This window comes from Pseudarthrobacter quantipunctorum (assembly GCF_045291495.1).
GTDB lineage: Bacteria > Actinomycetota > Actinomycetes > Actinomycetales > Micrococcaceae > Arthrobacter > Arthrobacter quantipunctorum.
In genome coordinates this window covers 509948-566696 of record NZ_CP148033.1, presented here as the reverse complement: position 1 = coordinate 566696, position 56749 = coordinate 509948, and the positions used below count along the sequence as shown (strand labels likewise).

General features: G+C 65.8%; 50 protein-coding genes and 1 tRNA gene (1 of these 51 only partly in view). 22 read left to right on the top strand and 29 right to left on the bottom strand.

The window, feature by feature from the left end; all coding sequences use genetic code 11:
• The 3 genes in view from WHH00_RS02590 to WHH00_RS02580 are tightly spaced (at most 15 nt apart) and all read right to left on the bottom strand, a layout consistent with a single transcriptional unit that may run on beyond the window.
• Positions 1-621, bottom strand: partial view of an NUDIX hydrolase gene (locus WHH00_RS02590; protein WP_406636265.1) — the 5' portion only. The gene continues 291 nt to the left of window position 1, outside the view; 621 of the gene's 912 nt are visible here — the first part of the coding sequence; it begins with the start codon at positions 619-621; the stop codon falls past the left edge of the window.
• Between the two features lie 15 nt (positions 622-636).
• On the bottom strand, positions 637-1170 hold the full coding sequence (locus WHH00_RS02585) for a RidA family protein (protein WP_400515026.1): 534 nt from the start codon (positions 1168-1170) through the stop codon (positions 637-639).
• A gap of 1 nt (position 1171) precedes the next feature.
• On the bottom strand, positions 1172-1327 hold the full coding sequence (locus WHH00_RS02580) for a DUF4177 domain-containing protein (RefSeq protein ID WP_003797879.1): 156 nt from the start codon (positions 1325-1327) through the stop codon (positions 1172-1174).
• Positions 1328-1364: 37 nt separating this feature from the next.
• On the opposite strand from WHH00_RS02580, the gene WHH00_RS02575 reads away from it, so the two are divergent.
• The 5 genes from WHH00_RS02575 (at position 1365) to WHH00_RS02555 (ending at position 8580) form a co-directional block, all read left to right on the top strand.
• The gene (locus tag WHH00_RS02575) at positions 1365-3698 is read left to right on the top strand and encodes a transglycosylase domain-containing protein (RefSeq protein ID WP_406636262.1); all 2334 of its coding nucleotides are present in this window, start codon (positions 1365-1367) and stop codon (positions 3696-3698) included.
• 6 nt (positions 3699-3704) lie between these two features.
• On the top strand, positions 3705-4652 hold the full coding sequence (locus tag WHH00_RS02570; RefSeq protein WP_406636260.1) for a metallophosphoesterase: 948 nt from the start codon (positions 3705-3707) through the stop codon (positions 4650-4652).
• Between the two features lie 132 nt (positions 4653-4784).
• Positions 4785-6605 carry an ABC transporter ATP-binding protein gene (locus tag WHH00_RS02565; RefSeq protein ID WP_406636258.1) on the top strand — a complete coding sequence of 607 codons (1821 nt, stop codon included), beginning with the start codon at positions 4785-4787 and terminating at the stop codon, positions 6603-6605.
• Entirely contained in the window at positions 6602-8428 is a 1827-nt protein-coding gene (locus WHH00_RS02560; RefSeq protein ID WP_406636256.1) for an ABC transporter ATP-binding protein, read from the top strand. Before WHH00_RS02565 ends, WHH00_RS02560 begins: the two co-directional genes overlap by 4 nt.
• Before the next feature lie 78 nt (positions 8429-8506).
• A tRNA-Pro gene (locus WHH00_RS02555) sits at positions 8507-8580 on the top strand.
• 106 nt (positions 8581-8686) lie between these two features.
• Here WHH00_RS02555 and WHH00_RS02550 read toward each other — a convergent pair.
• Positions 8687-8902 carry a hypothetical protein gene (locus WHH00_RS02550; RefSeq protein ID WP_406636254.1) on the bottom strand — a complete coding sequence of 72 codons (216 nt, stop codon included), beginning with the start codon at positions 8900-8902 and terminating at the stop codon, positions 8687-8689.
• A 133-nt stretch (positions 8903-9035) separates the two neighbouring features.
• Between WHH00_RS02550 and WHH00_RS02545 the strand changes: the two genes are divergently transcribed.
• Entirely contained in the window at positions 9036-10301 is a 1266-nt protein-coding gene (locus WHH00_RS02545; RefSeq protein WP_406636252.1) for a helix-turn-helix domain-containing protein, read from the top strand.
• A gap of 36 nt (positions 10302-10337) precedes the next feature.
• On the opposite strand, the gene WHH00_RS02540 is transcribed toward WHH00_RS02545, so the two are convergent.
• Positions 10338-11276 (bottom strand): phosphoribosylaminoimidazolesuccinocarboxamide synthase, encoded by a 939-nt coding sequence (locus tag WHH00_RS02540; RefSeq protein ID WP_406636250.1) that lies wholly within the window; start codon positions 11274-11276, stop codon positions 10338-10340.
• Between the two features lies 1 nt (position 11277).
• Entirely contained in the window at positions 11278-12594 is a 1317-nt protein-coding gene (gene purD, locus WHH00_RS02535) for a phosphoribosylamine--glycine ligase (RefSeq protein ID WP_406638474.1), read from the bottom strand.
• Positions 12595-12704: 110 nt separating this feature from the next.
• On the opposite strand from purD, the gene WHH00_RS02530 reads away from it, so the two are divergent.
• Positions 12705-14312, top strand: coding sequence for a molybdopterin-dependent oxidoreductase (locus WHH00_RS02530; RefSeq protein ID WP_406636248.1), 1608 nt, complete (start codon positions 12705-12707; stop codon positions 14310-14312).
• A gap of 36 nt (positions 14313-14348) precedes the next feature.
• Entirely contained in the window at positions 14349-15365 is a 1017-nt protein-coding gene (locus WHH00_RS02525; RefSeq protein WP_406636246.1) for an asparaginase, read from the top strand.
• Positions 15366-15419: 54 nt separating this feature from the next.
• Here WHH00_RS02525 and WHH00_RS02520 read toward each other — a convergent pair whose 3' ends face one another.
• Complete coding sequence (locus WHH00_RS02520) at positions 15420-15770, bottom strand: VOC family protein (protein WP_406636244.1); 351 nt, start codon at positions 15768-15770, stop codon at positions 15420-15422.
• Between the two features lie 125 nt (positions 15771-15895).
• Here WHH00_RS02520 and WHH00_RS02515 point away from each other — a divergent pair, with 125 nt between their 5' ends.
• The gene (locus tag WHH00_RS02515) at positions 15896-16273 is read left to right on the top strand and encodes a sterol carrier family protein (RefSeq protein ID WP_406636242.1); all 378 of its coding nucleotides are present in this window, start codon (positions 15896-15898) and stop codon (positions 16271-16273) included.
• A gap of 66 nt (positions 16274-16339) precedes the next feature.
• On the opposite strand, the gene WHH00_RS02510 is transcribed toward WHH00_RS02515, so the two are convergent.
• The 4 genes from WHH00_RS02510 to WHH00_RS02495 all read right to left on the bottom strand — a co-directional run bounded on the left by WHH00_RS02510 (position 16340) and on the right by WHH00_RS02495 (position 20603).
• Positions 16340-17335 (bottom strand): hypothetical protein, encoded by a 996-nt coding sequence (locus WHH00_RS02510; RefSeq protein ID WP_406636240.1) that lies wholly within the window; start codon positions 17333-17335, stop codon positions 16340-16342.
• Positions 17336-17495: 160 nt separating this feature from the next.
• Positions 17496-18257: an SDR family oxidoreductase gene (locus WHH00_RS02505; protein ID WP_406636238.1), complete on the bottom strand. Its 762-nt coding sequence runs from the start codon at positions 18255-18257 to the stop codon at positions 17496-17498.
• Between the two features lie 23 nt (positions 18258-18280).
• Positions 18281-19024, bottom strand: coding sequence for an aspartate/glutamate racemase family protein (locus WHH00_RS02500; protein WP_406636236.1), 744 nt, complete (start codon positions 19022-19024; stop codon positions 18281-18283).
• A 10-nt stretch (positions 19025-19034) separates the two neighbouring features.
• Positions 19035-20603, bottom strand: coding sequence for an NCS1 family nucleobase:cation symporter-1 (locus tag WHH00_RS02495; protein WP_406636234.1), 1569 nt, complete (start codon positions 20601-20603; stop codon positions 19035-19037).
• A gap of 312 nt (positions 20604-20915) precedes the next feature.
• Here WHH00_RS02495 and aceE point away from each other — a divergent pair, with 312 nt between their 5' ends.
• Both aceE and nboR read left to right on the top strand, forming a co-directional pair.
• Positions 20916-23681, top strand: a complete 2766-nt coding sequence (gene aceE / locus WHH00_RS02490) for a pyruvate dehydrogenase (acetyl-transferring), homodimeric type (RefSeq protein ID WP_406636232.1) — start codon at positions 20916-20918, stop codon at positions 23679-23681.
• A gap of 89 nt (positions 23682-23770) precedes the next feature.
• Positions 23771-24400, top strand: coding sequence for a nicotine blue oxidoreductase (nboR, locus tag WHH00_RS02485; protein ID WP_406636230.1), 630 nt, complete (start codon positions 23771-23773; stop codon positions 24398-24400).
• Here the strand turns inward: nboR and WHH00_RS02480 are convergent.
• The 7 genes from WHH00_RS02480 to WHH00_RS02450 form a co-directional block, all read right to left on the bottom strand.
• Entirely contained in the window at positions 24397-25053 is a 657-nt protein-coding gene (locus WHH00_RS02480) for a uracil-DNA glycosylase (protein WP_406636228.1), read from the bottom strand. The two genes, nboR and WHH00_RS02480, sit on opposite strands and share 4 nt — an antisense overlap.
• Positions 25054-25128: 75 nt before the next feature.
• Positions 25129-26109, bottom strand: coding sequence for an aldo/keto reductase (locus tag WHH00_RS02475; protein ID WP_406636226.1), 981 nt, complete (start codon positions 26107-26109; stop codon positions 25129-25131).
• 72 nt (positions 26110-26181) lie between these two features.
• Positions 26182-29013: a molybdopterin-dependent oxidoreductase gene (locus WHH00_RS02470; RefSeq protein ID WP_406636224.1), complete on the bottom strand. Its 2832-nt coding sequence runs from the start codon at positions 29011-29013 to the stop codon at positions 26182-26184.
• A gap of 2 nt (positions 29014-29015) precedes the next feature.
• Entirely contained in the window at positions 29016-29954 is a 939-nt protein-coding gene (locus tag WHH00_RS02465; protein ID WP_406636222.1) for an FAD binding domain-containing protein, read from the bottom strand.
• A complete protein-coding gene (locus WHH00_RS02460; protein WP_406636220.1) occupies positions 29945-31204 on the bottom strand; it encodes an XdhC family protein in 1260 nt (419 codons plus the stop codon). Before WHH00_RS02460 ends, WHH00_RS02465 begins: the two co-directional genes overlap by 10 nt.
• 138 nt (positions 31205-31342) lie before the next feature.
• Positions 31343-32863 (bottom strand): NCS2 family permease, encoded by a 1521-nt coding sequence (locus WHH00_RS02455; protein ID WP_406636218.1) that lies wholly within the window; start codon positions 32861-32863, stop codon positions 31343-31345.
• Positions 32864-32872: 9 nt separating this feature from the next.
• Positions 32873-33367 carry a nucleoside deaminase gene (locus tag WHH00_RS02450; RefSeq protein ID WP_406636216.1) on the bottom strand — a complete coding sequence of 165 codons (495 nt, stop codon included), beginning with the start codon at positions 33365-33367 and terminating at the stop codon, positions 32873-32875.
• Between the two features lie 411 nt (positions 33368-33778).
• Between WHH00_RS02450 and WHH00_RS02445 the strand changes: the two genes are divergently transcribed.
• Positions 33779-35146, top strand: a complete 1368-nt coding sequence (locus tag WHH00_RS02445) for an 8-oxoguanine deaminase (RefSeq protein ID WP_406636214.1) — start codon at positions 33779-33781, stop codon at positions 35144-35146.
• A 7-nt stretch (positions 35147-35153) separates the two neighbouring features.
• Here WHH00_RS02445 and WHH00_RS02440 read toward each other — a convergent pair whose 3' ends face one another.
• On the bottom strand, positions 35154-35342 hold the full coding sequence (locus WHH00_RS02440; protein ID WP_400515059.1) for a hypothetical protein: 189 nt from the start codon (positions 35340-35342) through the stop codon (positions 35154-35156).
• Positions 35343-35703: 361 nt separating this feature from the next.
• Between WHH00_RS02440 and pucL the strand changes: the two genes are divergently transcribed.
• Positions 35704-36612: a factor-independent urate hydroxylase gene (pucL, locus tag WHH00_RS02435; protein WP_406636210.1), complete on the top strand. Its 909-nt coding sequence runs from the start codon at positions 35704-35706 to the stop codon at positions 36610-36612.
• 180 nt (positions 36613-36792) lie between these two features.
• Positions 36793-38304, top strand: coding sequence for a nucleobase:cation symporter-2 family protein (locus WHH00_RS02430; protein ID WP_406636208.1), 1512 nt, complete (start codon positions 36793-36795; stop codon positions 38302-38304).
• A 133-nt stretch (positions 38305-38437) separates the two neighbouring features.
• On the opposite strand, the gene WHH00_RS02425 is transcribed toward WHH00_RS02430, so the two are convergent.
• Together WHH00_RS02425 and WHH00_RS02420 are read right to left on the bottom strand one after the other, a co-directional pair.
• Positions 38438-39622, bottom strand: a complete 1185-nt coding sequence (locus WHH00_RS02425; RefSeq protein WP_374152828.1) for an IS30 family transposase — start codon at positions 39620-39622, stop codon at positions 38438-38440.
• An 85-nt stretch (positions 39623-39707) separates the two neighbouring features.
• Positions 39708-40463 (bottom strand): IclR family transcriptional regulator, encoded by a 756-nt coding sequence (locus tag WHH00_RS02420; protein WP_406636206.1) that lies wholly within the window; start codon positions 40461-40463, stop codon positions 39708-39710.
• A gap of 209 nt (positions 40464-40672) precedes the next feature.
• Here WHH00_RS02420 and WHH00_RS02415 point away from each other — a divergent pair, with 209 nt between their 5' ends.
• The 5 genes from WHH00_RS02415 (at position 40673) to WHH00_RS02395 (ending at position 47111) form a co-directional block, all read left to right on the top strand.
• Positions 40673-42121 (top strand): NAD-dependent malic enzyme, encoded by a 1449-nt coding sequence (locus tag WHH00_RS02415; protein ID WP_406636204.1) that lies wholly within the window; start codon positions 40673-40675, stop codon positions 42119-42121.
• 39 nt (positions 42122-42160) lie between these two features.
• The gene (gene aceB, locus WHH00_RS02410; protein ID WP_406636202.1) at positions 42161-43759 is read left to right on the top strand and encodes a malate synthase A; all 1599 of its coding nucleotides are present in this window, start codon (positions 42161-42163) and stop codon (positions 43757-43759) included.
• A 3-nt stretch (positions 43760-43762) separates the two neighbouring features.
• Positions 43763-45040, top strand: a complete 1278-nt coding sequence (locus WHH00_RS02405) for a DUF6986 family protein (RefSeq protein WP_406636200.1) — start codon at positions 43763-43765, stop codon at positions 45038-45040.
• 16 nt (positions 45041-45056) lie between these two features.
• Positions 45057-45869 carry a bifunctional allantoicase/(S)-ureidoglycine aminohydrolase gene (locus WHH00_RS02400; protein ID WP_406636198.1) on the top strand — a complete coding sequence of 271 codons (813 nt, stop codon included), beginning with the start codon at positions 45057-45059 and terminating at the stop codon, positions 45867-45869.
• A gap of 90 nt (positions 45870-45959) precedes the next feature.
• Positions 45960-47111, top strand: coding sequence for a serine hydrolase domain-containing protein (locus WHH00_RS02395; RefSeq protein WP_406636196.1), 1152 nt, complete (start codon positions 45960-45962; stop codon positions 47109-47111).
• Positions 47112-47153: 42 nt separating this feature from the next.
• On the opposite strand, the gene WHH00_RS02390 is transcribed toward WHH00_RS02395, so the two are convergent.
• A complete protein-coding gene (locus WHH00_RS02390) occupies positions 47154-48335 on the bottom strand; it encodes a zinc-dependent alcohol dehydrogenase (RefSeq protein ID WP_231456403.1) in 1182 nt (393 codons plus the stop codon).
• A 169-nt stretch (positions 48336-48504) separates the two neighbouring features.
• Here WHH00_RS02390 and WHH00_RS02385 point away from each other — a divergent pair, with 169 nt between their 5' ends.
• On the top strand, positions 48505-48753 hold the full coding sequence (locus WHH00_RS02385) for a hypothetical protein (RefSeq protein WP_350005533.1): 249 nt from the start codon (positions 48505-48507) through the stop codon (positions 48751-48753).
• 19 nt (positions 48754-48772) lie between these two features.
• On the opposite strand, the gene WHH00_RS02380 is transcribed toward WHH00_RS02385, so the two are convergent.
• From WHH00_RS02380 to WHH00_RS02370, 3 genes are all read right to left on the bottom strand, one after another.
• Entirely contained in the window at positions 48773-49480 is a 708-nt protein-coding gene (locus WHH00_RS02380; RefSeq protein ID WP_406636193.1) for an HAD family hydrolase, read from the bottom strand.
• A complete protein-coding gene (locus WHH00_RS02375; RefSeq protein WP_350005539.1) occupies positions 49480-49770 on the bottom strand; it encodes a hypothetical protein in 291 nt (96 codons plus the stop codon). Before WHH00_RS02375 ends, WHH00_RS02380 begins: the two co-directional genes overlap by 1 nt.
• Before the next feature lie 110 nt (positions 49771-49880).
• Entirely contained in the window at positions 49881-51689 is a 1809-nt protein-coding gene (locus WHH00_RS02370; protein ID WP_406636191.1) for a glycoside hydrolase family 15 protein, read from the bottom strand.
• 61 nt (positions 51690-51750) lie between these two features.
• Here WHH00_RS02370 and WHH00_RS02365 point away from each other — a divergent pair, with 61 nt between their 5' ends.
• Positions 51751-52482 (top strand): DUF72 domain-containing protein, encoded by a 732-nt coding sequence (locus WHH00_RS02365; protein WP_406636189.1) that lies wholly within the window; start codon positions 51751-51753, stop codon positions 52480-52482.
• Positions 52483-52547: 65 nt separating this feature from the next.
• Complete coding sequence (locus WHH00_RS02360; protein WP_406636187.1) at positions 52548-53648, top strand: App1 family protein; 1101 nt, start codon at positions 52548-52550, stop codon at positions 53646-53648.
• On the opposite strand, the gene WHH00_RS02355 is transcribed toward WHH00_RS02360, so the two are convergent.
• The 4 genes from WHH00_RS02355 to WHH00_RS02340 form a co-directional block, all read right to left on the bottom strand.
• Positions 53645-55222: a glycoside hydrolase family 1 protein gene (locus WHH00_RS02355; protein WP_406636185.1), complete on the bottom strand. Its 1578-nt coding sequence runs from the start codon at positions 55220-55222 to the stop codon at positions 53645-53647. The genes WHH00_RS02360 and WHH00_RS02355 overlap by 4 nt on opposite strands.
• Before the next feature lie 112 nt (positions 55223-55334).
• On the bottom strand, positions 55335-55712 hold the full coding sequence (locus tag WHH00_RS02350; RefSeq protein WP_231456411.1) for a hypothetical protein: 378 nt from the start codon (positions 55710-55712) through the stop codon (positions 55335-55337).
• A gap of 96 nt (positions 55713-55808) precedes the next feature.
• Complete coding sequence (locus WHH00_RS02345; protein WP_406636183.1) at positions 55809-56129, bottom strand: J domain-containing protein; 321 nt, start codon at positions 56127-56129, stop codon at positions 55809-55811.
• 104 nt (positions 56130-56233) lie between these two features.
• A complete protein-coding gene (locus tag WHH00_RS02340; protein ID WP_406638472.1) occupies positions 56234-56659 on the bottom strand; it encodes an Hsp20/alpha crystallin family protein in 426 nt (141 codons plus the stop codon).
• Positions 56660-56749 lie beyond the last annotated feature (90 nt).

Genomic DNA, 56749 nt, shown 5'->3' with positions numbered 1-56749 from the left:
CACGCCTTTGCCCTCCAGCAGGGTGGGCTGCTGGTTCAGGGGGACGGTGGCCGCAAAGTACCGGGTGTCGAACCGGCGGTGGGCAAAATCGGGACTGCGCCAGTTGACCAGGGATTTGAGAAGGTCCGTCCGGACGGACAGCCCCCGCTTGGCCAGAATCTCCGGGAACGTCTTCTCCTGCTCGGCGACGGCCACGCGGGCCCGCATCCATTCCGGGGTTGATGTCGCTTCCACGGTGCTGGCCATGTCGAGGCCGGCCAGCAGCAGGCCGGTCTCCTCGAAGAGTTCGCGGATGGCGCCCAGCACGTGGCGGCGCGCCAGCCCGACGTCGTCCGTTCCCATCTGCTCAGCCCAATGCTGTGGTGACGGGCCCAGCCAGGGGACGGGATCGTCGTCGGCCGCGTCCAGGGAGCCGCCGGGAAACGCCAGGACGCCCAGCGGCGAGGAACCTGGGCGGTAGGCCAGCCAGGTTTCCAGGCCGGTTGGGGAGTCCCGCAGCAGCACTACCGAGGAGGCAAGGCGTGCTGCCCGCGGGGTCCGTTCGCCGTGTTCGAGCCAGCTCTGAGCCGCCCCTTCAAGGTCCTGGGGAAGGGCAAAGAGCCGTCGGGCGAGGTGAGGCAAGGGAAACGACCGGTCCTAGCTGAATTCGGCAATCAGTTCGACCTCAACGGGAGAGTCGAGGGGAAGCACGGAAACGCCGACGGCGGAACGTGCGTGCTGGCCGGCATCACCCAGGACGCGTCCCAGCAGTTCCGAGGCTCCGTTGATGACGCCGGGCTGGCCGGTGAAGGAAGGATCGGAGGAGACGAATCCCACAACCTTGACGATGCGGGTGATCCGGTCAAGATCGCCGATAACGCTCTTGACGGCCGCCAGGGCGTTGACGGCGCAAATGGCCGCAAACCGCTGCGCGTCCTCGGGGGAAACGGTGGGCTCGTCGGCGTAGCCTTCGGTCCCTGCCGACACTTTTCCTGTTGCCGGCAGCTTGCCATTAACAAAAGGCAGCTGTCCGGACGTGTACACGTGGCTGCCGGAAACCACTGCCGGAACGTAGGCGGCCACGGGCGCAGCCACTTCCGGAAGGGTCAGCCCAAGGTCAGCGAGCCGCTGCTCAACAGCGGAAACCGGGGCGTCAGCTGCGCCGGGCTGGGCCTGTGCGGAGGTGCTCATGCTACTGCTTCTCCCTCTTGAGGTAGGCAACCAGGCCGTTGCCGTCAGGTCCGGGAACAACCTGGACCAGCTCCCAGCCGTCGTCTCCCCACTGGTCAAGAATCTGCTTTGTGGCGTGAATAATGAGCGGAATCGTCGCGTACTCCCATTTGGTCATGAGAGAAAGACTAGTCCTTGCCGGTAAAGTGGAAAACATGGCGACTCGTACGAACCCATTATTCGACACTGCCACCACCCTCGGAAAAATCCTGGTTTTCCTTGGCGTGAGTGCTATCTGCGGTGTCCTGGTAGCAGGCCTGCTGGTTCCTGCGGCGGCCGTTTCAGGCAGCGCAGCCAGCGGTTCGATCGAGTTCTTCGACACCCTCCCGGACGAGCTTAAGGTTGACCCGCCCAACCAGACCACCAGGATCCTGGCTGCGGACGGCAGCGAGATCGCCAGCGTCTACAAGGAGAACCGCACCAAGGTTGCCCTGGACCAGATTTCGCCGTTCATGAAGGAAGCTGTCATCGCCGTCGAGGACAGCCGGTTCTACGAGCATGGCGGCGTGGACACCACAGGTATCCTGCGTGCGCTGGTCAGCACCGCGCGCGGCAACAGGCAGGGCGCCTCCACCATCACCCAGCAGTACGTTAACAACGTCCTCAACTCCAACCTCGCCGCCGAGGGCAGGGACGAGGACATCAAGCTCAACGGCGTGAACAAGGGCGTGGGCGACAAGCTCCGGGAGATGAAGCTCGCCATTGCCCTGGAAAAGGAGTTCAGCAAGGAGCAGATCCTTGAGGGCTACCTGAACATCGTGTTCTTCAACCGCGACGCCTACGGCATTGAAGCCGCGTCCAGATTCTTCTTCAGCACCACCGCCAAGGACCTCACCCTCCCGCAGGCCGCGCTGCTGGCCGGCCTGGTCAACAGCCCTTCCGCGTTCGACCCCATCACCAACCCCGAGAACGCCAAGCAGCGCCGCGACCTGGTGCTGAGCCTGATGCTGAACCAGGGCAAGATCACGCAGGCAGACCACGACGCCGCCGTCGCCACCCCTGTGGAAACCAAGGTCACTCCTGCCCGGCAGGGCTGCGCTTATGCGTCAACCGCCCCGTATTTCTGCGACTACGTGCTGCACCTGCTGGAAAACAACCCCGCATACGGTGCAGACCGCGAGGAGCGCCTTCGGCTCATATACGGCGGCGGCCTGACCATCACCACCACGCTGGATCCGAACGCGCAGGCTGTAGCCCAGGAGCAGGTCAACGCCTCCGCCGGCGCCAACCCGGACAAGTGGGGAGCCGCCATGGTTTCCGTGCAGCCCAACTCCGGCAAGATCGTCTCGATGGCCCAGAACACCTCCTTCCTTCCGGCCGAAGGCGCCTTCGATTCGCAGGTGAACTTCAACGTGGACAAGTTGGACAAGGACGGCAACGACCTCAACGGCCTGGGCGGCGCCCAGCCCGGCTCCACCATGAAGCCGTTTACCTTCGCCCAGTGGCTTGAGGAGGGCAAGTCCATGAACACCGTGGTCAATGCCGCCCAGCGCCGCTACCCGCTCAACTTCAAATGGCGCAACTCCTGCGGCCAGGTGACGGGCGCCTACAACACTGCGGAAAAGTCACTTGGCGCCGCCGACGACCTCCAGAACGCAGAACCCCAGTGGTACCGTCCGCTGTCCGTCCTTGAAGGCCTCTACAACTCCATCAACACCGTCACCTTCGCTTCGGCGGCGCAGCTGGACTTCTGCGGCATCCAGAAGATCGTGGATGCGACCGGACTTCATGGCGGACTGCCGGCCGACGGCGAGCCCAACCCGAAGATCAATATGTCCATGCTGGGCAACCTGTTGGGTTCCACCCAGACGGCTCCGCTGACCATGGCCAGCGCCTTCGCAACGTTCGCCAACGATGGCAAGTACTGCGAGCCCATCGCCATCACAGCCGTGACTGACCAGACCGGTGCCACGCTGCCGGCGCAGTCCAGCAGCTGCCGGGATGCGGTCAAGCCGGAGGTTGCCCGCGGCGTGAACTACGCCCTCCAGGAAGTGCTGAACCGCGGCTCCGGCTCCTTGATCCAGCCACGGATCTCCACCCGGACCAGCTTCCCCATCGGCGCCAAGACCGGTACGTCAAACATGAACGAATCGACGTGGGTTGTTGGCCACACCACCGGCCTGGCCACCGCGGCTTGGTTTGGTGATCCGCTGGGTGCCCAGAACCGACCGGGCCAGAACATCACGGTGAACGGAAAGTTCTACCCGGGCATTGACGGTTACATGATTGCCGGGCCGATGTTCTCGAACTTCATGTCCCGGATTGCACCTGCCTACGGCACCGAGCCGTTCCCCGCCCCGCCCAGCAGCATGATCAACGGTGGCGGCAACACACGCACACCGGCCACCAGCACGCCGCAGGCAACGCGGGCTCCGGCCACCCAAGCACCGGCGCCCGCTCCTGAGCCCTCAGCACCTGCCGCGACCGAGCCTGCCCCGCAGCCGACCAACAGCGGCAACGGTAATGGCAATGGAAACGGCAACGGCTAGCCGCCGATGACCTCGACTACTACGCTGGCCAGCCGCGCCCGCACCCTTGGACGCGGCCTGGCCGTCACTGCCGGGGCCGGCGCCGCCGCCGCGGCAGCCGCCTTCGGGTATGGCCTGTGGGAAAAGGACCAGTTCGTCCTCCGCGAGGAGACGCTGGCCATCCTGCCGCCGGGACATGACCCGTTCCGCATCCTTCACCTGAGCGATATCCACTTCATCACCGGCCAGAACAAGAAGGCAGCCTGGCTCCAGTCGCTGGCCGACCTCAAGCCGGACCTGGTGGCCAACACCGGCGACAACCTCAGCCACCCCAAAGCCGTTGACCCAGTCCTGGCCGCGCTGCGCCCGCTCATGGAGTTCCCCGGGGTCTTTGTCCCGGGCTCCAACGACTACTTCGCCCCGAGCCCGAAGAACCCCGCCCTGTACCTGCTGGGGCCTTCCAAGGTAAAGCCCAAGCCCAAGATGCTTGACTGGCCCCGGTTGCGCTCAGGTTTCGGTATGGCCGGCTGGATTGACCTGACCAACCGCCACCAGTCCCTGGTGCTGAACGGTATCCGCTTTGACTTTTCCGGGGTGGACGACCCCCACCTGAAGCGCGAAAAGTACGCCGGGTGGCCCCGGGGAACCGTAAGCCAGGACGCCGCGGACCACCTCAAGGTGGCCGTCATCCATGCGCCCTACCAGCGGGTGCTGGACCACTTCACCGAGGACGGCGCCGATCTCCTGCTCGCCGGCCACACGCACGGGGGCCAGATCTGCATCCCGGGCTACGGCGCGCTGGTGTCCAACTGCGACCTTCCCACCTGGCGGGCAAAAGGGCTTAATGACTGGGAGAGCGATGGAAGGACGACGCCGGTCAACGTGTCCGGCGGCATCGGCACCTCCCGCTTCGCCCCAGTAAGGATCGCCTGCAGACCCGAGGCCGTCCTGCTGACCCTCACCTCCCGCGGCTGATCCAAGCATTACAACCCGCAATAACTGGCCAAGCTGTTTATCACGTCTAAATTCCTGTGAACCGCCTCACGTCCATGGCATAGGGTAGTTGCTACGGGAAACTACATTCGTTTTAGAGCTTGAGAAGCGGGCATGGCCAAGCAATCATCATTTTTTCGATCGATCAGACGTCTCTATCCCCATGTCCGGCCCATCATTCCACGGCTCCTGCTGGGACTCGTGTGTGCGCTGCTGGCCAGTATCGTTGCCCTGGCAATCCCCCAGGTCCTGCGGGTGCTGGTCAACGAGTCGCTGCAGCCGGGCGGCGCCACGGAGGCCATCTGGGTGTCAGCCGGAGTCATCCTGGTCCTGGGCATAGCGGAGGCGGGACTGGTGGCACTCCGCCGCCAGTTCGTCATCAACCCGGCCACCACCGTGGAAACCCGGATGCGTGTGTCGCTCTACGACCACCTGCAGGAGCTGACGGTCTCCTTCCACGACCGCTGGGGCTCAGGCCAACTCCTGTCCCGCGCCATGACGGACCTCAACTTCCTGCGCCGCTGGATGGCTTTTGGCGCCATCATGCTGGTGGTCACCACGCTCACCGTAATCATCGGCATTGCGGTCATGTTCGCCATGAGCTGGCAGCTCGCCCTGATCTTCCTGGCCGCAGCCGTGCCCATCATGGCGTACAGCTTCCGTTTCCGCACCCGCTTCAGCAAGGTGGCCCGCCGCAGCCAGGACCAGGCCGGTGACCTGGCCACCACGGTGGAGGAGTCAGTACACGGCATCAGGGTGCTCAAGGCCTTCGGCCGCAGCCGGGAAGCACTGGAAAACTTCGAAGAACAAGCCGAAGAACTGCGCCAAACAGAGATCGACAAGGCGCGCCACCAGGCCATGTTCACCATGGTGGTCACGCTCCTGCCGGAGCTTGCCCTGGGCGCAGGCCTGGTGGTGGGCATCATGCTCTGTGCCAGCGGGCAACTGAGCATCGGCGCACTGGTGGCGTTCTTTGCCACGGCGGCCGTCATTGCCTCACCCGTGGAATTTTCCGGCATGCTGCTGGCCATGGCACTCACTGCCAAGACCGCCGTCGACCGCCACTACGAAGTCATGGATTCCCCCAACACCATCACCAGTCCCCCGGAGCCGCGCCGGCCGGACAACCTCGCGGGCGCCCTCGAATTCCACAACGCCACTTTTGCCTACGAGGATGCCCCGGACAAGCCCATCCTGGAGAACGTCAGCCTGGACGTGCGGCCTGGTGAAACCATGGCCCTGGTGGGCATCACGGGCAGCGGCAAGAGCGCACTCATCCAACTGGTGCCCCGGCTGTATGACGTCACCGGCGGCTTCATCAGCATCGACGGCGTGGACCTGCGGGACTTTGAGGTGGAGGAGCTGCGCCGGATCGTGGCCGTGGCCTTCGAGGACACCACCCTGTTCTCGAACTCCGTCAGGGACAACGTGCTGCTCGGCGCCCCGGACCGCAGCGAGGCCGTCCTGGAGGAAGCCCTGGATGTGGCCCGGGCACACTTCGCCTACTCCCTGCCGGAGGGCCTGGACACCCTCATTGGCGAGGAAGGCCTGAGCCTGTCCGGCGGGCAGCGCCAGCGGATCGCCCTTGCCCGGGCAATCGCGGCCCGGCCCCGCGTGCTGGTGCTGGATGACCCGCTCTCAGCCCTGGACGTCCATACGGAGGAACTGGTGGAGACCCGGCTCCGTGCCGTCCTGAAGGACACCACCACCCTGATCGTCGCCCACCGGCCGTCCACCGTAGCCCTCGCGGACAGGGTGGCGCTGCTTGAGGAAGGCCGGATCACCGCCGTCGGAACCCACACGGAACTGCTGGCGGGCAATGACCATTACCGCTACGTCATTGCGAGCCTGGACCAGGAACCCCGGGACCTGGACTCGGAACTCTCGGACCTCAAGGAAGAAGCGGCTATCAAGGAAGCGGGGGTCACCCGATGAGCACCGCCTCCTTCGGCACTGCCAATGAAGACAATGCCCACCTCAGCAAGAGTGACAGCAGGGCCGTCCGACGGCGGTCGCTGGCACTGCTGCGGTCACTGATCCGCCCGGTGCGGCTCCGGTTCTGGCTGACCATCGCCATGGTGGTCCTCTCCCAGGCGGCAAGGGTGGCTGGCCCGGCGCTGATCGCCTTTGGCATCGACCGGGCCCTGCCTGCGCTGCAGGCAGGGGACAACGCACCCCTGGTGTTCACAGGTGCCGCCTACCTCCTTGCGGCCATTGCGACGGCGGGGCTCACGGCCCTGTACGTCACCTCCACCGCGAGGCTCAGCCAGGCCATGCTGCTGGACCTGCGCCTTCGGGTTTTCCGCCAGACCCAGGGGCTGAGCCTTGAGTTCCACGAAAAGTACACGTCGGGCCGGATCATCGCCCGGCAGACCTCGGACCTCGAGGCCCTTCGTGAACTCCTGGACTCCGGCGTCAGCTCGCTGGCGTCAGGCATGCTGTTCATGGTCTTCACCGCCATCACCGTGTTCGCCCTGGACTGGCGGAGCGGCCTGCTGGTGCTGGCCGCCGGCGTGCCCATGTTCTTCCTGGCCCGCTGGTACCAGAAGCACTCCCAGATCGCCTTCCGCGAATCCCGCGTGGTCTCCGCGCGGCTCATTGTGCACTTCGTGGAAACCATGACCGGCATCCGCGCCGTCAAGGCCTTCCGCAAGGAGCAGGAAAACTCCGGCCGTTACGGCCAGCTCGCCGAGGACTACCGGCGGGTCACCGTCCGCTCCATCAACCTCAACGGCATCTTCCAGCCGGGGCTGGTGCTGATCGGCAACGTCTGCGTGGCTGTGGTGCTGCTCTTTGGCGGCTTCCGCGTCCTGGGAGGTGACCTGGAGGTCGGTGTGCTGCTGGCACTCATCCTTTCCACCAAGCGGTTCTTCCAGCCGGTGGACCAGATGGCCATGTTCTACAACTCCTTCCAGAGCGCGCAGGCCGCGCTGGAGAAGGTGTCGGGGCTCCTAGAGGAGGTGCCGACGGTGCGCCCGCCCAAGAACCCCGTCCCCCTGAAGCAGGCCAAGGGAGCCATCGACTTCAACGGCGTGGAGTTCCGCTACGGCGACGGCCCAGTGATCGTCCCTACCCTGGACCTGCACATTCCCGCGGGCCAGACTGTTGCCCTGGTGGGGCAGACGGGCGCGGGCAAGTCCACTCTGGCGAAGCTCATTGCGCGTTTCTACGATGTCTCCTCCGGTTCCCTCACGCTGGACGGCGTCGACGTACGCAACCTGGGCACCACGGACCTGCGCCGCAACATTGTTATGGTCACCCAGGAGGCATTCCTGTTCAGCGGCTCGGTGGCGGACAACATCGCCCTGGGCCGCCCCGAGGCTTCCCGGGCTGAGATCGAGGAAGCGGCCAAAGCCGTAGGCGCCCACGACTTCATCTTGGAACTTCCGGAAGGCTACGACACCGACGTCAACAAGCGCGGCGGACGCGTCTCGTCAGGGCAGCGGCAGCTCATAAGTTTTGCCCGGGCGTTCCTGGCACGTCCGGCCGTGCTGATCCTGGACGAGGCAACGTCCTCCCTGGACATCCCCTCCGAAAGGCTGGTGCAGCAGGGCCTGGCACGGCTCCTGGCGGGCACGGAGGCAGCCCGCAGGACGGCGTTGATCATTGCCCACCGGCTGTCCACGGTGGAGACCGCTGACAGGGTGCTGGTGGTGCACGACGGCCGGATCGTGGAGGACGGCAGCCCTGCCGAACTCATTGGCGGCGGCGGCCGCTTTGCGGACCTGCATGGCGCCTGGAAGGACTCGCTGGTCTGAAGCCGCTCCAGGATTTCCTGGGATTTCGCATCGGGACCCGGCATCGGCTATCCTTGTAAAGTTGCTTTTGCAGCGGATCGGGATGTAGCGCAGCTTGGTAGCGCGCTTCGTTCGGGACGAAGAGGTCGCAGGTTCAAATCCTGTCATCCCGACAAACTAGAAAGAGGGTCTCCTTGCGGAGGCCCTCTTTTTGTTAAAAGGAATGGCCCCGAAGCCTGCGCTCCGGGGCCACCCTCGCCTCCATGTGTGAGGAAGCTATTACATCGGGTCGGGCCAGTTGCCAATGTACGTGGTGTACGTGGTGTCCATGCCCTTGTCCTTGGTCTTCTTGGACATGGGGTCAGGCCAGTTACCGATGGCTACCGAAGTTCCGGCAGAGTCCCCGAGGGAACCGGCAGACAGGACGGCTGGAGCCGCAGCAGAAAAAGCAAGGGCACCTGCCAATAGGGCAGCGGTTGCGATCTTCTTCAACATAAATGGGTTCCTCAATACGAGTCGGATTCGTTACAAAGCCAGCACTGTCCTTGTTGACATACATTGTAAAATGTTTTCCACAGGGACTGTCAAGCATTTTGTACGAAGACCGTCCGGAAAAGGAGGAAAACCCGTGGGCAACGGATTCGGGGAGAAGCTCCGTGCGGAGCGTCTCGAACGGGGGCTGACACAGGCGGAACTGGGAAAGGACCTGTATTCCCCCAGCTATATTTCACTACTTGAGACCGGCCGCAGGGAACCTACGGCGGAGGTCATCGAGGAACTTGCACGCAGGTTGGAACTGGCACCCAAGGCGCTCGAGGCTTGGAGCCAGCCCATCTCGGTGAGCGATGCCGAATACGTCCTCGCCGGGTTGTACGCCCGGCAGGCGTGGGACCTCAGGGACTACCAGCTTGCGGCAAGCCATGCCGCCACAGCTGCCAAGATAGCCCTCGAAGGCAAGAACACCAGTGCCTGGTGGAACATGACCTACATGCAGGCCGAGTGTTTGATGAAGCAGGGCAATCTCCAAGAGTGCCAGCGAATTATTCAACACCTGCTGGAGCACCCCATGGCAACGGAGTCCGTTGGCCTTGGCGTTCGCGCACGCCAAATGTTGGCTGCGGTTTGCCACGGTCAAGGTCAACTCAGTGTTGCAGTGGAACACGCGATGGAGGCTGTGAGGCTTTCTGCTCAATTGCCGAAGAACTCCACGATTATCATCGGGGCCCACCGAGCCCTGATCGGTGCTCTGGCCGAAAGCGGCCGCCTGGATGAAGCCTGGAAATACTGCCAGGCGATGATCGACCACGTGGATGAGCTGTCGATGTCCCAGCTTGCCGGCGAAGTGGCTTGGGTGGTCGGCAACGTGGCCTTCATGCGGCACGATTACACCGAAGGGGTAAGGCATCACGAACGGGCAGCCCGGCTGCTCTCCCCCGCCAACGACATCGAACTGTGGGCCCGGTTCAACAAAGCCTCGGCGGCGGTGCGGCTCTCGTCAGGGATCGTTGAACCGGAGACACTGTCGTCGATCGAGCGGGCAGAACTTGCCTTCTCAATCGTTGGCGGAACAAAAAGTGATGAGCTGGAGGTCGCCTTCATCCGCGCCCGCTGGCTGTACCTGACCGGGGACATTGTTGCCGCCGTCGAAAAACTCCGCGAGATCCATGCGGAGCGCGCCAGCCTGGCAAAGCACACCGCCGGTGAAGTGTCGCTGCTGCTGGGCAAGTCCCTCAAGGCCGCAGGCGAATCCGAGGAAGCCCTGGTGCACCTCGAAGAAGCCCAGAAGGCCTTCAGTGCGGCAGGAGCGGCTGACCGCGTCCAACAGGCAATGGACGCGGTCCTGGAGATAAAACTGGCCCAGCAGCGCGCGGCAGCCGCTGCCAAGGCCAGCTAGTCACAACACCATCCGCCGGGAGCTGCTGGGGCTCCGTCAGGCGAAGGTTTTCCCCGTAAGTTTCTCGTAGGCCTCGACGTAACGGCCGCGGGTACGGTCCACAACCTCGTTGGGCAGCGCCGGTGGCGGCGTATCCGAGGACTTGTCCCAGCCCGATTCAGCAGACGTCAGCCAATCGCGCACATACTGTTTGTCGTAGGACGGCTGTGCCTGTCCCGGCTCGTAGGTGGCGGCATCCCAGAAACGTGAAGAATCCGGCGTCAGCACCTCATCCCCCAGGGTGATGAGCCCCGAGACCGGGTCATAGCCAAATTCGACTTTTGTGTCCGCCAGGATGATTCCGCGCTCCCGGGCAATTTTCTCAGCGGTGCTGTAGATCTCGAGCGTCAGCTCGCTCAGGCGCCCCGCAATATCGTCGCCAACCATGGCCACTACGGCGTCGTAGCTGATGTTCTCGTCATGCTCGCCAACCTCGGCCTTGGCCGACGGCGTGAAGATCGGGCGGTCCAGGCGCGACCCGTCAACCAGGCCCTCCGGCAGCGGAATGCTGCACACTGTCCCGAAGGCTTTGTACTCCTGCAGGCCGGTGCCTGTGAGGTAGCCGCGGGCGATGCACTCCACCGGGAACATGTCCAGCTTCTTGCAGATCATGGCCCGGCCCTCCACCTCGGCCGGGACGCCGTCTTCCACCGTGGAGCCCAGGACGTGGTGGTCGACGTCCAGCTGGTCGAACCACCACAGGCTGAGCTGCGTCAGGATGCGTCCCTTGTCCGGAATCAGGGAGGACAGGACGTGGTCAAAGGCGCTGATCCGGTCGCTGGCCACCACCAGCACGCAGTCCTGGCCCATGCGCTGCAGGATGGCCTCGTCAGCCGGCTCGTAGAGGTCCCTGACCTTGCCTGAGTAGACGTGCGTCCAGCCGGGAAGTTCGAGGGTCTTGGTGTTGAAACCGCGGGGTGCTGCGTCGTTGCTCATGTCAGGCCTTCGTCTTGGTCCCGTGGAGGGATGCGCTGGCAGTGGAGGGGACCTTTATTTCCCCGCGGGCGGCTTTGCCGCCGATATCCGTGCGGTACTGCGAGCCTTCGAGCTGGACCAGCTCCACGCCGTCGTACGCTCTTTCGCGCGCGTCCACGAGGTCGCTGCCGAGGGCGACGACGGCGAGCACGCGCCCGCCCGCGGACACCACTTTGCCCTCCTCGTCGAACGCGGTGCCGGCATGGATGACGTGGACGCCGTCGAGCTCCTCCACCTTCTTGAGCCCGCGGATCCGGTCCCCGGTGCGGGGAGTATCAGGATAGTTTTCGGACGCGACGACGACGGCGACGGCAGTTTCCTTGGCCCACCGCAGCTCCTCTGCCTTGTCCAGTTCGCCCTTGGCGGCTGCCAGCAGCAGGGCGCCGAGAGGGGTCTTGAGCCGTGCCAGCACGGCCTGTGTTTCCGGATCACCGAAGCGGACATTGAATTCGATGACGCGGGTGCCGCGGGAGGTGAGGGCCAGCCCCACGAACAGCACGCCGACGAACGGGGTGCCGCGGCGGGCCATTTCGTTGACGGTGGGCTGGGCCACGCGCTCAATGACTTCCTGGACCAGGCCTTCCGGTGCCCACTCGAGCGGAGTGTAGGCACCCATGCCGCCCGTGTTGGGGCCCTCATCGCGGTCGAAAATCCGTTTGAAATCCTGGGCGGGTGAAAGCGCCACGGTGTTGTGCCCGTCGCAGAGGACAAAAAGCGAAACCTCGGGACCGTCCAGGAACTCCTCGATCACCACGGAGCCGCCGGCGTCGAAGCAGGACTGGGCGTGGGCCAGGGCTTCCCCGCGGTCCTTGGTGACCACCACGCCCTTTCCTGCGGCGAGCCCGTCATCCTTCACCACGTAGGGTGCCCCGAAAGTGTCCAGGGCCGATTCGGCTTCCTCGGCGTTGGTGGCCACCATGGCCATGGCGGTGGGCACTCCCGCTTCCGCCATGATTTCCTTGGCGAACGCCTTGGACGCTTCCAGCTGTGCTGCGGCCTTGCTGGGACCGAACACAGGGATACCGGCCGCACGGACGGCGTCGGACACACCCGCGGCCAGCGGGGCCTCGGGGCCCACCACCACCAGGTCCACCGTCAGCCTGGTGGCCAAAGCGGCGACGGCGCCGGGATCATTGCCGTCAATCTTGTGGGTGGGGACCAGTTTGCTGATACCGGCGTTGCCGGGAGCTGCGTGGACCTCGGACACGTTGGGGTCGGCGAGCAGGGAGCGGACAATGGCGTGTTCGCGGCCTCCGGGGCCAATGACGAGTACCTTCACAGTCTCCAAGGGTACTTTGTGCACCCTGCAGGCTCCTAAGCTGTGTCACGGTGGATGCCGCGCCCGGCCAAGGAGACAATCCCGGACCCGGTCCGCTCCGAATACCGTTCATGGAGAAGCTGAAGAACTGGTTCCGGGGACCCACTGCTATGGCGGCGCTGGCAGGTGTGGTGGCGGCCGCCGTCGTCCTTGCCGTGGCCGAACTGCTCGGGGCTTTCTTCACAGCCCGCGCAACGCCGGTGATCGCCCTGGGATCAACCTTCATCGACTTCACGCCCTCCTGGCTGAAGGACTTCGCCATCGCCACGTTCGGCACCAATGACAAAGTTGCGCTCTTCGTGGGCATGGGCCTGACCATTGCAGTGCTGGCATGCGTGCTGGGGGTGGTGGCCCACCGCAAGTGGGCGCTGGGTGTCCTTGGCGTCCTGTTCATGGGCGCCGTCATCGTGGCCAGCGTGGTGACCCGCGCCGGCGTGGGGGCATTTGAAGCGCTGCCCACGGTGGTGGGAACCTTCGCCGGCCTCCTGGTGCTGCGGTTCCTGGTCAACAGGGTGCCGGTAACGAAGGCGTGGCCGGAAGCGCCGGCCGGTTCCGCCGTCGGAGACTCCACTGATGTAGCGGCCGCGCCAGGCACGACGCCCCGCGCCGCAACCAGCCGCCGCCGGTTTTTCGCGGCTGCCGGAATCACCGCAGCCGCCGCCGGCCTGGCCGCAACCGGTGGACGGCTGCTGGGCGCTGCACGCAGCAATATCCTCCAGGCGCGGGATGCCCTGCAGCTGCCAGCGCCTGCCAAGGCGGCGTCGCCCGTTCCTGCCGGCGTCCAGTCTCCGGTGCCCGGGGTGCAGCCATGGGTGACGCCGAACGGCGATTTCTACCGCATCGACACCGCGCTCAGCGTGCCGGAGATCGACGTGGAGGACTGGGAGCTCCGCGTCCACGGCATGGTTGAGGATGAAATCCGGCTCACCTTCCAGGACCTGCTCGACGCCGACCTGATCGAGTCCCATGTGACGCTCACCTGTGTGTCCAACCCCGTGGGCGGCAACCTCGCCGGCAACGCCAAATGGCTGGGATTCCCCCTCCGCGAGGTACTCAAGCGCGCGCGGCCCAAGGACGGCGCGGACATGGTCCTCTCCACCTCCATCGACGGCTTCAGCGCCTCAACGCCGCTGGAGGTGCTGCAGGATGACAGGGACGCAATGCTGGCAATCGGCATGAATGGTGAGCCGCTCCCGCTGGAGCACGGCTACCCGGTGCGGATGGTGGTCCCTGGCCTGTACGGATTCGTGTCCGCCACCAAGTGGGTGGTGGACCTGGAGGTCACCCGGTTCGCCGACAGCAAGGCGTACTGGACCGAGCGGGGCTGGTCCGAACGCGGCCCCATCAAGACCATGGCCCGGGTGGACGTGCCCAAGTCCTTCGCCAAGGTACCTGCCGGGAAGGTCGCCGTGGGCGGCACCGCCTGGGCACAGACCCGGGGCATCACCAAGGTGGAGATCCAGGTGGACGACGGCAACTGGATGGAGGCCGAGCTTTCCACGGAGGCGTCCCTGGTCACCTGGCGGCAATGGTCCTACCAGTGGGACGCCGCTCCCGGGCAGCATTACATCAAGGTCCGGGCCACCGACGGCACCGGCGAGGTGCAGACGGACCAGCGCGCGGACCCCGTGCCCGACGGCGCGTCCGGCTGGCAGTCCGTGATGGTCACCGTGGAGTAACGCGGCATTCAGTGGGGCGACCCATAGACTGGCACCATGCCCCACAACCCCCATGCCACCTTTACCGTGGACTCCGCCGTGGAACTGGCCGTCGTCGAACGCAGCGGCTTTGTGGAATCCCGGCACATCGGCTCGGCCGTCCTCCTGGCGGCGGACGGATCGGTAGTCACTGAACTGGGCGACATCAACACGCCCATCCTTGCCAGGTCCACGCTCAAGCCGTTCCAAACCCTTGCGTCCATGCAGTCCGGCGTCCCTTTGCGGGGTGCGCAGGTGGCTGTTGCCTGCGGAAGCCACACCGGTTCACTGGACCACATGGACGTGGTGGCAGGAATGCTCAAGGCCGCCGGCGTCCGGGAGGACCAGCTCCAGTGTCCGGAGGCCTGGCCGCAGGACGAGACGGCCCGCACCTGGCTGGTCCGCTCCGAAAAGGGGAAGTCCAGGTTGGCGTTCAACTGCTCCGGCAAGCACGCGGCGTTCCTCTGGGCCTGCACGGAAAACGGCTGGGACACACACAGCTACCTGGAACCCAACCACCCCCTGCAGCAGCGCGTCCGCACCGTCGTGGAGGAATACACCGGCGAGAAAATTGCGCACCTGGGCATCGACGGCTGCGGCGCACCGGTAGCCGCGGTATCCCTTAAGGGACTTGCCCGGGGGTACTCGCAGCTGGCAAAGGCTCCGGGCGACCAGAGCTTCAGCGCCCGTGCCGCCACCATTGCCACCTCCATGCTGGACTACCCCTGGGCCGTCCAGGGCATCGGCGAGGCCAACACGCTGGTCATGGACGAGCTGGGAATCATTGCCAAAATCGGCGCGGAAGGCGTCCTGGCCATGGCAACAGCCCAGGGTGTCTCCGTGGCCGTGAAGATTTTGGACGGCAACGTGCGCGCCACCTCATTGGTGGCCCTGACACTCCTGGCCGCGGCCGGCGCAGTGGAGATCCCCGGTGTTGCCAGCGTCCTGGAGAGGGTGGTTGATCCCGTACTCGGCGGCGGCCGGCCGGTGGGAAAGATCCGGCTCGGCCCGGCAGTATCCGCGCTTCTGGACTAGGTGCTTCTGGGCTGGGACTCTTGGACTAAACGTGTTACACGTGCTGGTCTACGATCACCGGGTTGCCGTCCGGATCAACAACAATGAAGCTCGCCGGCCCGGTTGTTCCTTCCTCCGCTTGGCTGGCGAAACTGACACCCTTGCCCTGCAGTTCGCGCTGGAGGTCGCGCACGTCCGTGAAGGATTCAGCGGCCGGGCGTCCTGGTCCCAGCCGGGGTTGAAAGTCAGGGCGTTCCGCTCCAGCATTCCCTGGAAGAGACCCACCATAGCCTGGCCATTTTTCAGGATCAACCAGTTCTGCGTGATGTCACCGGCAAAACGCGTGAATCCAAGCTTTTCGTAGAAGGCCGTTGAAGCGGCGATGTCCTTGACGTTGAGGCTTACTGAGAAAGCGCCGAGCTGCACGGTCTGTTCCCTTCCCTTGTGACGAGGTGCTACAGATCGTACTCCCCCACCCAATTCCATCCTGTTCAGTATCCGCGGTACTCTGATTCCCTTTGCCGCTGCATCTCCAGGAAAGGGGCCCAAACATGGCTGTAGCCCGTCGCCGGATCGACCCCCAGGAAGGCGCCGCCGCGGTGGAGGCGTGGCGGCGAGCCGCCGGACCGTCGTCGGACGTTCCTCTCCCGCGGACCGTCCTGGCAACTGCGGTGCGCTACACACTCGAGGAGCTCACCGCGCGGGCGCCGGGCAATTCGGTGGAGGTGCGGGTGCCGCCTTTCGGCGTCACCCAGTGCGTGGAAGGACCGCGGCACACCCGCGGCACGCCGCCCAACGTCATAGAGTGCGACGCCGCCACCTGGCTTTCGATGGTCACAGGCCAGTTGGGCTGGGCAGACGCGGTGGCCGCACATAAGGTTGCCGCCTCCGGCCTGCGGGCTGACCTCTCGGCGCTGCTCCCGCTCTAACCCCCGAGTTTTTGTCCAGATATGCAGGCTTCCGAGGCCTGGAACCCTGCATATCTGGACAAAAACTCACTGCTGCCAGCCCTGCTTCCGCAACGCCTGCCGGACGCGCGACACCACCCACTCCGGGCCGCGTTGCATATCGATCCGGTTGATCTTCACCTGCCGCCAGCCTGCTTCGAAGACCCGCTGGTCCCGGTAGGAGTCCAGGGCCTGCTGTTCCGGCAAGAGATGGTGGAGGCCCTCGTACTCCAGGCAGGTCCGGAATCGGGCGCAGCCAAGGTCTGTCCAGACAGGTCTTCCCATAGCATCGTCCACCCGGCAGTTTGGGGAGAATTCGGGAAGGCCGGCGTCGTCCAGCATCAGGCGCAGTTTCGATTCCGGAGGCGAGTCGACGCCGATGCGCAGCTGTTCAAGTGCTTCCCTGGCCTTGCGGACGCCATGGATCCCGTTGGCGCCCGCCACGAAGTTGCGCAATTCGGGCAGCGGAAGCATCGGATGCTTCGGCTCTCCGAAAGTCCTGGAATGCTCGCTGACAATGGCATCGCCCGCAACGATGAGGTCCTCCAACGGCAAGACGGAGCCGAGATCCACCCAGGTTCGGGCCACCGAGGTCAGCCGCAGCCCGTCAATATCGATGAGGTCGCCGTCCCGGACCTTAAGCCGGTGCCCCGCAATTCCCCTCCGCCGCGGAAGCGTTCCGCCGCCGCGCCTGGCAAGATGCAGAAAACGGCCGGGTTCGCGGAAATGGGCACCTGATTTCTTCCCCCAGGGAGGAGGTTCGACGGCGGCAGTCACGGGGCCGCCGTTGTCAGGCCTGAACTCAGCCCACGGAGGAAGGGGAAGCTTGAGGATCTCGGCAGCGGTAATAAGGCTCCCGAAGGTGTCGGGGTCCAGCCGGGTATGGGAGCGGACAAGGGCGGCCAGATCCGGAGGGCTCGATTTCGGCACCCGGATGCCCCGGCTTGGCCGGTAAAGGTCCGCCGCCTTCAGCCTGCTCGGCGAAATTCCAGCTGTCACCGCTTCCGTAAGGACGAAGGGCCTGTCGTTAATCTCCGGAGGCAATGGCGAAACTCTTCCCATGCATCCATTGAGTCACCCATTGACCACGAGTGACGGGTTATCCACAGCCGGATGCCCGGCCACCCGAGTTTTTGTCCACGTATGGCGGGTTCGATTCTTCGGAAGTCACCATAGCTGGACAAAAACTCGGGGGATTCAGGGGTCAGCCGCGGCCGATGAACGGCATCCCTGTTGCGGTGACGACCACCGATCCAACACTGGCGGACGGCGGCATGTTGGCCATCATCAGGACCGCGCGGGCGGCGTCCTCCACGGGGAAAGTCGGCTCCACCCGGCGGCTGCCGTCTGCCTGCAGCGCCCCCGCGCCCACGCCGATGGTGTCCATGATGTCCGTGGCCGTGTTGCCGATGTCGATCTGCCCGCACGTGATCCCAAAGCCCCGCCCGTCCAGCTCGATGCTTTTGGTCAGGCCGGTCATGGCGTGCTTGGTGACGGCGTAGGCCACGGTCCGTGGACGGGGCGAGTGCGCCGAGATGGAGCCGTTGTTGATGATCCGCCCGCCCTGCGGGACCTGCGCCTTCATGGCCCGGACCGCTGCGGCGGCACACAGCATGGATCCTGTCAGGTTCACCGCGAGGGTGGCGTTCCAGTCCTCCAGCGAAATTTCATCCACGCTGGCTGCCGGGCCAAACACGCCGGCGTTGTTGAACAGGACGTCCACCCGGCCCCACCGGCGGCGGACGGCGTCGAAAAGATGCTCGACGTCGTCCTGCCGGGTGACGTCGCACGGCACCACCAGCGCTTCGGGGTGATCGTCTGCCGTCTCCTTTAGCTGCGCTTCCCGGCGGCCAGCCAGCGCTACCCGGTATCCGGCGGCCAGCATCTGCCGGGCCACCTCCCGCCCGATGCCGGAACCTGCTCCGGTAACGACGGCAACCCGTACGGCGGAAGGGGTATTGTTCACGCTGTTCTCCTCTGGATGTGGTGCTAAAGGGCGGCCGGCACGCCCGTACTGTTCAGCGGCCAGCCTATGACGGTCTTGGGCCGCGGCGCAGCGTACGTCCGCACCTTGGAGGTGGACAGGCGCATGCGGACCAGGGATTCGGCGATGGCCACGGCAGACGCGACGCCGTCCACCACGGGTACTCCGGCACGCTGCCTGATGTGTTCGTCCAGCCCCGCCATTCCGCCGCAGCCGAGCACAATCACCTCGGCCTTGTCCTGGCTGACGGCAAGCATCGCCTGGTCAATGATGGCTTCCACGGCGCGCTCCGGCTCCTCCTCAAGTTCAAGGACGGCCATGCCGCTGGCCCGGACGGAGGCGCAGCGCGCGTCGAGTCCCGCGAGCTTCAGCCGGTCCTCGATGAGCGGAACGGTGCGGTCCAGGGTGGTGACCACCGAGTACTTGTGGCCCAGGAACATGGCGGTGCTGGCGGCGGCCTCCGTGATGTCCACCACCGGGACGTCGAGGAGTTCCTGCAGCCCCTCCCGTCCGTGCTCGCCGTAGCCGGCCTGCACCACGGCGTCGAACGGCTCAGGGTAGGAGGTGACCGCGTCCATCACGGCGATGGCGGCCAGGTAGCTTTCAAAGTTTCCTTCGCAGGAGTCCGCCCCGAACCGGGGTGTGATTCCCACGATCTCCGTGCCCGGTGCCGCGATGCTGCGTGCCGAAGCGGCGATGGAGTCCGTCATGGATTGGGTGGTGTTGACGTTCGCAACGAGTATGCGCATCAGGGGCTCCTTAGTGCTTGCTGGCGACGGCGATGGCCTCGCCGTCACGGTCTTCGAGCCGCTGCGAGCGGTCCGCAATAAAGAAGTACACAGCGGCTGCGATGCCGGCCGCGAAGAACCAGGCGAACGGTGCTGCTGCCGCCAGCGCCGGGACGAAGGCGATGAGGAGCGCCAGGACCGCAGCCGGCACCATGGCGATGATGGCCCTGGGGTTGACGCCGTTCTTGTAGTAGTAGGCACCTTCCGGCGATGCGGTGTACAGCTCGGGGACGTTGACCTTGCCGCGGCGGATCAGCCAGTAATCAGCCATGACGACGCCGAACAGGGGGCCGAGCAGGGCGCCGAGGCCGCCGAGGAAGTACACGATGACCAGCGGGTTGTTGTAGAGGTTCCAGGGCAGGATGACCAGGCCGATGACCGCGCTGACGAAGGCAGCCTTGCGGAAGTCCAGGTGTTTGGGGAAAAGGTTGGTGAGGGCATAGACCGGGGCAACAAAGTTGGCCATGAGGTTGACGGCGATGGTCAGGATCAGCAGCGCCAGGCAGGCCAGGACCAGGAAAAGCGTGTTGGGGATGGTCTGGACGATGTCCGAGGGGCTCTCGATGATGGTTCCGTTGATTTTGAACTGTCCGCCGGCCATCACCACGACGATCGCGCCGAAGACGAGCATGTTGATGGGGATGCCCCAGAAGTTACCGCGGACCACGGCCTTCTTGGAGACGGCGGAGCGGGTGAAGTCGCAGAAGTTCAGGACGAACGTGCCGTAGATGGAGACCCAGAGGGCGCCGCCGGCGAAGATCGTGAGCCACATCTGGGGCCCTTCGAGGGCGTTGTCCGAGGACCAGGCAATGGCGCCGCCCGCTTCCATGAAGATCCAGACGGCGATGGCGGCCATGGTGACCAGGATGATGGGGCCGGCAAAGGCCTCGTACTTGCGGATCATCTCCATGCCGAAGCTCACGATGACCAGCTGGACAATCCAGAGGATGACGAAGGCGATCCACCCAAGAGTGGACAGGCCCAGGATGGAGTCCTTGTCCAGTTCTCCGAGGCCCGGGAACATGGCCACGAGCATCACGCGGAAGACGACGGACGCGAGGTAGGTCTGGATGCCGAACCATGCGACGGCGACCGCGCCGCGGAGGAGGCTGGCGATCTGGGCGCCGCGGATGCCGAAGCTGATCCTGCTCATCACGGGGAAGGGAACACCGGTCTTGACGCCCATGAATCCGGAGAGATTCAGGAGGCCGAAGAGCAAGGCAGCTCCGATGCCAAGGGCAAGCAGGATCTGCCAGCCGCCGAGCCCTAGGGCGAACAGTCCGATGGCGAAGGCGTAGTTGCCGAGGCTGTGGACATCGTTGGCCCAGAGGGTGAAGATGCTGTAGCCGGACCAGCTCCGGCCGGCGCGTTTGGTGGGGGCAAGATCGACGTTGTAGAGGGTGGGGCTGATGGCCTGGCCTGATGCTGCGCTGGCTGATTCACAAAGGGCTTCGACGCCTGTGGCGGGGTGGGCGGAAGAGTCTGACGGCGCTGTCAGGTCAGGAGCCTTTTCGACGCCGACCGGTGGAGGGGTCTGCATGGGGATCTCCGGTTCTTGAAGGATTCGCAGTGGTGAGCGCAGGTCCACGGGACCGGTTCTGTTATTCCACATTGCGAAAAGTAGATATTGCTTAGTGGAATAAGAGTATGACGTGCATCACCTGCGGTCAAGGAGCCGCAGGGATGCCGCCAGTCACAATCGGCTCACAAGCGTCAGTGGGCCTACGCTGGCGCCGCGGGCCGCCACTTGTGTTGACCGCACTTCCGCCTCCTCGCTAATCTCGTATAGCAATAATGTTTTCTCACAATACGAAAACATGAGCCCAGCATTCAAAGACGAAAAGAGGCTGACGTGGCTGCAGGAGAAGATACCTCCCATATCCTCAGCGGGTTGACTAACCAGCTGCCTGATCGTGATCCGGAAGAGACTGCCGAGTGGGTTGAGTCCCTGGATTCGTTGATCAGGGAACAGGGCACTGAGCGTGCCCAATTCATCATGCGGAGCCTGCTGCAGCGTGCGGGTGCGCAGAGCGTCGGGGTGCCGATGGTGACCACCACCGATTACGTGAACACGATCCCGGTGGACCAGGAAGCCGAGTTCCCCGGGAACGAGGAGTACGAGCGCCGCTACCGGGCGTACATGCGGTGGAACGCCGCGGTGATGGTCCACCGTGCGCAGCGGGCGAACATCGGTGTGGGCGGGCATATCTCCACCTACGCCGGCGCCGCGACCCTGTACGAGGTCGGGTTCAACCACTTCTTCCGCGGCAAGGACCACCCCGGCGGCGGGGACCAGGTCTTCTTCCAGGGCCACGCCTCCCCCGGCATGTACGCCCGCGCGTTCATGGAAGGCCGCCTTTCGGAAGAGGACCTGGACGGGTTCCGGCAGGAAAAGTCCAAGGAAGGCCACGCGCTCTCCTCCTACCCGCACCCGCGGCTGATGCCGCACTTCTGGGAATTCCCCACCGTGTCCATGGGCATCGGGCCGATGAACGCGATCTACCAGGCCCAGTCCAACCGGTACCTGCACAACCGCGGCCTGAAAGACACCTCCGACCAGCAGGTCTGGGCGTTCCTGGGCGACGGGGAAATGGACGAGCCCGAATCCCGCGGCCTGCTCCAGCTCGCCGCGAACGAGAACCTGGACAACCTGAACTTCGTCATCAACTGCAACCTCCAGCGCCTGGACGGCCCGGTCCGCGGCAACGGCAAGATCATGCAGGAACTCGAAGCGTTCTTCCGCGGCGCGGGCTGGAACGTGATCAAGGTCGTCTGGGGCCGGGAATGGGATGACCTGCTCGCCCGCGACACCGACGGGTCGCTGGTGAAGATCATGAACGAAACCCCCGACGGGGACTACCAGACCTACAAGGCCGAATCCGGCGGGTTCGTCCGCGAGCACTTCTTCGGGAAGGACCCGGCCACCAAGGACCTCGTCGCGGACCTGAGCGATGACCAGATCTGGAACCTCAAACGCGGCGGCCACGACTACCGCAAGGTCTATGCCGCGTACAAGGCAGCGACCGAATTCAAGGGCAAACCCACCGTCATCCTCGCCAAAACCGTCAAGGGCTACGGCCTCGGACCCCACTTCGAGGGCCGCAACGCGACCCACCAGATGAAAAAACTCACGCTCCAGGATCTGAAGGAATTCAGGGATTATCTCCGCATTCCTATTTCCGACGCCCGCCTTGAAGAGGATCCCTACCGGCCGCCCTATTTCCATCCGGGAGCGGACGCACCCGAAATCGCTTACCTGCTGGACCGCCGGCGCGAGCTTGGCGGCTTCACACCGGAGCGGCGTTCACACCATCAGGCTGTTGAACTGCCGGAGGCGAAATCCTATGAGGTCGCCAAACGCGGTTCGGGCAAACAGCAGGCCGCCACCACCATGGCTTTTGTCCGGCTCCTGAAGGATCTTATCCGCGACAAGAAGTTCGGACACCGGATTGTGCCCATCGTGCCGGACGAATCCCGGACCTTCGGCATGGACGCCTTCTTCCCCACAGCGAAGATCTACAACCCGGGCGGCCAGAACTACCTCTCGGTGGACCGCGACCTCGTCCTGGCCTACAAGGAATCCGCCCAGGGCCAGCTGATCCACCCCGGCATCAACGAAGCCGGCGCCGTGGCAGCGTTCACCGCCGCCGGCACCGCCTACGCCACCCACGGCGTACCCCTGGTCCCGGTCTACGTCTTCTACTCCATGTTCGGCTTCCAGCGCACCGGCGACGCCTTCTGGGCAGCCGCGGACCAGATGACCCGCGGGTTCATCATCGGCGCCACCGCAGGACGGACCACCCTCACCGGCGAAGGACTCCAGCACGCCGACGGCCACTCCCCCCTGCTGGCCTCCACCAACCCCGCCGTGATCACCTACGACCCCGCCTACGGGTACGAAATGGGGCACATCATCCGCGACGGCCTCGAGCGCATGTACGGAGAGGCCGCAAGCGGCCAAGGAACCGGAGCTGCATCCGATAAAAACCTGATGTACTACCTCACGGTCTACAACGAGCCCATCACCCAGCCCGCCGAACCTGAGAACCTCGACGTCAACGGTGTGCTGAGGGGCATTTACCGGGTATCGGCGTCCGAAGCTGCAGGCCCTAAGTCCCAGATCCTGGCCTCCGGCGTGTCCGTTCCCTGGGCCCTCGAGGCCCAGCGGATCCTCGCCGAGGACTGGTCCGTTTCCGCCGACGTCTGGTCCGTGACCTCATGGAACGAACTGCGCCGCGACGGCCTCGCCGCCGAGGAGGAAGCCTTCCTCAACCCCGGCGAACCCGCCCGCATCCCCTTCGTCACCCAGCAGCTCGAAGGAGCCACCGGCCCCATCGTCGCCGTGTCCGACTACATGAAAGCCGTCCCGGACCAGATCCGCCAGTTCGTCCCCAACGAATTCGCCACCCTCGGCGCCGACGGCTTCGGCTTCTCCGACACCCGCGCAGCAGCCCGCCGCTTCTTCAAGAACGACACCCACTCCATCGTGGTGAAAGCGCTGCAAATGCTAGCGGCGAGGGGCGACGTTGAGGAGGGGGCGCCGTCGTACGCCGTGGACCGGTACAAGCTCCTGGACGTCACCGCCGGAACCACCGGCGCGGCCGGCGGCGACGCCTGACCCCACCCGCCCAGTTTTTGTCCAGATATGCAGACTTCCGGGCCTCGCAACCCTGCATATCTGGACAAAAACTCTAATAAGGTGCAGCTATGCGGAACACTGATGCGGCCGGCACCACGGGGGTCGTCCTCGCGGCTGGCGGCGGCACCAGGCTGGGACGGGGGCCCAAGGCGCTGCTCCCCTACCGTGGCCGGCCCCTGGTTGAATCAGTAGCCGCAGCACTGCTCGACGGCGGCTGCCGCGAGGTTGTGGTGGTGCTCGGCGCGGGTGCCGTGGACGTTCAGGCTGCCGCCGGGCTGGACCGCTGCCGCACCGTGGTGAACCCGGACTGGAGGTCGGGAATGGGCAGCTCGCTCCTGCTCGGCAACGCTACCGCTGATGCGGGGGACCACCTGATGGTCGCGCTCGTGGACCAGCCCGGCGTGACTGCCGCAACGGTTCGAAGGCTGCTTGCTGCCCACCGTCCGGGCCGGGTGACCGCGGCCGCGTACGACGGCGGTGCTGCCGCGAACGAGGGTGGAGGCGGCGGGCTCCGGCGCGGCCACCCGCTGGTGATCGACGCCGCCCTGCGCCAGGCCGTGGCGGATACAGTGACGGGCGATGCCGGGGCGCGCGCCTTCCTGCGGGCCCACCCGGACCTGGTGGATGAGGTGGATTGCAGCGATCTGTCCAGCGGCCTTGACGTTGACGCGCCGGAGCACCTTCACCTGCTGGACTAGGTGGTGATGCTCCCGGCGAGGAGCAACTCCTCCAGCCCGCGCTTGAAGCCCGAGCGTCCGCCGTGGGAGGGATGCCGGACCTTGGGCGCGTCCACGCCGCTGGACACCAAGCTGCGGTGCGCGATGTTTCCTACGGCCACCACTGCCTCAATGCGGAAAAGTTCAACCAACGACTGCCAAAACGGTGTGCCCAGCCTTGCTTCGGTGATCCTTGGCGTCCGGTTGGACTGCGGTTTTCCGGGCACATGGGTATGCCATGGGCAGGCACTCCACAGCAGGGGCAGGAAGTCCAGTTCCGCCAGGACCTCCCACATCACCGTTGCCGTCGGCTCGGCAGCCACTCCCTCCGCCCCGACAGGCAGGGCGTAGCCTTTGCCCGGCCCGAACAGTCCAAAACTGTTGGCCGGTCCCTGGAACATAGTGCGGTTGGTGAAAGGCACGCCGGTGATCCGCATGCCCCTGAAGCCAGGGGCCTCGCCCAGCAGCAACACTTTCGGCGAGCGGTCCAGCATCTCGGAGAGGTAAAGCTCCAGGTTGCGCCGGCGCACGGCATTCCCAGGGTGGCTGTGGTCAAGGAAGTTGGTGCGGTCCGGCACCGTGGGCACTGCCGCGAGCCGCTCCACAAACGCGTTGACGGAGTCAGTCACCGGCATACTCCCAGGCGTAAGAGAGCCGCCCGGGGTCCCCGGGGCGAGCGGAGCGAGGCAGGGGGCAGGCGGCGAACGGGGTTACCAGCGCGGGTGGATGGCTTCGCGGAAGTAGTGGTCATAGATCCAGCGGACGCCGGCGTCGAACTCTTCGCCGACCTGCACGGACGCAGCCGCTGCGTTGGCCGTTGCCTGGTCCACGTTGCGTGCGCCGGGAATTACCGTAGTGACGCCGTCCTGGGCCGCGATCCAGGCGATAGCCGCCTGGGCCGTGGTGGCACCGGAAGGAACAAGCTGCTCGAACTCGGCCACGGCCTTCAGCCCGAGTTCGTAATCCACGCCGGAGAAAGTCTCGCCGACGTCGAACGAATCACCGTTGCGGTTGTAGTTCCGGTGGTCGTTCTCCGCGAAGGTGGTTTCCTTCGAGTACTTGCCGGACAGCAGGCCGGAAGCGAGCGGCACGCGGGCAATGATGCCCACATTGGCTGCCTTCGCAGCGGGAAGGACTTCGTCGAGGGGCTTGAGCCGGAATGCGTTGAGGATGATCTGGACGGAAGCCGTGCCCGAATGGCGGATCGCTTCCAGTGCCTCGTCCGTGCGCTCCACGCTGACGCCGTAGTTGCGGATGGCGCCCTCGGAAACCAGGGTGTCCAGGGCGTCGTACACCTCGGAGTTGCTGTACACCGGGGTGGGCGGGCAGTGCAGCTGGACCAGGTCCAGGGTGTCGGTGCCCAGGTTCTTCCGGGACCGGTCCACCCACTGGCGGAAGTTGGCCAGGGTGTAGTTCTCCGGCTGCTGGTCCACGCGCCGGCCCATCTTGGTGGCAACCGTGATGTCCAGGGCGGGGTTGTCCGCGAGGAACTTCCCGATGGCTTGCTCGCTCTTGCCGTCACCGTACACGTCCGCAGTGTCGAAGAAGTTCACGCCGGCCTCAGCGGACGCCGCCAGGATGGCCTGGGCCTGTGCCGGGTCAACGTTGCCCCAGTCCGCGCCAAACTGCCAGGTGCCGAGTCCCACGACGGAGACGTTACGTCCGGTCTTGCCTAAAATCCGCTGTTCCATCCCTCGACTATATGGGGTGCCCCGCGGGAGGCCGGAATTTTACGGGTCGCTGCGGCCGCCGCGCCGGATCCTTCACGTGGCCGAGCGCTGCAGGTTGGGAACCAGCCCCGCTTCCCTCAGTCCCAGGTAAACCTTGTCCCGGGCAATGGGCAGCGAGGCGAACCGCACTCCGGTGGCGTTGCGGATGGCGTTCGCGAGCGCCGGAGCCACCGGGTTGAAGGGGCTCTCGCTCATGGACTTGGCACCGAGGGGCCCAAGTTTGTCGTTGGTGTCCGCGAAGTACACCTCGCTGCGCGGCACGTCCGCAAAGGTGGGGATGTGGTACTGCCGCAGGATGTCCGTGGTGACCCGGCCGGCGTCGTCCACCACCACCTCCTCATACAGTGCGGCACCGATCGCCTGGGCAATGCCGCCCTCGATCTGGCCGCGGCACTGGCGCGGGTTCACCACCACGCCCGCGTCCGCTGCCTGCACGCTCTGCAGGATCTTCAGCTCTCCCGTGCCGCGGTTCACCGCCACCCTGAAGCCGTGCACGTTGAATGCCACGGACCGCGGCGTCCCGCCCCAGCGCCCCTCTGCCGCGAGTTCGACGCCGGCTTCCGCAGCCTCCTGGGCCAGTTCAGCCAGTGCCACGGGGGTACCGTCAATCACCACGGCGTCCCCGGCAAGGATGCACGCGGAGGCCTGGGTCTGGCGGATGCCTGCGGCGAAGGCGCGGATGCGGACGGCGAGTTCCTCCGCCGCGGCGAGCGTGGCCTTCCCGGCCACCACCGTTCCGGCGGACCCGAAGGCGCCGGTATCGTGCTCCACCAGGTCGGTATCGGACTGCCGCACCACAACCTTTGCGGCCTCCGTGGACAGTGCTGTGGCAGCCATCTGGGCGTGGACGGTGGTGGTGCCGTTGCCGAACTCCGCGGTGCCGACGTCGGCCTGGTACGTTCCGTCCGGCAGGAGCCGGAGCCGGGAGTGGGCAAAATGCCCGCGCGGGGGCACGGTGTCGATCATGGACAGGGCCGTACCCTCTCCGGTCAGCCACTCCGGGCCCAGCTCGTCCAGGCCGGCGGCGCGGTAGCGCTCCCGGCCGCGGGCCAGGGCATCGCGGACCAGGCTCAGGCACTGGTCCAGGCCGTAGCTTCCGTAGTGGACGTCCTCCTCGGGATCCGGCTGGGTGGAAAGCATCAGGTCGCCTTCGCGAACCATGTTCCGGCGGCGGAACTCAAAGGGGTCCATGCCGATGCCGGCCGCGAGCTCGTCCATGGCGGACTCAATGGCGAAAATCATCTGGCTCAGCCCGTACCCGCGGAACGCACCGGCCGGGACGGTGTTGGTGTACATCGCGTGGGCATCCACTTTTTTATTCCCGCACTTGTAAACCGCCAGGGACTCCCCGCAGCCGTGGAACATCACGCCGGGCCCGTGGTTGCCGTACGCGCCGGTGTTGGTCAGGACATCCAGTTCCAGGGCAGTCAGCCTGCCGTCCACGCTGGCGCCGGCCTTGAGCTTGATGGTGAAAGGATGGCGGGTGGTGGTGGCGGTGAACTGTTCCGTGCGGGTCAGCTCCAGCTGGACGGGGCGCCCCAGTTTCAGGGCCGCGAGCGCCACGATGTCCTCGGTCAGGACCTCCTGCTTGCCGCCGAAGCCGCCGCCAACCCGGCCAGCCACCACGTGCACCTGCTCCTCCGGCAGCCCGAAGACCCGGCACAGCGTGCGCCGGACCAGGAACGGAACCTGGCTGGAGGTCCGGACCTGCAGGCGCGCTTCGCCGTCCACCGAGGCGATGGCCGCATGTGTTTCCAGGGCCACGTGCTGGACGCGCTGGGTGCGGTAGGTCTGTTCATGGATGAAGTCCGCCGCGGCGAAACCCTCGGCTACGCTCCCGAGTTCGGAATGGAGCTCGGCCACCACGTTCTGCCCGGGCCGCGAAATGCGGGACACCGTTCCGTCCTTGTCCCCGTGCACCAGCGGCGCGCCGGGCAGCAGCGCCTCCTGCGGCGAGAAGACGGCCTGACGTTCCTCATACTGCACCTCCAGGGCCCGCACCCCGGCCTCGGCGGCGGCCACTGTCTCAGCCACCACCGCGGCCACGCGCTGGCCCCGGAACCGCACTACGTCATCCAGCACCCGGGTATCGTCCGGGTCATCCGTGAAGAGTTCATGCTGGGCGGTGGAGAACAGCTGCTCCGGTGCGTCCCGGTGGGTGAAGACCGCCACCACTCCTGGCACCTTCAGGGCAGCCGCGGTATCGATGGCCAGCACCTTTGCGTGGGCGTGCGGCGAGCGCAGGAGCTTCAGGTGCAGCAGGCCCTGCAGCTGGTCAGCGGGAACGTCAAGGGTGTAGCGGGCGGTGCCCGTGACCACCGCACGGCTGGCGGGGGCCGGGACGTCGTCGCCCAGCCGTCCGGGTTCGGGGTCCGGCTGGCCTGCCCCTGCGATGCCGGAGCCCGGGCCTTGGGGATCCGGGTGCCCGGCGTGGCCGCAGACGGCGTCGGAGATGGCACGGTAGCCGGTGCAGCGGCACAGGTTTCCCTTGAGGTTCCGGGGCAGGTTCTCTGTCTGCCCGTCGTCGAAGGCGGCGGCGGTCATCACCATGCCCGCGGTGCAGAAACCGCACTGGAAACCCTGCCGCTCCATGAACTGCTGCTGCACCGGATGCAGGTCCGCAGCCCCGCCGGCGGTTGCCGCCAGCCCCTCGATGGTGGTGACCGCGTGCCCCTCCGCGCGGACCGCCGGGTAGATGCAGCTGTGCACCGGGGTTCCGTCCACGTGGACGGTGCAGGCGCCGCAGTCACCGCCGTCGCACCCCTTCTTCACGCCGAAGTTTCCCTGCTCGCGCAGGAAGGTCCGCAGGCACTGTCCCGGGCGGGGTGCGGCGTCCGCCGCGTTTCCGTTGATCTCGATGGCCATGCTCAGGCCCCTTCCTGCTGTGCTTCAGGCCCGCGGGAGTCCGGCGGCCAGAAATCGCCCGATACCCGGAGTCCGGGTGCCCCCTCCGGCGCGGCGAGTTCCGCGCGGATCTCTTCCGCGAGGCGGTAGGTCATGTCCCGGCGCCAGGCCGGCAGTCCGTGGATGTCGTTGTGGTACAGGTCGCCGGGGATCGCCTCGTCGAGGGCCCGGGCCAGGGCGTCGGTGTCCGGCAGGGCGTCAAAGCGCAGCTGCACGGGCCGCTTGGTGGCAGCGGTGACAGTGAGCACCAGGCGGTGTCCGTCGTCGAGCCTTCCGATCAGCAGGACCCCGGACCTGCCCAGGTTGCTGAGGGACAGGCGGCGGAAGGCCACCCTGGACGCAAGGGCCGACGCCGGGAGGAAGATGCTGCGGAGAAGCTCGCCGGGTGCCAGGCAGTTCCGGGCGTCGCCGGTGACGAAGTCTGCAACCGCCACGCTGCGGCTGGTCCCGCCGGGTGCGATCACTGTAGCCGTTCCGTCCAGGCCCGCGCAGAGCGAAATGACCGGACCGGCGGGCAGGGAGGTGCACAGATTGCCGCCCACCGTGGACATGTTCCATACCTTGAAGGAGGCCACGAAGGAATCGCAGCAGGGCCGGATTAGGTCCAGTGCCGGCCAGGCGCGGCCTGTTGCCTGCGTTGAAGCGGGAAGCTCTGTTGAACCGGGAAGCTTGTACAGCTCGGCGATGGTGCAGGTGGCGGCGAGTTCGATTCCGGCGTCAGTGACGGTTACGGGGGTCCAGCCTGAGCTCCCGAGGTCGAGCAGGCGCTTGAGCGGCTGCGGCCCGAACGCCAGGCTGCCGTAGGAGAACAGCACGGTGCCGCCGGCCAGCCAGGCGTCACCGTCCCGCCACTGTGCGGGGTCGGTGGTGGGCACTACCGCCTCGATGGTGTTCATGTCCATGCGATCTCCTGCTGCAAATCGTTGGTGGGTGCCGGCGGGCTGGCCGATGATGCGGCCGGCTGGTGGATGGGGCCGGAGGTTTCCCTCAGCGGCTGGTGGGTGGCTGCAGGGTTCCTGGCGGCGATGACTTCTGCGAGGACGGAAACCGCCACTTCCGCCGGGCTTGCTGCCCCGAGGTCCAGGCCGAGCGGTGAATGGAGCTGGGCGATCCGTCCGGGGAGTATCCCCCGGTCCAGGAGGGCGCCCACACGCTGGGCGTGGCTGCGGCGTGAGCCGAGCGCTCCGATGAAGGCGACGTCCAGCGCCAGCGCGGCTTCCAGCAACGGGATGTCGAACTTGGGGTCATGAGTCAGGACGCAGACCACGGTGCGGGAATCCACCCGCCCCGCGGCCGCTTCCGCTGCAAGGTACTGGTGCGGCCAGGCCGTGACCACCTGGTCCGCTGCCGCAAACCGGGCCTGTGAGGCAAAGGCCGGGCGCGCGTCCACCAGGGTGACCAGGTAGCCCAGCGGTTTGGCGGCAGGCAGCAGGGCAGCGCTGAAGTCGTTGGCGCCGAAGACCAGCAGTCGCGGCGGCGCGAGCCGGGTTTCCACCAGGACGGCGGCTTCACTGGTGCACAGCCCCGCTCCGCCAAGGTCCAGGACACCGGTTGTGCCGGAGCGGAGAAATGACTCGAGCAGCGCGGCGTTTGACCGCACGGCGCGTCCGCTGTTGCCAGTGCTTTCACTTCTACCGGTACCGTCGCGGCCCTCGAGCAGCCTGGCCAGGCCACGGTGTCCGTCCAGGGAGACGGCACCAGGGTCCGGAAGAACGACGGCGCCGCTGCCGCCGCCATCAGCGCGGCCGTCCAGCCGGCGGACCAGCGCCACGGGTTCGTCCGGCCCGTACTCGGCCAGCTGCCGGACAGCCGCTCCCAGGGCGCATCCGCGGTTCATGTTGGCAGGCTCGATGTGGACCTCCAGCTCTCCGCCGCAGGTGAGCCCGGCTGCGAAGGCGTCGTCCGCGCTGAAGCCGAACGTCTCAAGGCGCGTGGCGCCGTCGTCCATTGACTCCAGGGCGGCCGCCACCACGGCGCCTTCCACGCAGCCTCCGGAGAGGCTGCCCAGGACCGCGCCGTCCCCGGATACCAGCATGGAGGTGCCCACCGGCCGGGGGACGGAACCGCTGGCGCGCACGATGGTGGCCACTGCGAAGGGCTGTCCGGCCAGGGCCGGTGCCCAGGTGCCCAGTGAAGGGATCAGGTCAAGCATGGCGGCACTCCTTCTTCCGCGCTGCGGTGGTGTCCATATTGTCGTTGCTGCGGGCTGGTTCGGAAAGCATGTGGTTCTAAAGGCGCTGCCGTTCCGGACATCCGCGCCCCGGGCGGCGGATGTCCGGACGCGGATCGGTCAGGCGCCGAGCAGCAGGTTGATGGGTCCGCGGGCGAAGTACACCAGGAATCCGGCGCTGACCACCCACATCAGCGGATGGACCTTCTTCGCTTTCCCGGACGCCGCACCGATGATGGCCCAGCTGATGAAGCCCACGCCGATGCCGTTGGCGATCGAGTAGCTCAGCGGCATGGTCACGATGGTGAGGAATGCCGGCAGGGCCACGGCGAACCTGGTGAATTTGATCTCGCGGATCTGCGCCATCATCATTGCGCCAACCACCACCAGGGCAGCGGCGGCAACCTCCAGCGGAACCACGCTGGTGAGCGGGGTAAGGAACATCGAGCCCAGGAACAGCACGCCCGTGACCACGGACGCCAGGCCCGTGCGGGCACCTTCGCCGATGCCGGCGGCGGAGTCGATATATACCGTGTTGGAGGAACCGGACGTTGCACCGCCGGCCACGGCACCGAAGCCTTCCACGATGAAAGCGGACTTCAGCCGGGGAAACGTGCCGTCCTTATGGGCGACGCCGGCGCTCTTGGCCAGGCCGGTCATGGTGCCCATGGCGTCGAAGAAGTTGGTGAACACCAACGTGAACACCAGCATGGTGGCAGCCAGTGCCCCGATCCGGCCGAAGGCCCCGAACAGGTCGAACTGGCCCACCAGGCCCAGGTCCGGGGCGGACACCAGCTGGCCGGAGAGCACGGGGGTGTTCAGGTGCCAGCCGCCGGGGTTGGTGGCGCTGGCCGGACCGATTTTCAGGACAGCCTCCACAATGGCCGCGAGGACCGTGGTGGCGACGATGCCGATCAGCAGGCCGCCCTGGACCTTTCGGGCCACCAGGATGCCCATGGCCAGCAGGCCGATGATGAACACCAGCGTGGGGACTGAGGTGATGGAGCCGCCGTTGCCCAGCTGGACGGGCGGACCGCCCGCCGTTGCTTTAACGAACCCGGAGTCCACGAAGCCGATGAAGGCGATGAACAGGCCGATTCCCACCGTGATGGCGGCTTTCAGTTCCTTGGGCACAGCCCGGAAGATGGCGGTGCGGGCGCCGGTGATGCCGAACAGGACGATCAGGAAACCGTTGATCACCACCAGCCCCATGGCTTCTGCCCAGGTGACCTCCTGGATCACTGAGACGGCAAGGAACGAGTTGATGCCGAGACCGGCGGCCAGGCCGAACGGCAGGTTTGCCACGAGGCCGAAGAGGATGGTCATGACGCCGGCGGTCAGGCCGGTGACGGCGCCCACCTGCGCAGCGGAGAGCCAGCCCCCGGCGACGTCGGTGGGGGCGTTGTCAGCGCTGAAGCCGCCGAGGATCAGGGGGTTGAGGATGACGATGTACGCCATGGTGAAAAAGGTGACCAGGCCGCCGCGGAACTCCCGGGCAAGCGTGGAGCCGCGCTGGGTGATCTGGAAGAACCGGTCAAGGAAGGAGTCCGGGGCCGGCGGCCTGGGGGTGCGCGTTGCGGGCTTTGGGGTGCGGGTGCTTGGAGCCGAATGCTCGTCGTGGGAATTATCCAGGATGGTCATCCCAGCCGCCTAGTAGTCGATCCTGGACTCGAGCGTGTTCCAGGTGGTGAACGGCTCCAGCGGGGCGGGTGCCTGCGGATCGTCCAGCTCCAGTTTCGAGACCGGCATCAGGGAGTTCCTGTCCTGGTTCTCGAAGTATTCGTAGAAGACGGCGTCGTCAAATCCGACGGAGGCGGCATCATGCCTGTCCGCGGCGTACACAACGCGCTCAACCCTTGCCCACAGCGCGGAGGCCAGGCACATGGGGCACGGCTCGCAGCTGGTGTAGAGGGTGGCGCCGGTGAGGTCGAACGTGCCGAGTTCGCGGCAGGCCGTGCGGATGGCGGTGACCTCGGCGTGCGCGGTGGGATCGTTGTCCGCGGTGACGCGGTTGACGCCGTCGAACGTTTGGCCGCTGGCCGTGACGATCATGGCCCTGAAGGGTCCGCCGCTGTTGAGGACGTTGGCCGTGGCCAATTTGATGGATCTGGCCAGAAACTGTTCGGCCGTGACGGTGGTACTCATGATGCGACTTCCTTTTGCCGGGAAGCCTGATGCCGCTTGCAGGACCAGTAGAACCAGGTGCGACGGTTACCAGGCTTCAGCATGTGCTGTGAAGGTTAAGTTGCGCCTGGTAGATAGCTTCCCGGTGACCGGGTGCCCGCCTTTGGCAAGATCGAGGTTAGCACCGGATTGTGGCCGGCGCCATAGTTTTCTGGAAACTTAATTTCGCAATGTGAAATCTATGTTTCTGGCCGCTCACCCCGCCGGTCACATTCTGCCAGGCGTTGACGCAGCCGCGGCAACAGCCCTAGCCTGAGTCCCAGCCGCGCTGCTCCAGGTTTGAATCTGGCCCTGCAGCAGCTGCCACCTGGATCAGCAGACAGGGCCTCACTGAGCTGGAAAGACCACCGCCACGCTCAGGGAAGGACAACCATGGCGCATCCCAAGGCACCAGCCGCCCGCCTGTGGATCAGGAACCCGCAGGCCGCCTTTACCGCCAACGGGCTAGACGCCTCCGGCGGGCTGGTGGTCAGCGGCGGAGTCATTGCCGAGGTCCTGGCGGCCGGGCAAAACCCCTCGGAACCATGCCAGGAAACCTTCGATGCCGGCAGCCATGTGCTGCTCCCGGGCCTCATCAACACGCACCACCACTTCTACCAGACCCTCACCCGGGCGTGGGGTCCCGCAGCGAATGCCCCGCTGTTCCCGTGGCTGCAGAACCTGTATCCGGTGTGGGCCCGGCTGACGCCGCGGGACCTCGAGCTGGCATCGACCGTGGCGCTGGCCGAGCTTCTGCTTTCGGGCTGCACCACCGCCGCGGACCACCACTACCTCTTTCCAGCCGGCCTGGAGGACGCCATCGACATCGAAGTGGCAGCGGTCCGCCGGCTGGGAATGCGCGCCACGCTGACGCGCGGGTCCATGACCCTCGGAACGGACGACGGCGGCCTGCCGCCCCAGTCAACCGTGCAGGCACCGGAAGTGGTGCTGGCAGACAGTGAGCGGCTGGTGCGGCAGTACCACGAGCGTGGAGGCGATGCCGTGATCCAGATAGCGCTCGCCCCGTGCTCCCCCTTTTCGGTGACGAAGGAGATCATGGCCGAGAGCGCAGCCCTTGCGGAGCGCCTGGACGTGCGCCTCCATACGCACCTGGCGGAGACACGGGATGAGGAGGAGTTCTGCCGGGAAATGTTCGGGCTGCGCCCCGTGGACTACCTGGACAGCGTGGGCTGGCTGACGGACCGCACCTGGCTCGGCCACGGCATCCACTTCAGCGACGCCGAGATCAGCCGGCTGGGAGCCGCGGGCACCGCCGTCGCCCACTGCCCCACCTCCAACATGCGCCTGGCCTCCGGGACCGCGCGGGTCCTGGAACTGGAGGAGGCGGGAGTGCCGGTGGGGCTGGGAGTGGACGGGTCGGCGTCGAACGACGCGTCGAACATGATCCTGGAGGCACGGCAGGCACTGTATCTTCAGCGGCTGCGGTACGGGGCGGATGTTCCCGTGGAGCGCGCGCTCGGCTGGGCAACCCGCGGATCGGCGGCTGTGCTGGGCCGCGCAGGGCTGGGACAGCTGGCACCAGGGATGCAGGCAGACCTGGCCCTCTTCCGACTGGACGGCCTGCGCTTCTCCGGCAGCCACGATCCCGTCGCCGCGCTGCTGCTGTGCGCCGCCGACCGTGCTGACCGGGTGATGGTGGGCGGCCGGTGGCGCGTGGTGGACGGCATGATCCCGGGGCTCGACATCGCCGGCCTGATCGCCGAGCACTCAGCCGCAGCCCGCCGCCTGGTGAACGGGTAGCAGTGCCCTAAGGCTGCCTGCGGCCGAAGCTTGGCAGTGCGTGGATCCAGCGGGAGAACCTGCCCTGCACATGCTCGCGGTCGGCCGGAAGATTGAAATCGGGGTCCGTGCCGCCTCCGAGGGGAAGGTAGAACTCCGGAACGGCCTGCGCCGCCGCCTGTGCCGGTGCAACCGGCGTTGTGTCCTGCTGGTACATCTGATCCTCCTCCGAGGTAGTTTTTGTACGGGAAGTACTTCCGCTTAGCGGAAATAAAGTTTTGCTATACGGAATACAGTACGGGTGCACTGTTCCGCAGGTCAACAGTTCTCCGGGCCAGCAGTCACAAAGAGAATTTTCATCCTGTGATGTACACCACCGGTTTCCAGAGGTACGCTGGATGTCAACTCGTGGCGCATGTCACGTAACCTGGGAGCAGCAGGCAGGGTCGTAATGAGCTGGCATCAATGGATGCCGGCTCTTTTTTGTTGGGTCGGCTCCACCGGAAACGCGCTTGAAATGCGCGCTTAATTTCAGTGATGGAACCTAGGTTCCACTTACCGGAAGTTGGGAACAGACCATGAGCAGCAACATCATCCTTGGCGAGAACCAGTACGGAAAGGCCGAGGTCCGGGTAGTCAAGATCACCCGTGACAGCGACCGCCACGAGATCGAAGACCTGAACGTCACCTCGCAACTGCGGGGAGACTTCGCGGCGGCCCACCTCGAGGGCGACAACGCCCATGTGGTGGCCACGGACACCCAGAAGAACACCGTCTACGCCTTCGCCCGCGATGGCGTAGGTTCACCCGAAGCGTTCCTCCTGCGCCTCGGCGAGCACTTCACCTCCAGCTTCGACTGGGTGACCGGCGGACGCTGGGAAGCCGAGTCCTACAGCTGGAACCGCATCCAGGCCCACGGTGCAGAACACGACCATTCCTTCGTGCGCAACGGCCAGGAGGTCCGCACGGCGGTCCTGGTCCGCGACGGCGCCACCACGCACCTTATCTCCGGGCTCAAGGACCTGACCGTCCTCAAGTCCACCCAGTCCGGCTTCGTGGGCTACCCGAAGGACAAGTACACAACCCTTCCCGAAACCACGGACCGCATCCTGGCCACCGACGTCTCGGCCCGCTGGCGCTTCAAGACCGGAACGGACTTCAGCGCCCTGGACTTCAACAAGAATTACGACGACGTCAAGGGACTCCTGCTCGAAGGCTTCACGGAGAAGTACTCCCACGCCCTCCAGCAGACCCTCTTCGACATGGGCACCAAGGTGCTCGAAGCCCACAGCGAGATCGACGAGATCAAGTTCTCGATGCCCAACAAGCACCACTTCCTCGTGGACCTCTCCCCCTTCGGCCTCGACAACCCCAACGAGGTCTTCTTCGCCGCGGACCGTCCCTACGGCCTGATCGAGGCCACCGTCCAGCGCGAGGACGCCACCCCGGCGGCCATCGCCTGGTCCGGCATCGCCGGCTTCTGCTAAACCTCCACTACCAAACACCATCCGGTCCGGAGTTTTTGTCCAGATAAGACGACTTCCGAGCACACTTAGTCCGCATACGTGGACAAAAACTCCGGACCGCACCGAACGTCTTTCAGCACCACCGTTAGCCAGACAACGTTAGCCAGACGATGACGTCTGCCATGAACCAGAAAGTCTGCCATGAACATCAAGAACACCCTCAAAGCCGACGCCAAAAAGCAGGGCAAGCGCCTCGCCTCAAACCGGCCGGAGGACGAACGCCTTTCCATCGGGAGCAGCTTTGCCTACGGCTTCCAGCACGTCCTCACCATGTACGGCGGCATCATCGCGGTCCCGCTGATTGTGGGCCAGGCTGCCGGCCTCTCCCCGGCCGATATCGGCATCCTGATTGCAGCCGCCCTCTTCATGGGCGGGCTGGCCACGCTGCTGCAGACCATCGGCGTACCGTTCTTCGGCTCCCAGCTTCCCCTGGTGCAGGGTGTTTCCTTCGCCAGCGTGGCCACCATGGTGGCCATCGTCAGCGGCGGCGGCGGATTGCCGGCCGTGTTTGGCGCGGTCATCGTATCGGCGGCCATCGGCCTGCTGATCGCTCCGGTCTTCTCCAAGATCGTGCGGTTCTTCCCGCCGGTGGTGACCGGCACGGTCATCACCACCATCGGCCTGACGCTCATGCCCGTTGCGGCTAACTGGGCCATGGGCGGCAACCGCACCGCAGAGAACTACGGCAGCATGGCCAACATCGGTCTCGCTGCCGTGACCCTGGTCCTCGTCCTGCTCCTGAGCAAGGTGGGCAGCGCCACCATTTCCCGCCTCTCCATCCTCCTCGCCATGGTGGGCGGCACCATCATCGCCGTCGTTACCGGCATGGCGGACTTCTCCAAGGTGGGCCAGGGACCCATCGCAGCCTTCCCAACTCCCTTCCACCTCGGCGCCCCCACCTTCGAAATCGCCGCCATCATCTCCATGGTGATTGTGGTACTGGTCATCCTCACCGAGACAATGGCGGACATTCTGGCAGTTGGCGAAATCGTAGGGACCAAGGTCGATTCCAAGCGGATCGCGGCCGGACTCCGCGCGGACATGGGATCCAGCCTGGTCGCCCCGATCTTCGGCTCGTTCACCCAGAGCGCGTTCGCACAGAACGTTGGCCTGGTGGCAGTCACCAAGATCAAGAGCCGTTACGTTGTGGCCGCGGGCGGCGTAATCCTGGTCATTCTCGGCCTGCTGCCCGTCATGGGCCGCGTTGTTGCAGCCGTCCCCACCGCGGTTCTGGGCGGTGCAGGAATTGTCCTGTTCGGCACGGTGGCCGCCAGCGGCATCCGGACGCTGGCCAAGGTGGAATACAAGAACAACATGAACCTGATCATCGTGGCGGCGTCCATCGGCTTCGGCATGATCCCCATCGCCGCTCCCACCTTCTATGACCAGTTCCCGTCCTGGTTCAGCACCATCTTCCACTCCGGGATCAGCTCAGCGGCCGTTATGGCCATCCTGCTGAACCTGCTGTTCAACCACCTCAAGGCCGGCAACTCGGAGAACCAGTCGGTGTTCGTGGCGGGCACGGGGCGGGTCATCAGGGAAGAAGACCTGAAGTGCCTCGAGCACGGGGACCGCTTTGAAAACGGCAAACTCATCGACTGCGACGGCAAGGAAGTCCCGGTCCAGTCGTCCGACAAGGCGTCCGAGCACTAGCAACGCCGCCAAACGACGACGGCGGCCCGCTCCGGGAAGGAGGGGGCCGCCGTCGTACTCAGCTGAGAGTTTTTGTCCAGATACGCAGGGCAAACGGGTGGCAATGTCAAGTGGTGGGAGCAACGCGGGGTGGTTAGGCCGCTTGCAGCAGCTGGTTTAGCCGGTTGGCTGGGGTGTCGAGGTTGAGGGTCGGTCGGGGGCGGCGGTTGAGCTTTGCCGCGATGCGGTTGAGGTCCTCAGGGGTATGGGCCGAGAGGTCGGAGCCTTTTTCGAACCAGAACCGCAGGAGCCGGTTGGTGTTTTCATTGGTGCCGCGCTGCCAGGGCGAGTGCGGGTCGCAGAAATAGAGCGTGGTTTCCAGCGCGGTCTGGATCTTCGCGTAGCCGGCGAGTTCTGTGCCGCGGTCCCAGGTGATCGAGCGGCGCAGGTGCTCCGGGAGGTTCGCCATTTCCCGGATCATCGCGGCGGCGACGGTTTCGGCGGTGTGGTCCCCGGGCAGGTGCAGCAGGATCGTGAACCGGGTTGAGCGCTCCACGAGAGTGCCGATCGCGGTCCCGTCAGAACCGATGATCAAGTCACCTTCCCAGTGCCCGGGGACTGCCCGGTCCTGGACCTCGGCGGGGCGTTCGCTGATCTTGAACGCCTCCTTGTAGGGGCTGCTCTTGAGCCGGTCGGCGGTGTGGGGGATGCGTTGTTTACGTTTCAGGCTGAGGTTTTCGGCCAGGTCTTTCCGCAGGCTTCCGCGGGTTTGGACGTATAGGGCCTGGTAGATCGTCTCGTGGCTCACCTGCATAGTCTGGTCACCGGCAAAGTAAAACGCCAGCATCGACGAGATCAGCTTAGGGCTCCACCCATCGTCCATCCACACCGCGATCAGCCGGCACAAATCCTCGTCCTCGATGAGCTTGAAGGGCTTGGGCCGGCGGCGTGCCTGATGGGCTCTGGTGTGCGCGACTTTAGCGTTGTACCTGCCCTCGGCGTCACAGTTGCGGTTGACCTCCCGCCAGATGACGGACTTGTCCCGTCCGATGGCCGCACCGATCTTCGCGTAGCTCATCCCGGCTTGCCGGCCCATCTGAATCATCCCCCTCTCGGCTTCGCTCAGTGCCCGCCCGCAGGAGACCTCCACGGACGGGGCAGGATCTGCCAGGCCGCCATGGGCCGAGATGCTCAGCGTCATCTGACCAGACTCGGCCCACCACTTCTTCCCGGTCCCGCGCGAGGCTCCGACACGCCGTGCAGCCTCACTGACGGACGCGCCGGAGCACACCAAATCAAGAAAATCATCACGAACATGGACAGGAAACAACTTCGGCATCAAACGCTCCATCAATCAGAGCGTTGCAACCACCATATGAATCTGCCGGTGTTTAAGTCGGCATATCTGGACAAAAACTCCTGGGTCAGGTGCGGTTCATCTCCAGGGAAATGGCCTCAGCGGCCTCACGGAGGACGGGCACCGCTTTGTCCGCGAAGTGCTCGTCAACGCGGGACACTGGGCCGGAAACCGAAATGGCAGTGGGGGTAGGGGCGTTGGGCACCGCCATGGCGAAGCAGCGGACACCCAGTTCCTGCTCCTCCTCGTCGATGGAGTAGCCGCGTTCCCGGATGAGCTTGAGGTCGGCCAGGAGGTCATCGACGTCGCCGATGCTCTTGGGGGTGGGGGTGGGCATCCCGGCACGGGTGACGATGCCGCGGACCACGTCGTCGTCCAGCTGGGCCAGGATGGCCTTGCCGACGCCGGTGGCATGGGTATGGGCCCGCCGGCCCACCTCGGTGAACATGCGCATGGCATGGAGTGAGGGCACCTGCGCCACGTAGATGACCATGTCCGAGTCGAGCACGGCCATGTTGGACGTCTCCCCCAGCCGGTCCACGAGGTTTTTGAGCTGCGGCCGCGCCACGGCGCCAAGCTGCTTGTTGGCCCCCTCGCCGAGCCTGATGAGCCGCGGGCCCAGGGCGTAGCGCCGGTTGGGCAGCTGGCGGATATAGCCAAGCGATACCAGGGTGCGCAGCAGGCGGTGGATGGTGGGCAGCGGCAGGTCGGTGGACGACGACAACTCGCTGAGGGTGACGTCGCCGCCGGCGTCTGTAATCAGTTCCAGCAGTTCGAAGACGCGCTCAACGGACTGCACGCCTCCAGCGGCTTTTTCAGCCATGACCAGTCTCCTGTGGACTCGGATTCCGACAAGTCTTATCCGCATCGTGAAAAGAATTGCCCTAGAAGTCCCAAGATACAGCACAACCCGGGCAGGCGCGATGAATAGCAACACGGGCTTGTATTTCCACAAAGTAGATAATAATATCCATAATACGAAAACATTCGGACTGGAACAGAAGCCCACTGGGCCCAACAGGAGGACATTCAATGGCGAACCCGAGCCCCGGAAATTCCATCACCCTGCGCGTGGAAGCACCCTCAAGCTTCAGCGCCACAAGCGAGCTCGCTGCGGCAGTAGGTGCAGCCGGCGCTGCCATCACTGCCCTTGACGTCACCGAGTCCCATCACGAGACCCTGGTTGTGGACGTCACCTGCAACACCACTGACGACGAGCACGCCGGCCGGGTCAAGGACGCCCTTAACGCGCTCGACGGCGTCACGGTCCAGCACGTCTCGGACCGCACCTTCCTGATGCACCTGGGCGGCAAGCTCGAAGTCGTCCCCAAGGTAGCCCTGCGCAACCGCGACGACCTCTCCCGCGCCTACACTCCCGGCGTCGCCCGCGTCTGCCTGGCCATTGCCGAGGACCCGTCGGCGGCCCGCAACCTGACGGTCAAGCGCAACACCATCGCCGTCGTCACGGACGGCTCGGCCGTGCTGGGCCTGGGCAACATCGGCCCGGCAGCCGCCCTGCCCGTCATGGAGGGCAAGGCCGCGCTGTTCAAGCAGTTCGCCAACGTCGATGCCTGGCCGGTCTGCCTGGACACCCAGGACACCGAGGAAATCATCAGCATCGTCAAGGCACTGGCCCCCGTGTACGGCGGCGTGAACCTTGAGGACATCGCAGCCCCGCGCTGCTTCGAAATCGAGAACCGCCTCCGCGACGAACTGGACATCCCGGTGTTCCACGACGACCAGCACGGCACCGCAATCGTCACCCTCGCCGCCCTTGTCAACGCTTTGCGCGTGGTGGGCAAGAAGCTGTCCGAGGTCCGCATTGTGGTCTCCGGTGTGGGCGCGGCCGGTTCCGCCATCATCCAGCTCCTCAAGGCCCAGGGCGCGCAGCACATCATTGCGGCCGGCCGCTCCGGCGCCATCCACGCAGGGCAGGAATACGGGGACGAGCACCGCAGCTGGATCGCCGCGAACACCAACCCGGAAGGCTTCGACGGCACCCTGCACGAGGCCCTCGCGGGTGCGGACGTGTTCATCGGCGTCAGCGCCCCGCACGTGATCGGCGAGGAGCAGGTGGCGGCGATGGCACAGGATGCCATCGTGTTTGCCATGGCCAACCCGACCCCGGAGATCGACCCGGTGGTGGCGGCACGGCACGCCGCAGTGGTGGCCACCGGGCGCAGCGACTTCCCCAACCAGATCAACAACGTGCTGGCCTTCCCCGGCTTCTTCCGGGGACTGCTGGACGCCGGAGCCTCGGACATCACTCCGGAGATGCTGGTGGCCGCCGCGGACGCCATTGCCAACCGGGTAGCTGACGAAGAGCTCAATGCCAGCTACATTATCCCCAGCGTCTTCGATCCCCATGTCGCCGCCGATGTTGCCTCAGCTGTTGCCGCGGCCGCCCACGCAGCAAACGTGGCCACCGCGGTTGAACCGGCTGAAGCCGCGGCTCCCGAAGCCGCCCTGGCCAGCGCCTGATTCACTGCCTGACTGCAAGCCACAAGGAAAGGACCAGAAATGGCCATCACTGTCACAGATCCCCGGCCGATTGACCGCGCGGAGGAGATCCTCACCCCCAAGGCGCTGGCCTTTATCGAGGAGCTTCACACCCGCTTTGCCGGCACCCGCAACGAGCTCCTGGCGGCCCGTGCCGTCAAGCGCCAGCGGGTGGCCGAGACCGGAAAGCTGGACTTCCTGCCGGAGACGCAGGACGTGCGCGACGGCGACTGGAAAGTTGCGCCCGCACCCGCACCGCTGCAGGACCGCCGGGTTGAAATGACCGGGCCCGCCTCGCCGGCGAAGATGGCCATCAATGCCCTGAACTCCGGCGCCAAGGTGTGGCTCGCGGACCTCGAGGATGCCAGCACCCCCACCTGGGGCAACGTCGTCGACGCCATCCTCAACCTCCGCGACGCCGCCCAGGGCACCCTCAGCCACACCTCGGACGAGGGCAAGGAGTACAGGCTCCGCACCGACGCGCCGCTCGCCGTCGTGGTGGCCCGCCCCCGCGGCTGGCACATGCCCGAAAAGCACCTGCTCATCAACGGTGAACCCACGGTGGGCGCCCTCGTGGACTTTGGCCTGCACTTCTTCCACGTAGCCAAGCAGCTGGTCCTCAACGGCCAGGGCCCGTACTACTACCTGCCCAAGATGGAAAGCCACCTCGAGGCGCGGCTGTGGAACGACGTCTTTGTCTTCGCGCAGGACTACCTCGGCCTGGGCCAGGGGACCGTCCGCGCCACCGTCCTGATCGAGACCATCCCGGCCGCGTTCGAGATGGACGAGATCCTTTACGAACTGCGGGACCACGCCTCCGGCCTGAACGCCGGCCGCTGGGACTACCTGTTCAGCATCATCAAGTACTTCCGGGACGCCGGCGAGGAGTTTGTGCTGCCGGACCGCGCGTCGGTGGCCATGACCGCTCCGTTCATGCGCGCCTACACCGAGCTGCTGGTCAAGACCTGCCACAAGCGCGGCGCCTTCGCCATGGGCGGCATGGCCGCCGTCATCCCCAACCGCCGCCACCCCGAGGTGACCGAGGCCGCCTTCGCCAAGGTCCGGGCGGACAAGACCCGTGAGGCCAACGACGGGTTCGACGGCTCCTGGGTTGCGCACCCGGACCTGGTGCCCACCTGCCGGGAAGTGTTCGACTCCGTCCTGGGCGACAAGCCCAACCAGCTGGACAAGCAGCGCCCCGAGGTGTCCGTCACGGCAGAGCAGCTGCTGGACGTCACCTCCGCCGAAGGGCAGGTCACCGAGGCAGGCCTTCGGCTGAACCTGTACGTCGCCGTGGCCTACACCGCGGTGTGGTTGTCCGGCAACGGCGCTGTTGCCATCCACAACCTCATGGAAGATGCCGCCACGGCGGAAATCTCCCGCTCGCAGGTGTGGCAGCAGATCCGCAACAAGTCCGTGCTCGCGGACACGGGCAACACCGTTACCCGCGAGCTGGTGGAGCGGATCCTGGGCGAGGAAACCGAGCGGCTGCGCAGCGAATTCGGCGACGAGGCTTTCCGCCGCTACTACCAGCCCGCCAGCGAACTGATCGCGGACATCTGCCTCTCAGAGGACTACACGGACTTCCTCACCACCCCGGCCTACGAACTGGTGGGCTGAGGCATGGCGGAAACACCCAGGCCGTCGTTGTCCGCGAGGGATCTGGCAACCATCGACGGGCAGCTGGCCGCCACGGACCGCCTGCTTGAGCGGAACTACCCGGGCGACGACGGCTCACGCCAGCCCGTCCATACCGTGTACGTCCCCGCGGACCGCTTTACGGCGTCGTTCGCTGCTGACTGGGGCGGCCAGGCGATGGCGACGGCGGCCGCGCACGGCGGGCTGGAACGCCTCGGTGCGCTGCTGGGCCAGGACAACGCGCTGGCGGAAGCCGTGGCGCCCCGCGTCGAGGCCAAGCTGGCAAGCGAACCGATCGAAGACCTCCGGCTCGATTTCGAGGACGGCTTCGGGGACCGGGGCGACGACGCCGAGGACGCTGCAGCAGTTGCCGCAGCATCCGCTGTGGCCACCGCCGTCGCGGCCGGGTCCGCTCCCCCGTTCATCGGCATCCGGTTCAAGTGCTTCGAGGCACCCACCAGGGCCCGCGGACTCCGGACGTTGGACCTCTTCGTCTCCGGACTCGCGGCCGCCGGTGAACTGCCCGAGGGCCTGGTCCTGACCCTGCCCAAGGTCACCACGGTGGCCCAGGTCCAGGCCATGGACTTCGCCGTCTCCAGGCTGGAGGAGATCCATTCCCTCCCCGCCGGCCGGCTCCGCTTCGAAGTCCAGGTGGAGACCCCCCAGCTCATCCTGGGTCCGGACGGCACGTCCCCGGTGGCGCAACTGCCGCACGCCGTGCCCGGCCGGATCAGCGGCCTGCACTACGGCACGTACGACTACTCCGCATCACTGCAGATCTCGGCCGAATACCAGTCCATGGAGCACCCGGTGGCGGACTTCGCCAAGGAAGTCATGCAGCTTGCGGTTGCCGGCACCGGCATCCGGCTCTCTGACGGGTCCACCAACATCATCCCGGTGGGCGACAACGTGGAGAACGCCTGGCAGCTGCACGGCCGGCTGGTCCGGCGGTCGCTGGAGCGGGGCTACTACCAGGGCTGGGACCTGCACCCCGCCCAGCTGCCCAGCAGGTTCGCGGCCACCTACGCCTTCTACCGTCAGGGCCTTCCGGCCGCCGCAGCCCGGCTGCGCAACTACGTGGAACAAACCGAAGGCGGCGTCATGGACGAACCCGCCACGGCCCGCGCCCTGGCAGCGTTTGTCCTGCGCGGCGTCCAGTGCGGCGCCGTCGGTGCGGATGAAGTCCAGGCGCTGGCCGGCGTCGGAATTCCGCAGCTGACTGCGCTGGCGCACCCACGGCTCGCCACCACTTCCAACTCCTAGTTAAGGATCACTTTTCATGGGCAAGTACTACTCCCCCACCGGCGGACTGCCGCCGCAGACGCACCTGACCACCGAGCGCGCCATCGTCACCGAGGCGTACACGGTGATCCCTAAGGGCGTCATGACGGACATTGTCACCTCCAACCTTCCCGGTTTCTCGAACACGCGGTCCTGGATCATCGCCCGCCCCATCTCCGGCTTCGCCACCACGTTCTCGCAGCTGATCGTGGAAATCGGCCCGGGCGGCGGCGCCCCCAAGGCCGAATTCGAGGCCGGCGTTGAAGGAGTCATCTTCGTGACACGCGGCAAGGTGAACCTCACCCTCGACGGTGAACTGCACCAGCTTGAGGAAGGCGGCTACGCCTACCTGGCTGCCGGGTCCGAGTGGGGCCTGGAGAACGTTTCCGGCGACGTTGTGTCCTTCCACTGGATCCGCAAGGCCTACGAGCGCCTTGAGGGCTACGAGGCCAAGTCCTTCGTCACCAACGAAAAGGACGTGGAGCCCACCGCGATGCCGGACACCGACGGCGCCTGGAAGACCACCCGCTTCACGGACTCCAGCGACCTGGCCCACGACATGCAGGTGAACATCGTGACGTTCCAGCCCGGCGGGGTCATCCCGTTCCCGGAAACCCACGTCATGGAGCACGGCCTCTACGTCCTGGAGGGCAAGGCCATGTACCTGCTCAACAATGACTGGGTGGAGGTGGAGGCCGGCGACTTCATGTGGCTGCGCGCCTTCTGCCCGCAGGCCTGCTACGCCGGCGGCCCGGGCGAATTCCGCTACCTGCTGTACAAGGACATGAACCGCCAGGTCCGCCTCACCTGACCCGCCCCGCCCAACTGGGTAGCAGCACATGTCGTATTGGACCCCCAAAAGGACATGTGCTGCTACCCAGTTGGAGGGAAAATTGGTGGCATGGGCACAAGCCGGGTCCGCAGGTGGAGGGGCATTGCGGCAGCCCTGTGCGTGGTCCTGCTGGCGGGATCCTCTGCCGGTTGCATTGGCGGACCGGATCCGCCTGAGCCGGAGCCTGAGCCGCCCGCAGCCTTTGCGCTGCTGGAGGCTTTCAGCACCCGGATGCTGGCTGAAGGAGCCCCTGCCGTCCTGATCGCCGCCCGGAACGGAACCACCACCTGGACCCATGCAGCCGGCGTACGGAGCCTGGACTCGGGCGAGCCTGCCACGGTGTCCGATCCCGTCCGCGTAGGCGGCATCACCGAATCCTTCATCGCAGCCTCGGTGATGAGGCTTGTTGCGGAGGGCAGGCTGGACCTGGACAGCCAGGCAAGCCGCTACCTGCCGGAGTTTGGAAGCGTCCTCCATCCACCCGGCCCCGTGAGCGTCCGGCAGCTCCTGACCCACGAATCCGGGATCCCCGACTTTACGGTCCCCCTGCTGGCGTCCGGAAGCTGGGCGGAGACGATGAACCGGCCGCTCAGCCTCGAGCAGCAGCTGGCCCTGGCGGCCACCGTGCCATGGGACGGCCGGCTGGCGCGGATCTTCGACTATTCCCGCACCAACTACGCAGCGCTTGCCCTGATCGTTGAGCGTCTCCGCGGCGAGGGGATCGAGGAGGTCCTGGCCGCGGACATCGCCCGCCCCCTGGGCCTGCAGGCGACCCGGATGGGCGGTCCCCCGCCCACGGGAATGGTCCATGGGTACGTCACCCTCGAGGGCAGGCGCACGGATGCCAGCATGCCCGCCTGGCAGGCGGAGTCGCCCTCCACCGGGGCCGTGTCCACGGTGGAGGAGGTGAACACGTTCTACGCCGAGCTTCTGCAGGGCAGGCTGCTTCCCCCGGACAGCGTGACGGCCATGAAGGGCGGCTACTCGCAGTACTACGGCTTTGCCCTTCGGCGCTGGAACAACACCTGCAACAACCGCTTCTACTACGGCCTGCCCGGTGACACCGACGGCTACGGAATGATCACCATGACCAGCGAAGACGGCAGGAGCCAGCTGGCGATATCGGTCGCCTACCCTCCCGCGCCGCCCACCCTTGAGGCCAACCCGCTGATCCATGAGATGCAGGACGTTGCACAGGAAGCCCTCAACAGCCTGTGCTGAGGGCCTCCTGCCGGGCTTCCCGCCTGGGAGTCCGTTTGGCGCTTAGGCCCCCGGGTTCAGGACCACCTTGATGCAGCCGTCCTCTTTCTTCTGGAACTTCTCGTACAGGGCGGGCGCGCCTTCCAGCCCCGAACGGTGGGTGACCAGGTCCATCACGCCCAGCGGATCGGCGTCGTCCTCCACCAGGGGCAGGAGCTCGTCAGTCCAGCGGCGGACGTTGCACTGCCCCATCCGGACCTGGATCTGCTTGTCGAACATGGTCAGCAACGGCATGGGGCTGGCGGTCCCGCCATAGACGCCGCTCAGGGACAGCGTCCCGCCGCGGCGGACGGCATCGATGGAGGTGTGGAGTGCGGCGAGGCGGTCCACCCCGGCGGTCTCCATCGCCTTTTGCGCCAGCTTGTCCGGCAGGAGTCCGAGGGCCTGGTGGGCGAAGCCAGCAACAGGGGAACCATGGGCTTCCATGCCGACGGCGTCAATCACCGCATCCGGGCCCCTTCCGGCTGTCATCTCCCGCAGCTGGTCCGCCACGCCCTTGCCGTAGTCGAGTGTTTCGACGCCGTGCCGTTCCGCCATCGCGCGGCGTTCGGGGACTGGATCCACGCCAATGACCCGGAGCCCCCGCTGGACGCCGATCCGTGTGGCGAACTGACCGACGGGTCCCAGGCCGAACACAGCCAGGGTTCCTCCGGCCGGGACGTCCGCGTATTCCACGCCTTGCCAGGCGGTGGGGAGGATGTCCGAGAGGAACAGGTACCGCTCGTCCGGAAGCTCACTCCCCACTTTCACCGGGCCGTAATCGGCATGCGGCACGCGCAAATATTCGGCCTGGCCGCCGGGAACAGAACCGTACAGTTCCGAGAAGCCAAAGAGGGCTGCGCCGGAACCCTTGCTCTTGACCTGGGTGGTTTCGCACTGGGACTGCAGGCCCAGCCCGCACATGAAGCAGTGGCCGCAGGAGATGTTGAAGGGAACCACCACACGGTCGCCCTTGCGGAGGTTGGTGACAGCGCTGCCCACCTCTTCAACGATGCCCATCGGTTCATGGCCGATCACGTCGCCCTTGTGCATGTATGGCCCCAGGACCTCGTACAGGTGCAGGTCCGAGCCGCAGATGGCCGTGGAGGTAATGCGGACAATGGCATCGGTGGGCTCCTGGATCACGGGATCAGGTACTTCTTCCACGCTTACCGAGCCTTTTCCTTGCCAGGTCAGTGCTTTCACGATTCGCCTTCCGGTGGTGTTGCCTTCTGTCCGGGCCGGAGCCCATAGATCGACGGTATCGGCTTCGGCAGAAAAAAGTAAGCAAGCTGACTAAAGTCTTGTCCTTGTGGCCCGGGGCTTCTAGCGTAGGAAGGGCCAGATTCCAAGAAACGCGCGAAAGAGGAACGCCATGACGCTCTACCAGCCGGAACCGGTTGAGATCTCTACCCGCATGCGGCCCGGCGAGTGGACGGAAGAGAGCCTGGAGGCACTCGTTGGCACGTACCACGCCCGGATCATGGAGATGGGCGCCAATATGGCGGAAGTGAGCACGGACATTGAGCGGAACGACGACGGGTCAGTCAAGGTGGCCGTTGTGTGGAACAAGCCCGCGAACGCCGGCGACGAGGACGCCGTCACCGGTGGCCAAACGGTATGAGCGGGACTCAGTGCAGTCCTTATGTACTGGCGAGCAGCCTGCCAAGGGCGCTTGAGGGCAGGTTCCGCAGGAGGTCCCGGGGGCCTTCGTAGACCTCCACCGCCCCAGCATCCCGGAGTTCACCGGCGCTGACCCCGCCGCAGGTCACGCCGATCGCCGGGATTTCCAGTGCCGCCGCGGCCTGCATGTCCCAGACGGCGTCCCCGATATAGATGGCGTCCGCGGCCTGGACGTTGATGGCCTCCAGGGCGGCCACCAGGATGTCCGGGGCCGGCTTGCTGTTTTTCGCGTCATTGGCGCTGGTGGCGGCGTCAATAAAGGCTTCCGCGTCCAGGATGGACTTCATGACCTTCAGGTCCTTCCTGCGCGCTGAGGAGGCCAGCGCAACGGCCAGCCCTCCGGTGTGGCACTGGGCCAGCAGGTCCTTCGCCCCGTCCAAGGCCCGCAGCGATGGCCAGTGGGACGCGTAAAGCGCCCCGTGGCTGGCCAGGATCTCCGGGTCGAGGGCGCGGTCCCGCCCTTCGGGCAGGAGGCTGTCCACCAGGCGGTCGCCGCCCATGCCCACGTGACGGTGGATGGAGGCCATCGGGACGTCGTAGCCCTGCTGCCGGAAGGCGCCCCACCAGGAAACCGTGTGGATGTAGGACGAATCGATCAGGGTGCCGTCAACATCAAAAAGAACCCCCCGGCGTCGCCCGCCAGGGGGTACAAGGCTGTGGGGTGCCATCAGCTGACCGCTGCCCGCTTTGCCGCCGGCGCCTTCTTCTGGCGGGCCGCGTCTTCCTTTGCGGAACTTACCGGGCGGACGCGCTCCCGCAGGACCGTTCCTGCGCCGCCGTGGCTCTTGTCCCGGATCAGCCCGGTCCCGGCAATTTCCCGCGCCATGGCCACACCGGCAACGGCAGCCCTCTTCGTGGGAAAGGTGACCGAGATGGCCATCAGGCTCCCGGCTCCATCCAACATCCTTACCCTGTAGCCGCCGTCAGGCGCATCCACGAGCTCAAAATACCCGGCCATTCGTATCACTCCTCCGTCAGTCACCGCGTTGTGCTTTGTCAGGAGCACTGAGGTGTTAGTAAGTATACTTATCTCTTCTGCGAAGGAGAAGCCATCCTTGCCGCGCCGCCTCAGCACGGTCCCGCCGTCTCCGGCGGAATGGGGGTGTCACTTCGCCGAACCGTATCCTGATGCAGCTCCAGGGCGCTAGTCACAAGGGCAAAGTGGCTGAAGGCCTGCGGGGTATTGCCCAGCTGCCGGCCCGCCTTCACCGCCCATTCCTCACTCAGCAGGCCGACGTCGTTCCGCAGTTCCAGTAGCCGCTCGAAGAGTTCCCGGGATTCCTGGTGCCGGCCCGCACCCAGGAGTGCCTCCACCAGCCAAAAGGAGCAGGCCAGGAAAACGCCCTCATCCCCCGGCAGGCCGTCGTCGCTCTCAGCGGGCCGGTACCGCAGGACGAACCCGTCCTCGGTGAGCTCGCGCTGGACCGCATCGATGGTCCCGATCACCCGGGGATCATCCGGCGGCAGGAAGCCGACGCGCGGGATCAGGAGGAGGCTGGCATCGAGCTCCGGCCGGCCATAGGACTGGACAAAGGTGTTGCGGGCCGCGTCAAACCCGTTGGCCATGACGTCCTGGTGGATGGTATCCCGCAGCCGCTCCCAGCGCTCCACCGGTCCTGGCAGCCCGGAGTCGCGGACGCCTTTGACCATCCGGTCCGCGGCTACCCACGCCATCACTTTGGAGTGCGTGAAATGGCGGCGGGGTCCGCGCATCTCCCACAGCCCGTTGTCCGGCTGGTCCCAGATCGTCTCAAGGTGCTCCATCAGGGAAAGCTGGACGTCCCATGATTCATCCGGATGCGTCAGCAGCGAGTTCCGGGTCAGTGCCAGGCAGTCCAGCACCTCGCCCCACACATCGAGCTGCAGCTGCTCTGCCGCTCCGTTGCCGATGCGCACCGGGGACGAATTTTCGTAGCCCTTCAGCCACGGCAGCTCCATCTCCGGCAGGCGGCGCTCCCCGTGGATGCCGTACATGATCTGCAGGTCGGCGGGGTCGCCGGCCACCGCGCGGAGCAGCCAGTCCCGCCAGGCGGCCGCTTCGGCGGTGTAGCCGGCAGCCATGAGGGCCTGCAGCGTCATGGTGGCGTCCCGCAGCCAGCAGTACCGGTAGTCCCAGTTGCGCGGACCGCCCAACTGCTCGGGCAGGGACGTGGTCACGGCCGCCACGATGCCGCCGGTAGGAGCATAGGTCAGCGCCTTCAGGGTTACCAGGGACCGCATCACCGCTTCCTGGTACTTCCCCTTCACGGTGCACTGGGAAGACCAGCCGCGCCAGAAGGCGCAGGTGGTGCCAAGGACTTCTTCAGCGTCCACGCTGTGCGGCCGGCCCACGTGGCTGGGCGCCCAGGTGAGGACAAACGGGACGCGCTCCCCGGCGCTGACGGTGAAGTCGCTGACCGTATGCATGTTTTCGCCGTGGAGCGGCGCAGGGGTCACAAGATAGACGGCGTCCGGGCCGGCGATGGCGTGCAGGCCCAGCCTGTCGCTGCGGACCCAGGGAATGATGTGTCCGTAGTCAAAGCGGAGCACCAGCTCGCTGTGCATCCTGACGCTCCCGCTGACGCCCTCCACTATGCGGACGATGTCCGCCACGGAGTCGCGGGGCGGCATGAAATCGATGACGCGCACAGTTCCTTCGGGTGTTTCCCACTCCGTCTCCAGCACCAGGGTGCCGTCCCGGTAGCCTCGCCGGGTGCACTGCCCGGCGCCTTCGGGGGCCAGCAGCCAGCGCCCTGCATCGGGGGTGTCCAGCAGGGCATTGAAGCAGGCCGGGGAATCGAAGCGGGGAAGGCACAGCCAGTCGATGGAGCCTTCCTTGCTGATCAAAGCCCCGGTTTGGAGGTCGCCAACAACTGCATAATCCTCGATGCGCGCCATGTCCTTACACTGCCACAGTCCGCCCCGCGGCGATGGGCACGATTCGATGTAGCCTGCAGTCATGGCAGTCCACATCGGCACCTCCGGCTGGAGTTACGACCATTGGGAGAACGTCCTCTATCCGCCGGGGCTCCCAGCGAAGGACAGGCTCCAGCACTACGTCGGGCGGTTCAGTACTGTCGAACTCAATGCCAGCTTCTACCGCTGGCCGCGGGACACCACCTTTGCGGGCTGGAACCGGCGCTTGCCTGACGGCTTCAGCATGTCGGTCAAGGCCCCGCGCGGCCTGACCCACGCCCGGAAGCTGTACCAGCCGGAGGTGTGGGTGGAGCGCATTGAACGGTGCTGGCACGAGCTCGGCGACAAGCGGGCAGTCCTCCTGGTCCAGCTGCCGCCCGGCATGGAACGCGACGACGCCCGGCTGGACTATTTCCTGGCCAGGATTCCGGAATGGATCCGGGTGGCTGTGGAGTTCCGGCACCACAGCTGGGACTGCGGTGACGTCTATGCACTGCTGGAGCGGCACCAGGCCGCCTACTGCATCATGAGCGGCGCCAACCTCCCCTGCATCCTGCGCACTACTGCCCCGTTCACGTACGTGCGGCTGCACGGCCCCGACCACCAGCACCTCTACGCAGGCTCCTACTCGGATACGGACCTGCACTGGTGGGCAGACCGGATCCGCGAGTGGTCCGGCAGCGGCCTGGACGTCTATGCCTATTTCAATAACGACGGCGGCGGCCACGCCGTGCGCAACGCTGAGACCCTGCGGTGGATCCTGGGGGAAGGGTGACGTCACGGAAGAGCGGCAAGGACCAGGGTAGCTCCGCGCGGTTCAGCCTGTGGCAGAGTGGTTCCATGGACACGGCCCCCCAGACCCCGCCACAGAACGCAGCAACACCACCGGACCCGGACGGGAAGCACCAGCTTTCCGGCAACACGGTGTTCAAGCTTGCCCACCGGATTTCCGACGGCGTTAACGGTGTGCGCATCCAGCTGGCTAAACGTTGGAAGTTCGTGCCGCAGACCATTGCCTACCAGGGCTACGGATCCACCAGCCTGGTGCGCGTCCTGGGCCGGGTGCTGCTGACCCAGAAGCCCATGCCCGGAAGCAAGGCAGAGCACGCAGCAAAGAACGGCAACCAGAACGTGCGCGGCTGGCGGGCCTTCACCAGTGTTCCCCTGCAGTTCACCGACGTCGAAATCACCATCGGCGATGTTGTCACCCACGTCCGGGCGGACAGGGGCGGGCTGATCGACACGGAAGTGGCTGTCCAGCTGGAGCCCGGCTGGCACACCGCGGTCCTCCGCGCCGAGGGTACCGAGCCCGTCGAAGCCAGGGTCCGGGTCATCGCACCGGACGTGAAGTTCGGGATTGTGTCCGATATTGATGACACCGTCATGGTGACGGCCCTGCCCCGGCCGTTCCTGGCCCTGTGGAACACTTTCGTGTTGAGCGAGCGGGCCCGCATGGCAACACCGGGCATGGCTGTCTTGCTGGACCGGCTCACAGTGGAGCATCCGGACGCACCGGTGATCTACCTTTCCACCGGCCCGTGGAACGCCGCCCCCACGCTGGCACGCTTCCTGACCCGCAACATGTATCCGTCCGGGGCGCTGCTGCTCACCGACTGGGGCCTCACCCAGGACCGGTGGTTCCGCAGCGGCCAGGACCACAAGCACCGTAACCTTGAGCGGCTCGCCAAGGAATTCCCGGACATGCAGTGGCTCCTGATCGGCGACAACGGCCAGCATGACGAAGCCATCTACTCCGGCTTCTCGCAGGAGCATCCGGACAAGGTGGCCGCGATCGCCATCCGCCAGCTGTCCGTCAGCGAATCGGTGTTCGCCGGCGGCCACTCCGAGGACGGGGACCATACGGCGTCCCAGGTCCCGTGGATCTACTCGCCGGACGGCGCCGGCATCGCCAAACAGCTCACGGCCCTGGACCTGCTCTAGGCGCTGGCACCCACGGCGGGAACGTCGTCGTCGGGCATCCCGCTGCCAACCGCCCCCGCGCCCATGGCCGCGACGTCCATGCCCTCACCCACCATGGCCTCGGCAATCGCAGTACCCGCGGCGACGGCGAGGTCGCGCTCCTCGATGAGTTCCTGGAGCCAGAAGTAGGAGGCCTTTGGCGTCCGCTCCAGGGTTTCGAAGTCCACGTGCAGGAGCCCGAAGGGCTGCTTGTAACCGGCGGACCACTCGAAGTTGTCCAGGAGCGACCAGACGTAGTAGCCCCGAAGGTCCACGGATGCAGCCTCCCCGCCCGGGGCCGTTGCCCTCAGTGCGGCTTCGAGGTGGTCCGAGAGGTACTTGAGCCGCCGCTCGTCCGGGATGAACCTGGTATTGGTGGACTTGTCCCGGACGATGATGTCCTCGAAGCTGGCCCCGCCCTCGGTGAGGATGACGGGCGGAAGGTTGGGGTACCGTTCGCCCATTTCCTTCAGTGCCACGGCCATGTACTCCGGCTTCACCGGCCAGCCGTAGGCGGTGATGTCCGCCTCAGGCCAGGTTTCAACGTGGAACGGTGTTCCGCCGTTGCCGGCGGCGCTCAGGTCGCTGCCCATGGCCTCGGCCATGCTGGCCGGCACCGCTCCCCCGCCCGGCCCTACTGCCACCTTAGTGGGCATGTAGTAGTTGAGCCCGTAGAAGTCCAGCGGCTGGGAGATGAGCTCCATATCCTCGTCCGGGTGCTCGAAGGAACTGAAGAACTTGGCCGCACGGATCAGGTCCGGGTATTTTCCGGTCAGCACGGGGTCCGCGTACAGCCGGTTCTGGGCTAGGTCCATAAGCCCGGCGCTGATCCTGTCCAGCGGGTTGATGGAATTCGGCACCATGGGCGAGTACACGTTGGTCATGCCGATCTCCCCCGGCACCTTGGCAGCGCGCAGGGCCTGGACGGCGAGGCCATGCCCCAGCAGCTGGTGGTGCACAGTGGGGAAAGCGCCCAGCATCAGTTCCTTGCCCGGTGAGTGCAGGCCGAGCGTGTAGCCGTTGGTGCTGACCGTGGCAGGTTCGTTGATGGTCACCCAGCGCGCCACCCTGTCGCCGAATTTCTCGGCCAGGATGGCAGCGTATTCGCCCAGGCGGTAGGCGGTATCCCGGTTCATCCAGCCGCCGGCTTCGTCCAGCGTCAGCGGGGTGTCCCAGTGGTAGATCGTCGCCATGGGGGAAATGCCGTTGGCCAGCAGCTCGTCCAGGAGCCTGTCGTAGAAGGCCAGGCCGGCGCGGTTCGCCGGCCCGCGACCTGTCGGCTGGATGCGTGGCCACGCAAAGGAGAACCGGTAGGAGTCCACGCCCAGCTGCTTCATGAGCGCAACGTCCTGGGGCATGCGGTGGTAATGGTCGGTGGCAATGACGGGGCTGTCGTTGTCCACGATGGCACCATCCTTGGCCGCGAAGACATCCCAGCCTGCCGGGCCCCGCCCGTCCTCATCCAGCGCGCCTTCAATCTGGAAGGCTGCCGTGGCCACGCCCAGCGTAAATCCGGATGGGATCAGGGCAGCGAGTTCTTTGGCGGTGATGTGCATCTGCGGGCCTTTTGTAACGGAGCGTAAATAAAGTACGTCTCAGGATGGCACAGCTCCGGGCGCCTGACGAGCAAACCGGTACCCTCCGCCGAGCCTCTCCCGGATGGCAAGGCTACTGGGAGCCGAACAGGAACTCCTTGGCGTGCGCCACCGCTTTGCGGAAGGCGTCGTTCCGGAGGGTCGCCAGCTGTTCGGTGTCCCCGTCGGCGGGTTCCAGGTAGCCGGTATAGCCGGGGCGCAACACCCAGATGTCGCCCGCCGGCGGCAGGTAGAACACGCCAAAGGACCGCTGCTGCTTCTCGTCGGCAGTCCATACCGGCACCACGGCCAGCGCCGCACCGGTGGAAGGGTTGATCCATTGCGCGCGGGGCAGCGGCTGCTCGTGCGCTTCGGGGTCCAGGAAGGGCGCAGTGCCGGCACCCCAGCGCTGTTCAAAGCGCTCGTGGAATGCCGGAATCAGGTGTGAATCGTATCGGCGCCAGTCGCTCATCCGGTTCTCCGCCTCCTCGCGGTTTTTGTTGTTGTGTTCTATTCCCCGTGTGTTTCCCGCCGGAACCAGTGCCAGGACCAGCGCCCGGGACCACTGTCAGGCCCAGGGCCCGCTCTCCCACCGCACCGGGGTGACTCTGATGACGGCGTCCGGGGATCCGCGGGGGCTGCGCACCTTCCGGACAGGAATTGACTGTCCGGCGGAGGCCCGCTGCTTGTCGTAGGCGGCGCGCCGCTCCGGATCCCTGAGGACGTCGTAGGCCTGCATGATCTGGAGGAGCTCCCCTTCCGGGGAAGTACCGCCGTCGACGTCGGGGTGGTGGCTGCGCATCAGCGCACGGTAGGCGCGCGAGATTTCCTGTTGGCTGGCGTGCGGCTGGATCCGCAGGGTGTCGTAGTGGTCGGGGGTGCTTGTCATGGTGGCCCTTTTCCGCTCCGCGGGCGCCCGCAACGGGGCGCCGTGCGGAAAAGAATGCAGGGCGCGGGCAACCTTGGGAAGGTTCCCGCGCCTGCCGGCTGTGGCTAGGTTCCGATCTGGTGCTTTTCGCTTTGCTGGGTCTGGATCTCGATCCTGCGCGGCTTGGCCTTCTCGGCCACCGGGATCCGCAGGGTCAGGACGCCCTGGTCATAGCTTGCCTTGATGTTGTCAGTGTCCAGCGTGTCGCCAAGGATCAGCTGCCGGCTGAAGACACCGCGGGGGCGCTCGGAGGCCACCAGTTCCACATTGGGCTGGGTGGGCTCCTTGCGCTCCGCCCGGACCGTGAGGACGTTGCGTTCAACGTTCAGGTCCAGGGAATCCACATTCACGCCGGGCAGGTCGAAGGCCACCACAAACTCGCCCTCCTCCTGCCAGGCGTCCATGGGCATGGCAGCCGGGCGGGCGGCGGTTCCAAAGACCTGCTGCGTGAGCCGGTCCAGCTCACGGAACGGGTCCGTGCGCATCAACATCATTTCCCACTCCTTCAGCTTCAGTAGGTGTTCCACCTGTGCCATATCCACCCCCTTTAATCTATGGTGATGGATATAGATTTTTTATAG

Bases quoted from the DNA above. Each gene is read 5' to 3' on its own strand.
- WHH00_RS02405 (WP_406636200.1), top strand. From the start codon at position 43,763: ATGGCGGAAACACCCAGGCCGTCGTTGTCCGCGAGGGATCTGGCAACC.
- WHH00_RS02430 (WP_406636208.1), top strand. From the start codon at position 36,793: ATGAACATCAAGAACACCCTCAAAGCCGACGCCAAAAAGCAGGGCAAG.
- WHH00_RS02345 (WP_406636183.1), bottom strand. From the start codon at position 56,129: ATGACAAGCACCCCCGACCACTACGACACCCTGCGGATCCAGCCGCAC.
- WHH00_RS02400 (WP_406636198.1), top strand. From the start codon at position 45,057: ATGGGCAAGTACTACTCCCCCACCGGCGGACTGCCGCCGCAGACGCAC.
- WHH00_RS02360 (WP_406636187.1), top strand. From the start codon at position 52,548: ATGGACACGGCCCCCCAGACCCCGCCACAGAACGCAGCAACACCACCG.
- WHH00_RS02450 (WP_406636216.1), bottom strand. From the start codon at position 33,367: ATGAGTACCACCGTCACGGCCGAACAGTTTCTGGCCAGATCCATCAAA.
- WHH00_RS02500 (WP_406636236.1), bottom strand. From the start codon at position 19,024: ATGCGCATACTCGTTGCGAACGTCAACACCACCCAATCCATGACGGAC.
- WHH00_RS02550 (WP_406636254.1), bottom strand. From the start codon at position 8,902: ATGTTGAAGAAGATCGCAACCGCTGCCCTATTGGCAGGTGCCCTTGCT.
- WHH00_RS02350 (WP_231456411.1), bottom strand. From the start codon at position 55,712: ATGAGCGACTGGCGCCGATACGATTCACACCTGATTCCGGCATTCCAC.
- WHH00_RS02575 (WP_406636262.1), top strand. From the start codon at position 1,365: ATGGCGACTCGTACGAACCCATTATTCGACACTGCCACCACCCTCGGA.
- WHH00_RS02365 (WP_406636189.1), top strand. From the start codon at position 51,751: ATGGCAGTCCACATCGGCACCTCCGGCTGGAGTTACGACCATTGGGAG.
- WHH00_RS02370 (WP_406636191.1), bottom strand. From the start codon at position 51,689: ATGGCGCGCATCGAGGATTATGCAGTTGTTGGCGACCTCCAAACCGGG.
- WHH00_RS02420 (WP_406636206.1), bottom strand. From the start codon at position 40,463: ATGGCTGAAAAAGCCGCTGGAGGCGTGCAGTCCGTTGAGCGCGTCTTC.
- WHH00_RS02570 (WP_406636260.1), top strand. From the start codon at position 3,705: ATGACCTCGACTACTACGCTGGCCAGCCGCGCCCGCACCCTTGGACGC.
- WHH00_RS02560 (WP_406636256.1), top strand. From the start codon at position 6,602: ATGAGCACCGCCTCCTTCGGCACTGCCAATGAAGACAATGCCCACCTC.
- WHH00_RS02465 (WP_406636222.1), bottom strand. From the start codon at position 29,954: ATGGACATGAACACCATCGAGGCGGTAGTGCCCACCACCGACCCCGCA.
- WHH00_RS02440 (WP_400515059.1), bottom strand. From the start codon at position 35,342: ATGTACCAGCAGGACACAACGCCGGTTGCACCGGCACAGGCGGCGGCG.
- WHH00_RS02395 (WP_406636196.1), top strand. From the start codon at position 45,960: ATGGGCACAAGCCGGGTCCGCAGGTGGAGGGGCATTGCGGCAGCCCTG.
- WHH00_RS02460 (WP_406636220.1), bottom strand. From the start codon at position 31,204: ATGCTTGACCTGATCCCTTCACTGGGCACCTGGGCACCGGCCCTGGCC.
- WHH00_RS02385 (WP_350005533.1), top strand. From the start codon at position 48,505: ATGACGCTCTACCAGCCGGAACCGGTTGAGATCTCTACCCGCATGCGG.
- WHH00_RS02530 (WP_406636248.1), top strand. From the start codon at position 12,705: ATGGAGAAGCTGAAGAACTGGTTCCGGGGACCCACTGCTATGGCGGCG.
- WHH00_RS02380 (WP_406636193.1), bottom strand. From the start codon at position 49,480: ATGGCACCCCACAGCCTTGTACCCCCTGGCGGGCGACGCCGGGGGGTT.
- pucL (WP_406636210.1), top strand. From the start codon at position 35,704: ATGAGCAGCAACATCATCCTTGGCGAGAACCAGTACGGAAAGGCCGAG.
- WHH00_RS02580 (WP_003797879.1), bottom strand. From the start codon at position 1,327: ATGACCAAATGGGAGTACGCGACGATTCCGCTCATTATTCACGCCACA.
- WHH00_RS02515 (WP_406636242.1), top strand. From the start codon at position 15,896: ATGGCTGTAGCCCGTCGCCGGATCGACCCCCAGGAAGGCGCCGCCGCG.
- WHH00_RS02475 (WP_406636226.1), bottom strand. From the start codon at position 26,109: ATGGAACAGCGGATTTTAGGCAAGACCGGACGTAACGTCTCCGTCGTG.
- WHH00_RS02470 (WP_406636224.1), bottom strand. From the start codon at position 29,013: ATGGCCATCGAGATCAACGGAAACGCGGCGGACGCCGCACCCCGCCCG.
- WHH00_RS02585 (WP_400515026.1), bottom strand. From the start codon at position 1,170: ATGAGCACCTCCGCACAGGCCCAGCCCGGCGCAGCTGACGCCCCGGTT.
- WHH00_RS02480 (WP_406636228.1), bottom strand. From the start codon at position 25,053: ATGCCGGTGACTGACTCCGTCAACGCGTTTGTGGAGCGGCTCGCGGCA.
- aceB (WP_406636202.1), top strand. From the start codon at position 42,161: ATGGCCATCACTGTCACAGATCCCCGGCCGATTGACCGCGCGGAGGAG.
- WHH00_RS02375 (WP_350005539.1), bottom strand. From the start codon at position 49,770: ATGGCCGGGTATTTTGAGCTCGTGGATGCGCCTGACGGCGGCTACAGG.
- WHH00_RS02415 (WP_406636204.1), top strand. From the start codon at position 40,673: ATGGCGAACCCGAGCCCCGGAAATTCCATCACCCTGCGCGTGGAAGCA.
- WHH00_RS02455 (WP_406636218.1), bottom strand. From the start codon at position 32,863: ATGACCATCCTGGATAATTCCCACGACGAGCATTCGGCTCCAAGCACC.
- WHH00_RS02495 (WP_406636234.1), bottom strand. From the start codon at position 20,603: ATGCAGACCCCTCCACCGGTCGGCGTCGAAAAGGCTCCTGACCTGACA.
- WHH00_RS02525 (WP_406636246.1), top strand. From the start codon at position 14,349: ATGCCCCACAACCCCCATGCCACCTTTACCGTGGACTCCGCCGTGGAA.
- WHH00_RS02355 (WP_406636185.1), bottom strand. From the start codon at position 55,222: ATGCACATCACCGCCAAAGAACTCGCTGCCCTGATCCCATCCGGATTT.
- WHH00_RS02445 (WP_406636214.1), top strand. From the start codon at position 33,779: ATGGCGCATCCCAAGGCACCAGCCGCCCGCCTGTGGATCAGGAACCCG.
- WHH00_RS02565 (WP_406636258.1), top strand. From the start codon at position 4,785: ATGGCCAAGCAATCATCATTTTTTCGATCGATCAGACGTCTCTATCCC.
- WHH00_RS02340 (WP_406638472.1), bottom strand. From the start codon at position 56,659: ATGTTGATGCGCACGGACCCGTTCCGTGAGCTGGACCGGCTCACGCAG.
- nboR (WP_406636230.1), top strand. From the start codon at position 23,771: ATGCGGAACACTGATGCGGCCGGCACCACGGGGGTCGTCCTCGCGGCT.
- WHH00_RS02540 (WP_406636250.1), bottom strand. From the start codon at position 11,276: ATGAGCAACGACGCAGCACCCCGCGGTTTCAACACCAAGACCCTCGAA.
- WHH00_RS02425 (WP_374152828.1), bottom strand. From the start codon at position 39,622: ATGCCGAAGTTGTTTCCTGTCCATGTTCGTGATGATTTTCTTGATTTG.